The following is a 56,496-nucleotide window of genomic DNA, read 5'->3' as shown; positions in this document are numbered from 1 at the left end:
CCCGCCGGCACGGGCTTGACCCGTGGGAGGCGGCCGCGGCGGCGTTCGATGCGATGCGCACCGGCTCCGTACGTCGCGCCGAGGACCCGTGGGCGGTCATCACCCGGGCGGTGCAGGTCACCTGCATTGCCGAAGAACGCGCGAACGGGCTGCTCTGCTCTGTCCACCAAGCACGCCGCCCGAAGTTCTCCGCACATCACGACGCGGAACGCTTCTCCGACCGGGAGAACCCGCTCACCGACTACCACCCCGCATTCCACGCTACCGACCCATTCGCAGGCCACGCAGACGAGGGAAGCGAGATTGCCAGCAGGGTCGAGGCCGCGGTCTCGGAATGCGTGACCCTATTCGCGTGTCTCGGATGGCCGCCGGAGGCGGCCCGATCCGGCATCGAGTACATCGTGACCCGGCTGGCGGAGTCGCCGTCGCGGGCGTCGGCGTTCGAGTCGCTGCGGCGCGACTATCACGCTCGCGCGTTCCTCGATCTGCCGTCCGCGTCGTGGTTGGCGATGCTGCGGATCGTGCTGGGAAGCCCGGACCCGAACCTCGCCCACACGCGCGCATCACGCGGCGCCTTGCATCGGCTCGTGAGCGGTGAACCCCTCGAAGCGCTGCTGCTCGACGAGGGGCTGGTGGCTGAGGTGCTGCGGGCGGTGCCGGCGGGTGGTGAGTGTCGTGGCTGCCAGTAGTCCCGGGCACATTGAGCTGGAACGCTCCCTCGATTCCATCCAGATCGGCAAACGACACCGCACCGATCTTGGCGACCTCGATGCCCTGATGGAATCCATCGACCGGGAGGGTCTGTTGCAGCCCATCACGCTCACTCCGGACGGGGCGCTGGTCTGCGGGAGGCGCCGGTTGGAGGCGTTGCGCCGTCTCGGCCGACGCACGACGAACGTATGGGTGCGGTCGGGGATCACGGATCGGCTGAGCCAGCTTCTCGCGGAGCAGAACGACAACGCGCTGCACAAGCCGCTCAGTCTGATCGAGGCGGAGTCACTGTACCGGGAGTTGAAGGTTGTGATGGCCGAAGACGCCGCCCGCCGACAGGAGGCATCCCGGTTCGGGAGCACCGTAGGAGACGCCGGGGATTCTGCGGGAGTCTCCGGTGCCGTCGAATCGACGGCACCGCGTTCGGCCGGTGAAGCCCGGGTGCAGGCGGCGCGGATGGTGACCGGGCGCGGATCGCAGACGATGCTGGAACAGATCGGCAGATTGAAGGATCTCGCCAACGACGACTCCCGACCCGACCACATTCGCGCGCAGGCCGCCGAGGAGCTGGCCCGGATCGAAGCGGGCGGGAAGGTGCACGGCGCGCACCTGCGCATGAACGCCGCGCTCTCCCTCGACGAACTCGACCGGATCGCCGCCGACCCCACCCAGACGGAGCTCGTGCGGACCCAGGCCGCCGCGTCCGCCGCCCAGGTGCGCGACGCCAGCGCCGCCGACACGAGGGCAGCGGAACTTGCATCCCTCGCCGCGGACGCGATCGCGCGCGTCACTGCGGAGAACCGTGCCAAGACCAAGCGATCCGCCCCAAAGCAGCCAGTTCGTCCGGCGTTGGCGTTGGTGGTGTTGCCGCCCCGGGCGTTCGTCGCACTCTGGACAGACATGCAGGGCTGGACGACCCGGTACGACGCCGGCAACGTCGCCGCGTCCCTGACCGCGGCCGAGTGGGAGCAGGCCGAGACGGTGCTGGCGGAGACGATCGCGTTCTTCACGCGTATCCGCGACGCGCGCAACCAGGCCGACGCCTCACCGAAACCCGCAGAGGGAGACGTGCGGACGGCCTGACCGGCGGGAATCGTGGGCGCACCTGCCGAGTATCGATCCGATTCGTTCTCGGGAGGCCTTCATGCGTCGTATCTCTGAGCCCGGTGAGAAGTCGCGCCGCCTCCCCGTCGTTCTTATGGCGACGGGTGCCGTGCTGCTCCTGCTCGTCGGTGTTGGCATCTACGGACTGCTCCGCGGCCCCGGCACGCCGGAGCCTTCCCCATCGCTTGAGAGCTCAACGCCAGTCGCACCGGACCGGACGCACGCCCCTGCTCCCATCGAAGCCGAGTCCGATGCGGAGCAATTCGCGCGCACGATCGCGACGCGTCTGTTCGCCTGGGACACGACCATCGGACAGGACGTGAGCGAGTTCATGCAGCCACTGATCGATGTCGCCGACCCCGAGGAGGCGCCGGGACTCGTCTCGGATCTGCGCGGCTACTACCCGGATCAGGAGATCTGGGCGAAGCTCCGCGACGCGTACACACGGCAATGGCTCACCATCGACACCCTCTCCACACCGCCCACTTGGCCGGCCGTCACCGAGCAAGCGGCACCAGGGCTGATTCCGCCTGGGGCTGCCGCATTCACGGTCACTGGGACCCGGCACCGGGACGGCGTCTGGGAGGGGCAGCCGGTCACGGACGCGCGTCCGATGTCGTTTACGGTCTTCATCGCCTGCCCGACCGGCGACGCCTGCCGGCTGCTACGGCTCTCGGCCGTCGACCAGCCTATGCAGTGACCGGGGTGCGCTGATGATGAAGAAGCTGCTCATCCTCGTTTTGGTGCTGTTCTGTGTTGGGCCGTCGACCGCAATGGTGGCGGTCGCGGCGTTCGCGGGCCCGCTCGGGTTCTGCACCACCGGTTCCCTGACCGTGGGCGAGATCCCCGACGAGCTGACCGCGACCACGGCGGACGGAGTGTCGGTGATGCTCGAGAAGCGGCAGCTCACTCACGCGGCCACGATCATCACCACCGGGGCGAGCATCCCCGGTGTCGGGCAGGCCGGCGTCCGGGTCGCGCTCATGGCCGCCCTCACCGAGTCCAGGCTGCGGATGCTCGCCAACACGGGCACGTACCCGGAGTCTGGGTCGTTCCCAAATGACGGGAACGGGTCCGATCACGACTCACTGGGTCTGTTCCAGATGCGGCCCGCGTCCGGATGGGGCACCGTCGCCGAACTCATGGACCCGACCTATCAGGCGCGCGCGTTCTTCGGCGGGACGGACGGCCCGAACTACCCCTCTCCACGCGGACTGCTCGACATCCTCGGCTGGCAACAACTCGATCCCGGATCAGCTGCACAGGCCGTGGAGGTGTCGGCGTTCCCCGACCGGTACCGGAACTGGCAGCCCGTCGCCGACGCGATCCTCACCGCCCTCACCAATCCCTCCCCCACCGGCGGCGGCACCGGAGGGGCTGGCCCGGTGCCGGAGACATCGCGGGTCGTGTTCCCGCTCCCGGCGGGCTCCTACGCGAGCACCGACAGTTTCGGATGGCGCACCGATCCCTTCACCGGAGAGCGTGCGTTCCACTCCGGCAGCGATCTCGCCGCCCCAGCGGGCACTCCGATCTACGCGATCGCCGACGGTCGTGTGACGGTTGCGGAGTACACCGGTGGGTGGGGTGGGCTCGTCGTGATCGAGCACACCGTCGACGGGGCGCGAGTCGCGTCCTACTACGCGCACATGTGGGAAGACGGCATCTTCGTCACGGGCGGGGAGACCGTCACGTCAGGGCAGCACATCGGCGATGTCGGCTCTTCCGGTCGCTCCACGGGCCCGCACCTGCATGTCGAGATCCGCCCCGGCGGGCAAGGCCAGCCGCCCGTGAACGCCGTTGATTGGCTCACCGCACACGGGGCCCAGCCCGGCGACGGCACCAGCACCCCGGTGGGGTGCCGCGCCAGGGTCGGGGGCGGATCGTGAACGTGTTCCCAGACTTCGGGGCGGTTGGCGCGTCCGGTGACCTCGCGAGCGTGATCGGGGCGCTGCTCACAATCATTCTCATCGCCGCCGTGCTCACCCTGATCGTCTCCGCGATCGCCTGGGCGATCGCCTCTTCGACGGGGAACCCCTACACGGCGCAGAAAGCCCGTGTTGGCGTGTTCGTCGCGATCGGCACCGTGGCCCTTGCCGGCGCTGGCATCGCCTGGACCAACTTCCTCCTCACGGTCGGCGACCGCATCTGACCCGGCCTGCGACGCCGGCCCCTGTTTCGGGGTGGTGGGTGCACCTGTCTGGTGGACGAGTCGCGTCCGCATCCTGGCAGGAGGACAGTCGTGATCGATATTGACCCGAACAGCAACGGGCTTCCCGGGATCGCGCAGCTGCGCGACATTGTCGGGGCGGTGATGACTGTCGGCCTCATCCTCTCGGTGCTCGCGCTCATCGTCTCCGCGATCGTCTGGGGCTTCGGAGCAAACTCTTCGAACCCGCATCTCGCGTCGCGCGGGAAGACCGGCGTTCTGGTGTCGTGTGGGGCGGCGATCCTCTGCGGTGCGGCGGTAACGCTCATCAACTTCTTCTGGACCGTCGGCCAGGCCGTCAACTAGCAGGGGCGCTGGTTCAGGGTGAGTATCTGCGATGTCCCCGGCATCTCGACCGTCTGCACCGCGATCGGAGACGGCCCCGCCGGCGCGTTCTTCGGGTGGATCGCGTCCGCGATGGGCCTCGCCGTGTCGACCTTGCTTCAGGGCATGTGGGACGTGTTCTCCACCACGACCGCAGTTGATGTCACCTCCGACGGGTACGTGAAGGTCTACAACATCCTCTTCGGGATCGCGGTGTTCATCACGCTGCTGTTCTTCTGCTTCCAACTCATCGCCGGTCTCGCACGGCGCGACCCCACTGCCCTCACCCGCGCCGCCCTGGGACTTGCGAAATCGGTGCTGGGCTCCTTCGTCCTCATCACCCTCACCGCGCTGCTGTTGGAGATCACCGATCAGCTCTGCGTAGGGATCATCCAGGCCACCGGGCAGACCATCGAGAGCATCGGTGACCGTCTCGCGCTCCTGATCGCTGCCGTCACCGTCACCACGGTGGCAGGCGGCGCGGGGGCGTTGTTGACGATCTTCCTCGCCGGGCTCATGATCGCCGCGATCTTCATCCTCTGGTTCTCCCTCCTCATCCGCAAAGCCCTGTTGTTGGTCGCGATCGTGTTCGGACCGATCGCGCTCGCCGGCCTCACCTGGGAATCCGCACGCGGCTGGTTCGGGAAATGGGCGACCTTCGTGGTCGCTCTGATCGCGTCAAAGCTCGTCGTGGTCGTGATCTTCCTCATCGCGACCGCCCAAGTCTCTGCCCCGATCAGCATCGATCTGAAGTCGCTGTCAGAACCCATCGCGGGCATCGCGCTGCTGTTCATCGCCGCATTCGCCCCCTATATGGCGTACAAGTTCCTGAGCTTTGTCGGGTTCGACATGTATCAGGCGGCGTCGATGGAGCAGGAAGCGAAGAACGCCGTCAACCGCCCCATCCCGCTCCCATCGAAGCCGACTGGCCCCGCCCCGAAGCAGGTACTCGATGCCCCGGAGCCCAGCTCGGGCGGCACTCCTCAGGCGTCGGTGCCCGTGGCTCCCGGGGCGACCGAAGGCGCCGCGACCAGCGGTGCCGCTTCGGGTGGGGGCGGTGCCGCGAGCGGAGGGGCTGCTGCCGGAGGCGGTGCCGCCGGTGGCGCCGCGGCCGCGGGACCTGCCGCGGCGGTCGTGGCGGGCGCGGTGGTCGTGAAGGAGGCTGCGACGGCCGGGCCGAAGCTCGGCGGGGCGATCGGGAACGCCGCCGACAGCCACGCAGGCACGGCATCCGAACAGGCTGCGCCGCCGCCCAGCGCGGCACCGGTGCAGCGGCCTCCTACCGTGCTCCCGCCGCCGTCTCACCCGGCCGGTGGCTCCACGCCCACACCGCCGGTGAAGGAGTGACCCATGACCGCCACCAGCACCGGTGATCTGTCGTTTGAGCTTCGACCGGTGCAGTTCTCGCGTCTCACGCGGCGCGGCATCCTCCTCGGCCTCTCCCTGCCGCAGCTCATCGTCCTCGCCATCGCGCTGATCATCATCGTCGTCGGCCTGTACACGAACGGTGGCGCAGGGCTCGCCTGGTCATCCCCGGCCTGGACAGTGCTCGTCGCGATCGCCTGGGTTCCTCTCAGCGGGCGGAAGATCATCGAATGGGTGCCCATCACCGTCCGGTGGATGCTGCGCACCCGCGCGAAGCAGACCACCTACCGGCGCAGGGTCGTGAAGCCACGCCCCGCCGGCACCCTCGCCCTCCCCGGTGACCTCGCCGCGTTGCGGGAGTGGCTCGATCCCGAGACGAGGGCGGCGATGCTCCACGACCCGCACGCGCAGACTCTCACCGCGGTGTGCGGGGTGTCGCATCCCGCGTTCGTGCTCCTCGACCCGGGCGAGCAGCAGCGCCGCGTCACCGGCTGGGGGCGCGTCCTTGCCGCTGCCTGCCGCTCCGGCAGGATCGCCCGCATCCAAGTACAAGAACGCACCCTCCCCGACTCCGGCTCTGGGCTTGCGGAATGGTGGCGCGAACACGGGCGCGACGACGGGTCTTGGGCGGCGGCCACGTATCGGGAGCTCATCGAACGCGCCGGCCCTGCCGGGGAACGGCACGCGACCACGATCTCCCTCTCCCTCGACATGCGCGCCGCCGTCCGGCAGATCCGCTCCGCCGGCGGCGGCATGAAAGGCGCCGCAGCGGTGCTGCGGCAGGAGATGCAGTCGTTCCAGACCGCGCTGCGCTCCGCCGAACTCCACCTGACCGGATGGCTCACCCCGGGCGACGTCGCCCTGACCCTCCGCACCGCCTACGACCCCGCCGCAGGCCCCGCACTCGAACGCCACGGTGACCTCGGCCGCGACCTCGCCACCGCAGGCCCGGTCGCCGTCACCGAGACCTGGGACCGGCTTCGCTCGGACAGCGCGCATCATGCGGTGCTGTGGATCAGCGAATGGCCCCGCGCGCAGACGTTCCCCGGCTTCCTCGCCCCGGTCATCCTCACCGGCGGCGTGCTCCGCTCTCTGTCGCTGCACTATCTGCCGGTGCGGGCGGACCAGGCGGCACGGGATCTGCGGAAGAAGAAGACCGAGATGATCGCCGACGCCGCCCAACGCCGCAAGATCGGCCAAGTCGAAGACACCCAAGCCTCCGCCGAGTATCAGGACGTGCTGCAGCAGGAATCCGAGCTCACCGCCGGCCACGGCGTACTCCGTGTCGTGGGGCTCGTCTCGGTTTCCGCACCGACCGTCGGCGAGCTAGATGCGGCGGTATCCCAGGTAGAGCAGGCCGCGATCCAGGCATCCTGCGAGACCCGCCGTCTCGTCGGCCAGCAAGCGCAAGCGTTCACCGCTGCTGCGCTGCCGCTGTGCCGCACCGTCTGACCCCGACAGCGCTGCGCGCACCTGGTTCGTACCCCTATCGTCCTCTGGTGAAGGAACCCCTGTCATGCCGACCTTCGATGATGCCCCCGCGGATGCAGCCGAGATGTCCGAGGCCATGCGTGGACTCGCCCACGCGACCCGCCGCGTCGACCAGCCCGAGCAGATGTACCAGGTACTCGGTGATCTGCTCGGCTCCGTGCGGTCGCTCGAACAGATCCTCAGCCAGCTCGCGACCGCGCACGACACCCTCAGCAACCTGGCGACCGACGACGCCGGGGACGGGCCCGCCGGCCGCAGCGATGCCGCAGCAACCGCGGCCGAGCTCCGCGCCGCCGCTGTACTGATCAGTCAGACCGAACGCCGCCTCGACGCGAGCATGGGCGCGGCCGGACGAATCGCCTGGCACTCGGAGCCTGTGACGAACGTACGACGGGAGTTCATCAACGTCGTCTTCCTGCAGGGCGAGGAAGCCCAGGTCATCGACATCATCACGCTCCGCGGTGCCGATCAAGCGATCGAGCACCTGGCGGGGCACGATTTCGGGGATGAGACTGCGGAGGCCGCGCTCGAGAACGGGTACGTCTACGACCAGCCACCGGTCGGACAGCTCGACAAGACCGCCACCCGCGACACATACACGGTCGTCTACAACCCCTTCATGGGGCACGTCGGCCTCTACCGGCAACGCGACGCTCTGCCCGATCCCGCGATCATCGGCCCCGAAGATCCACCCAGGCAGGCCACCCCCAGCACGGCGTCGGAGTCGGCGGCGACGCCGGTCGCAGAGCGTTCCCGGCGTGAACGACTCGGCACTCCGACGATGAACCGGCCACCCATCGTGAGCCATTCGGCCAAGCGCGGTCTCGGCCGATGACCAACAACCCGGAAAACTCCGAGGCGGGTGAGCTGCACACCTCGGTGCTCGTCGGGCCGGAGGGTGAACGGCGCAAGCAGCGGCGAGTCCGTGAGCAGGCCGCTGCACGCATCCGCGCTGACGCTCGCACCGCAGCGAGGCGAGCCGCGAGAACGGTGGCCGACGCGGAGCGGGACTCGCGTCGCGCGACCGAGTATCTGCCCCGTGCCGGCGAGGCCGGGGCGGCAGCGTTGCGGACACCCGGGCGGTTCCGGCTCCCGCGACATCAGGACACCAGTGCGACGCTCTCGGGGCACTATCCGTTCCTCGCTGAAGGCGGTCTCGGCTCCGCTGGCACCTTCATCGGCCAGGACCTCTACTCCGGCGGCTCGTTCGTCTACGACCCGTGGGAGCTGTACCGACAGGGGGTCATCACCGCCCCGAACCTGATCCTCGCCGGGATCGTCGGCTCCGGGAAGTCCTCCCTCGCGAAAGCCCTCTACACGCGGGCGCTGCCATTCGGTCGCCGCGTCTACGTGCCCGGTGACCCGAAAGGCGAACACACGGCCGTCGCCCGCGCCGTCGGTGGACGCGCCATCGTCCTGGGCCCCTCCCTCCCGACGCGGCTCAACCCGCTCGACGAGGGGTACCGTGCGACCGGGATTCCCGACGCCGACTGGGCCGCGCAGGTCGCCGCGCGGCGTCGTGACCTCATCGGTGCACTCACCGAAACCGTGCTCGACCGCCGGCTCACCCCGGTCGAGCACACCGCGATCGACCTCGCCCTCGCCGACGCCGTCCGCTCATCCGAAGTCCCGGTCCTGCCAATGGTTGTTGACCGCATCCTCTCCCCCGCCATCGCGGATGATCCAGATGGGCGGCTCACGGAGGACGGCCGCATGGTGGGGCACGCGCTGCGCCGCCTCGTAGCCGGCGACCTCTCCGGCCTCTTCGACGGCCCTTCCACCGAGAAGTTCGACCCAACCTTGCCGATGTTGTCGCTCGATCTCTCTCGGGTTGCGGAGAACTCGGCTCTGCTCGCGGTACTGATGACGTGCTCGGCGGCGTGGATGGAAGCCGCGCTCCAAGACCCGTCCGGCGGACAGCGGTTCGTGGTCTACGACGAAGCCTGGCGGCTCATGTCCTACCCGGCACTCCTCGCCCGGATGGATGCGCAATGGCGGCTCGCTCGCCACTATGGGCTCGCGAACCTCCTCATCTTCCACAAGCTCACCGACTTGGAGAACGTGGGCGATCAGGGCCCACGGATGCGGGCGCTCGCGTCCTCGCTGCTCGCGAATGCGGAAACAAGGATCGTGTACCGGCAGGAATCCGATCAGCTCGGCGTCACCGCGCAAACCCTCGGCCTCACCGGCACCGAACGCTCACTCCTCCCTGGCCTCGGGATCGGGCAAGGGCTGTGGAAGATCAAGGACCGCAGCTTCGTCGTGCAGCACCAGCTCCACCCAGCAGAACTCGAACTCTTCGACACTCGGGCACGGATGCTCTAGAAGAGCAAGTTTGTCGGTGGCCCCTGTCATCCTGATGCCGTGATCGAACGGCCCATTGACTTCAGGCGACCGCGACAGATGAGGTGTGGCGCGTGCACCGATGAGTGGGACGCGACTGTCGACTGGCTGGACCGCTTCGACCAGGGCAAAGAGGGCTGCCCGGCATGCGGCACGGACTGTCGAGGCGAGGACCGTCCCGATTTCACCGCGGATCCCGATGATCAGGCGCACGACGAGGCCGCAACCCGCGACTTGACCTGGTATCACTCATCGACGCACGCAATATGGCCCGATCGTGACTTCGACGCAGCCTCTGATCTGACGGAAGAGACCAGGCAGCGCATGGAATCGATGAGTGCGCGCCCTGGTGCCGTTGAACGATGGGCCGCACGCCAGAAATCGAAAGCCCTGCACATCGGCACTTACGAGGCCGCCATCGAGAACATGTTCCGCCGCATCGACGACGAAAGCGGGTCAGCGGATCAGTTCTTTCTCCACCGGGTTCGACTCCGTCAGGACTGCGTGATCGAGCCGGGTGTGCATCCTGAGCCCACCGATTTCGTTGGCAACGCCTATCTCTCCGAGGTTTGCGCTCCGGGCGTGAATGTGCTCCGCTACGTGAACGTTCACGAGGATGCCTCCCGAATTTCCCTCGCCCTCGACATCGATGCGATCGATGCGATACAAAGCATCCCGATTCCGCTCCCCGTTGACACGGGCGACGCCTGGATCATCGGCGCGACGACGCGCCTGCGCAGTGCGAGCTTGCAACCGCTCGAGCCCGTGACCTCCAGAATCGAACGATTTCGGCCGCGGACGATACCGGCGTTGGTAGCCGAAGGTCGCCAACTCGTGGAGGAGGCCGGAGCAGAGCTGCCGGTGAACCTGCGAGACCGGTTCGGGCTGGAGGCCGATGAAGAGAGCTTCGCTTCCGATCCCGCTGGATTCCCGTCACGACTTCTCGGACTTGTGCGGCTCGTAACGGACTCTGGGCGGGTCTTAGCCGCTCTCGACGACCAAGACTGGCGAAGCGTCTAGCGCCTCAGAGTCGCAGCGGGCGTACCTGGCTGGTGGCCGTCGCCGTTCTGACGATGGTCTCCGATCTCGTCAGGAAGGCCTCGCGCATGTCCAACACGTCTCTCGTTCCACCGGATACCTCACCTCCACCGCCCGCCCGTGCCACGGCTCGGATCGCGGCGATCGTCACGGCGTTGCTTCTGTTGTTCGGAGGTTTGTTCTTCCCGTCGCCGGCGCAGGCGGCGACGCTCGGCACCGGGTATGGGGATGAGAACCTGTTTATCGGAGCGTTCTCCTCGCACGGGCGGCAGACGTACTGCATGGATCTCGGTGCGGTCGGGCCGTGGGGGACGACGGAGCCGCCCGAGCTGAAGACCTTGCTCGATGCGCTCTCGCGCACGCAGCTCGCGCAGCTCAACTACGTGATGGGCCGGTGGGGCGAGTCTCGTGATCCGAACATCACCTCCGCGGTCGCGATGTTCGTCTGGGACGTCGCCGACCACGACGTGTACCTGAGCAAGGGCGGCGACGGCGGGCTCATCACGCGCGTCCCCGCGAACCAACAGGCCACCGTCCTATCGCACCTGGCCGCGATGCGCGATGCCGCGGCGTCCAACGCGGTGAAGGACCCGTCGGTGTCGCTGTCTATCACGATGACCGACCAGTACCACGGGACGCTCACGATCGCGACGGACCCGGCGTCCTTATCGGGCACGGTGAGCTTGTCGAATGCGACGTTCGCGAGCGGTTCCACGTCGGCGGCGTTGGGTGCGGGCACGCATCAGATCATCGGCACCCCGGCAGAGGGCGCACCCGACTATCGGGTGCGCGCCGCGTTCACCGCGTCCTCAACCGGACTGGGTGCCGGTGTGGACCTGTTCTACACGCCCGGGTCGCAGCGCATTCTCGCCGCGGCCTCGTTCAAGCCGTTGCTGGCGCAGGCCGAGTCTCCGGTGATCCCGTTGGACTTCCAGCCGGTCATCGAAACGCAGGTGTCGTCGACGTTCGTGCAGGCCGGCACCCCGTTCACCGACCAGCTCAACGTTTCGGTGACGAAGCACTCGTGGATCACGGTGAACGGGACCCCTGTGCCGGTGCTCGCTGAGGGTGCCCTGTATGGGCCGTTCGACGCGCAGCCCGCCGAAGCGAACGCGCCCCCGGCCGGTGCCCCCGTGCTCGGCACCGAGTCGTTGACGCTCACGCATCCCGGCACCTACGTGTCGCCGGGGACGCTCGTGGCACGTTCGTCGGGGTTCTACACGTGGGTGTGGAGCATCGACAAGCAAAAGCAGGGCGAGAACGCGAAGTACCTCACCGATTCGTTCACCGACCGGTTCGGACGTGTCGCGGAAACGTCGGTGGTGCCGTTCCAGCCGGAGGCGGTGTCGAAGGCGAACGGCCGACTCGTGAAGCCCGGCGACGCCGTCACCGACACGATCACGGTGTCATCGACGAACGGGGCGTGGCTGAAGCAGAACGGGGCCCCGATCCCGGTCGTGTTCGAGGCCACCGCCTACCAGGTGCCCGGGACCCTCCCGCCCGTCCAGGGCGCGGAGATCCCCGAAGGCGCCGTGCGGGTGGGCACGGCGCAGATCGTCGCGGAAGGCCCCGGCACGTACACGTCGCCCGCGGTGACGCTTCCTGATGCCGGGTTCGTGACGTGGGTGTGGGAGGTGAAGAAGGCGTCGCAGCCGGAATGGGTGCGCCCGTTCCTCGCCGCCGACTGGCGCGACGACTACGGTATCAACGTCGAATCGCACTCGGTGCGGTGGCCGGTCACGATCACGTCGGAGGTGCGCGAGTACAACGTGCACAAGGGCGGGCGAGCGTTCGACCGCATCACCGTCACCGGGTTCCCCGACAACCACCCCGACTTCACCGGTGACGGCTACTGGGGTCCGGACACGAAGGAGCTAACGCACATCGTCTACGGCCCCTTCGCGACCGATACGGAGTTGACGGCGGATCTGCCGCTCGAGGATGCCCCGGTGCTGACGACGGTCACGACGCCCGCGAAGAACGGGGTCTATGACATCGGCTACACCGATGAGGATGCGATCCGGCCTGCGAAGCCGGGCTACTACGTGATCGTCACCTCGTTCGAGGGTGATGATCGGGTGCAACCGTTCGTGAGTTCACCGGCGGACATCTGGGAACGGTTCTTCGTCCCCGGCGTCGAGCAGCCCGTGTCCGTGGTCACGCAAGCGCAGGAGTCCGCGTTCGTGGGCGACCCGTTCTCAGATACCGCGCTCGTGCAGGGCACTGACATCCCGAAGGGCGCTTACCTGATGTTCCGCGCCTACGGCCCCCAGCCCGCAGGCGAAGAACCGGTGTGCGAGGCCCCGTTCTTCACCTCGGCGAAAGTGCCGGTCACACAGGCCGGCCACTACCGCTCCGGCGAGACGACAGTGGACAAGCCGGGGAACGTGTACTGGGTTGAGACCCTGTACGGCCAGGACGGGAAGGCGATCACGGCCGGGAAGTGCGGTGCGCCGGGTGAGACGACGATTGTGAATGCGCGCCCGCCGGGCACCCCACCTACCCCTCCGACCCCGCAGCCGCCGCTGCCGAAACCGCCCACGAGTCTCGCGCAGACGGGTAGCGACGGGTGGATGAGTCTCGTCTGGGGCGGGATCGCGGCCGCTCTCCTCGCGGCCGGCGGCACACTCTGGTTCGGGCGCAGGCTCGCGCTCTACCGGGAGCGCAATGGATACGTCAGAGAGGAGGACACCGGTATCGACGACCTGATGAACGAGTAAGCGCACCCCCCAATACGACGGGCGGAACCGCGCGGCCCCCTTCCCTCGGAGGGCCTGCACGGTTCCGCCCGTTCTCGTATGCCCACCCGGCGCACCTGACCCCTGAGAAACGACTTCCAGGGAGGGCAGAGATCATGCAGGACAGCGACGACGTACGGGCGCGGATGGAGATTGCCGCCCTCACTGAACCCGGGCATACCGTCACCGGGCAGATGCTCCGGATCATCGGCCCCGCCGAGACCCTCGCGCTGCTCCGGAACCCGCGCATTCCGCTTCCCGCCCAGGTCGACCCGGTGCTGGGGACTGAGTGGCGGGAGGCGACCGCGGCTCGGCTGGTCGATGGTCTCGCCGACCAGGTGGCCCGCCTCACCGACCAGCATCAGCTCCTCGTCCTCACGCCAGGCAGGGCGGGGTGGCCTGCGTCGTTCGCGGATCTTGGCGACCGCGCCCCGGTTATGCTGTGGGCGAAAGGGAACCCCGAACTGCTCACCTCTTCACTCGCGTCACGGGTGACGTTCACCGGGGCGCGTGCTTCCTCGTCGTACGGGGAGCACGTCACGCGGGAACTCGTGGCGGATCTCTTGCGGGAACCGCGGATCGTCGTCGCGGGCGGCGCATACGGCATCGATGCCGCCGCGCACCGTGCCGCCCTCGCGATCCGCCCCGCATCCACGATCGCCGTCCTCGCCGGCGGCCTGGACCGCCCCTACCCGTCCGGGCACACGGACCTGTTCCAAGACATCGCCGATGCCGGCGGAATCCAGATCAGCGAGACGCCACCGGAGACGACGCCAACCAAGTGGCGATTCATCGCCCGCGCCCGCCTCCTCGCAGCCCTCGGCGGCGCGAGCATCATCCCCGAAGCCGGATACAGATCCGGGTCGCTGCTCGTCGCCGCCCGCGCGACCGAGCTCGGACGCCCCGTCGGCACCGTCCCCGGCCCCATCACCTCCGCCGCATCATCCGGCTGTCACCGGCTGCTGCGGGAAGGCCTCGCCGAGGTCATCACCCACGCCGGCGACATCACCGAACTCCTCGACCCCGCCCCGCCATCGTTCCTCAGCTCCGCGATCCAGGAAGTCGCCCGCCGTGCGGCACCGGATGCCGGCAAGGCCGCGAGGCGAGCGGCGCTATGAACCGTCCCCGCCGCCTCGCCCGGGATCGGCGGGCGTCCCTCTGTGATCTCGAAGGAGAACCGTATGTCGAAGCGTGCCCGCACGAAAGCCGATGCCTCCGTGATCGTGATGGTGCGAATGCTCGTCCAGGGCGACGGCACCCTGCACGTCACCGTCGACGGTGCCCCGTACCTCCCGGCGGAGTTCGCGCCACCGTGGCGGCGTGCTTCCTTCCCGCACATCGTCGATGCGATCAGCGATCAGCGACCCGGGCAGACGCTCCGCGTCGACGTGGTCGAAACCGACGGCAGGGTCATCACCGACTACCGCGTCCCACCCAAACCCCGCCGCACAGCCCCGACACCGGCGCCGACTCCCCTGCCGACACAACAGCACGTCAGCCAGACAGTCGAGCCCCCGCAGGTTTCGTCTGAGCCGGTGCAGTCGCGTCTGGCGGAGTTCGCCGGGTCTGGATTCATGCCTGGTGAAGACGTGGCGGTCGCGATCGTGATCGCGCACACCGAGACCGGCCCGGACGGGATCTCCCGCGCACTGGTCGATGCCCGCTACCTCGATCACGCGCCGACACGGGAAGTCATCCTGCTCGGCAGGATCTCCGGCACCATCTACATCGGCCAACCCACATGAGCACTCCGATCCGTCCCACCGGGACGCTCGGTGACGAACTCACCAACGCCGCCCTCGTCCTCCTCGCGACCCTCGGCGTGATCGCCGTGCTCCTCCGCGCCGCCGGCAGCATCGCCGCGTTCATCCTCGGGACTCCACAACCGACAGCCGGGCTCGGTGCCGGAGCGAGGGTGCTGCTGCGGCCAGGCGATCCCGCTGACACCCTGAACGCGCCCGGACTCAACCCTGTCGTGTACTGGCTGATCGCCGGGGTGTTGATCCTCGGTGCCGGGGCTGCCGCCTGGCGGGTTTGGGTGCTGCTTCGCCATCACTCGCGGCGTCAGGCGATGGACCCGTACCGGATCGCCGGGATCGCGACACGGGCCGAAGTCACGCATGCCGGTTCGCCGCGGGCGCTGCTCGCCAGGGCCGGGAACCTGCGCCCTTCCCTCGACCATCCGGAGCCGGCGGATGTCGGATATCGGATCGGTGCATCTCGTGGAGTTGAGGTGTGGGCGTCGGTCGAGGACTCGATCTTGCTGATCGGACCTCCCCGCTCCGGGAAGGGCGTCCACATCGTCATCAACACGATCCTCGACGCGCCCGGTGCGGTCATCACGACCAGCACCCGGCCCGACAATGTGACCGCTACGATCCGCGCCCGTCAGAAGGTCGGGCCGGTCGCGGTGTTCGATCCGCAGCATCTCGCCGATGGCATCCCGGCAGGTCTGCGCTGGTCGCCCGTTCGCGGGTGCGCGGACCCGTTGACCGCGATGATCCGCGCGTCCGGGCTCGCGTCCGCGACCGGGCTCGGGAAAGGCGGCGTCGAGGGCGGTGATTTCTGGGAAGCGAAAACCCGGGTCGCGCTCCAATGTCTCCTCCACGCCGCCGCCCTCGACGATCGACAGCCGGCTGACCTGTTCCGGTGGACACTCGACCCCGCAGGCGCCGGCGACGCCGTTTCGATCCTCGCCGCGCACCCGATGGCGGCCGGAGGCTGGGCGGAAGCACTGCAGGCGATGATCGACGCCGACCCACGAACCCGCGATTCGATCTGGCAAGGCGTCTCCCTCGCACTCGCCGCCCTCGCGGACCCGCGCGTACTCGACGCCGTCACACCCACGCCAGACGAGATCTTTGACCCCGAAGCGTTTCTGGAGCAGCGCGGCACGCTGTATCTCCTCGCGACCGCCGCGGGTGCGAACAACAGCGCCCCTCTGGTCGCGGCGCTCATCGAAGACGTGGTGGAGGCTGCGCGCCGGCTCGCAGCGCGCAGTCCGGGCGCTCGGCTCGATCCGCCGTTGCTGCTCGCGCTCGACGAGGTTGCGAACCTGTCACCGTTGCCGTCGTTGCCGACGCTCATGGCCGAGGGCGGCGGTACCGGGATCACAACCATGCCCGTCCTGCAATCTCTCGCCCAAGCCCGCGAACGGTGGTCCGAGAACGCGGCGCACGCGATTTGGGATGCCGCGATCGTGAAGATCATCCTCGGTGGTGCCTCCAACAGCCGCGATCTCCAAGACCTCTCCACCCTCATCGGGGAACGCGACGAGATCACCGACTCCACGACCGTCGGCGACCAAGGCTCCCGCTCCGCGCAACGCTCCATCCGACGGGTTTCGATCATGCCGCCTGATACGATCCGCCGGCTCCCGTTCGGTACCGGACTCGTGCTGCTCCGCGCTGCACCCCCGATCGTCACACGACTTCGCCGCTGGACCGAGCGCACCGACCGTGCGCAACTCGTCGCCGACCGCGCCGAGGTCGAAGCGCAGTTGCACTACCGCGGGGCCGTGGGTGACGGCGGCGCACCTATGGAGTAGTGCCGCGACCGGCGCGGCGCAGGCAGGAGAAGTGCGATGGACATGCGATCCAAGACCTCAGTGGCCGGGTATCTCGCGCGAACCCCGCAGTTGAAGCGGCTGCAGAACGGGCTACTGCTGTTCGTGACCCAGCTCGGGCAGAAGCAGTATCAGCGCGAGGACGACGGCACCTTCACGCTCACGGGCACCGCCTATGTCGGGCTCACCGTCCTGGGTGACCGAGCCGAGACAGCCTTCGAGCTGTTCGCCGAGGGCGACGATGTGGTCGCGCTCGGCGAGTTCCACTCCAGGACGTTCGAGCGTCGCGGAGAGAGCGTCGAACAGCTCCAGTTCCGCGCCGACAAGCTCCTCTTCGACACCTCGCATCCGCGCTACTCGGTAACGCGAAGCCCTCGCCCCGTCGACGCAGCGCCTACGCTGCCCACATCATCCCTGTCGGCGGCGGTCGAGTTTCGTGCTCCGACTGCGATGGCGCTGGGGCGGTGACCCGCGTGGGTGAGATCCCGTTGCCTCCGATGCCCAGCGACGAGCCCGAGGGAGAGTTCGATTCCGAGATCGAGGAAGACGACCTGTACGACCAGCTCATGGCCGGCACCGCGCTCCCGGAGCCGCCACGCCCGATCAACTGGAATCTCCTCTCCTCTGGCGACGCCGAAGCAGAATGGTTGGCGCTGAACCAGTGGGTGGACTGGCTCCGCCGCACCTACGGTCTGCCCGCATCCGTCGTGCCGCCGTTCTGGCACCGGCACCCCGAGCTGGTGTGGGAGCTCTCGGCTCTGCATCTGCACTGGATCGCGAGCTACGACCCCGACCAATCGGCCTCCGGCCCGATCGCCTGGCACACCGACTTCGCGGCGACCCGCGACCGGCTCCGCGAATGGGTCGCTACCTGCGGAACACGGATCGACCGCGACCGCCCGACACGGCAGACCATCTGGCCGGGCGAGGACCCGCAGGGACCGATCGAAGACGAGACGATCACGGATCGCGCAGAGGACTTCATCGACTTCGTAGCGGCGGACGTGCAGGCGCGACAGGAGATCGAGGACGAGTTCCTCCGCGCGCGACGGTCGGCCGATCATGTCCGTGACCACTGATGCCGTCGAACCGCTCTGGAACTCGCGCGAAGCCGCCGAGTTCCTGAACGTCTCTCCGGCCACGCTCTCCCGCTGGCGCAGCCAGCAGGAGGGGCCACCATTCGTGCAGGTCGGTGCGGTCACCCGCTACAACCCGCCGACTGTGCGCGCCTGGGTGCTCGAACGCGAGGCGAAGCATGGCTGACCCGCGCAAGCATCAGATGCCACCGCTCGGCGTGAAACTCACCGAGAGCACCGAGAGCCGCGGAAGCGGGCTACTCGCAAGGGTGCGGTGGACCGATCCGCACACGAAGAAGCGCCCAAGCCGGTCTGAGTTCGTCGCCACCCAGGAAGAGGCGGAGGCGTTCTTCGAGAAGATGCGCCAGTCCACCGAGACGGGCGCGGACATGCTCATCACCCTCAAGGAGTACGTCGATTCCATCGGCGACCGTTGGCAGCGCGGCCTCGACCCGACCTCCACCGTCGACGGCTACGACGCCGGTCTCCGGCTCCGCGTCCTGCCCGCGCTCGGGCATCTGAAGGTCAGCAGGATCAGCACCGGCCTTATCGACCGCACCATCGATCGGTGGGAGACCGAGTATGGGCCATCGACCGTGAAGAACAGCATCGCGCCCCTGGTGCGCGTGCTCGATGTCGCCGTGCGCGACGAAGTGATCCCGTCCAATCCGGCGAGAACCCGAGCACGTCGCACCTACGGCAAGGACGACAGGCGGCAGACCGGCGGATTCCGGGCTTTCGCGATCCCGGACCTCGACACCCTGAACCATCTCGCAGACGCCTGCGCGGAAGTCCACCAGAGCTACTCCGATCACGTCATGCTCTGCGCGCTGCTCTCCGCGCGCGGGTCAGAGGTCGCCGGCCTCCAAGCCGGAGATGTCAACTGGAACAGTCGGATCGTGACGATCGAACGGCAGACCTACCCCGGCAAAGGGGGACTGGTCACGAAGGAGACGAAAGGTCGCACCACCCGCTACGTGCCCATCCTCGACGCGCTCGAACCGATCCTCGTCCGCCTCACCGTAGGCAGGAACCCGGAAGATCCGCTGCTCCGCGGGCCGCGCGGCGGAGTGCTCACGACGGCCACGGTGCGCGACGCGACCAAGTGGGATCAGCTCGTCACAGGGCTCGGGCTCGAGAACCTCAAACGCCATGGACTCCGGCACACAGGCGCAACCTGGCTCGCTGATTCAGGTGTCCCTCTGCACGTGCTGCAACGCATCCTGGGCCATGCCTCGATCGAGACGACCAAGGGCTACCTGCATCCTGACCACCGGCATTTGAGCGAGGCCGCGAAGCTCGCCAACCAGTTCCTCGCCAGCCCGGCGCAGACACGCAGGAATGGGACTCCCCGACGACCCGCCCCTCAGCTCTGATGCGTCACGCCAACCCCGGCTCCGCGAGGAGGCGGGACATGGTGCTGCCCGAGAATTGGCCCACTAGATTTCCACTTTTTGGCCCACTAGCTTCCTTCGCGCTGCTGTCAACCCGCTGACGGACGAGGGCCGTTGAACCCGATTTGGGACCCTCGACGGGACCGGGCGGAGGTCATCGAAAACGAAAGAAGCCCTGACAAGAAATTCCTTCTCATCAGGGCTTTTCTGTCGGGATGACAGGATTTGAACCTGCGACCCCCTGACCCCCAGTCAGGTGCGCTACCAAGCTGCGCCACATCCCGTTGTTTAGTTGTTTCGGACTGATCCGAGGGCTATTGAACTTATCCCCCAGTCAAGTGCGCTACCAAGCTGCGCCACAGCCCGTGGACGACCGCGCCGGAGCGCGGGCAACTCCCTTATCGTAGCCGACTCCCGAGTCCTCCGCGAAACCGGGCGCGGTCCGGGCGCGGCGCGGATGTCCGCGGCCGCGCGTAGGGTCGGGGCATGACCACGATCACGACGAAGGCAGCGACGCCCACGGAGTGGGATGACGTGCAGCGCACGCTCACCGGAGGCGGCGACGGTGCGTCCTGCCAGTGCGTGTGGCCCGTGCTGCGCAACAAGGACTGGAACGCCACCACGAAGGATCAGCGGGTCGAGATCCTGCGGGATGAGATCGCAGCGGGTCCCCCGCCGGGCATCGTGGCCTATGTCGACGGCGAGGCCGCGGGGTGGATCCGCATCGGTCCTCGGCCGGCGCAGGCCCGGCTCGGATACACGCGCGCCATCGTCGCCGCGACGCAGGAGCCGCTCGACGACGGCGAGGTGTGGGCGGTGTCCTGCTTCTCGGTGCGCCGCGATCAGCGCGGCCAGGGGCTCAACGCGGCACTTCTCGCGGCGGCGGTCGAATACGCCCGTGAGTCCGGAGCACGCGTCGTCGAGGGATATCCGGTCGACACCGCCGCCAAAAAGGTGTCGTCGAACGAGCTCTTCCACGGGGCGCTGTCGACCTTCCTCACCGCGGGATTCTCGGTCGTCGGCGAGCTGCGCTCGGGGCGGCCGCTGGTGAGCCTGAGCCTCGCCGCATAGTGAGACCGACGGATCCGGAGCCGACCGCTCGCGCGTCACCGCACTCCTACGATGGAGGGATGCAGAGCCGCACCCGACTTCGCGCCCTGTGGCCGTTCGCTCCCTACATCGTCGTCTCCGTGATCCACGTACTGGCGAACGCGACGCACAGTCCGCTCACGACGCCGACCAAGGTGCTGCTCATGCCACTGCTGGCCCTGCCCGTCCTACTGGCGTGGAAGACGCTCGCGCCGCGCGCGGCCGCCGTCCTGCTGATCGTGGCGCTGACCTTCTCCTGGCTCGGCGACGAGGCCGGTCTGTTCTTCCCGTTCGCCCCGGAGCTGCCCCTCATGCTGGGGTTCTTCGGCCTCGCGCACGTCGCGTACATCCTGCTGTTCCTGCGCCACCTGCGCGTGCGTCGGCTGCCGATGTGGACCGTCGTCTTCGTGCTCTGGTGGCTCTTCATGATCATGATCCTCGGACCGCACACCGGATCCCTGCTCGTCGCCGTCGGCGCCTACGGCATCGTCCTCGCGGGCACCGCGGCGACCTCCGCCCGCTGCCGCCCGATGGTCGCCTGGGGCGGCGTGTTCTTCCTCTCCAGCGACTCGATCCTCGCCTTCCGCCTGTTCCTGTCCGATGCGATGCCCGACTGGACGAGCCCCGCGGTGATGGCCACCTACACGATCGGACAGGGCCTCATCGTGGCCGGAGCACTGCTCGCACTGCGTCGCCGTGCCGAGACCACCGCCGTCGAGCCCACGCCGTTCGACCGCACCCAGGGAGCCCGCCCATGAACGAGCCCTGGGCGAGCGGCCCCGTGCGCATCGACAGCTGGCTCTGGGCGGTGCGCGCGTTCAAGACCCGCTCCGCCGCGACCACCGCCTGCCGCGCCGGGCACGTACGCCTCAACGGCGAGCGGGTGAAGGCGGCGCAGACCGTGAAGATCGGCGACGAACTGCGGATCCGCATCAGCGGCTTCGACCGGATCCTCATCGTCCGCCAGACCCTCGTCAAGCGGGTCGGCGCTCCGCTGGCCGCCGTCGCCGCCGAAGACCGCACGCCACCCCGCGAGCCCGTGGCCGCGGCCGGTCTGCGCGACCGCGGCGCGGGCCGTCCGACCAAGCGTGAGCGCCGCGACATCGATCGCCTCCGGGGTCGCGACACCCCATGATTCCCGCTGCGACTTATCCACAGACCCCTATGAATGTCGTAGCTTTGTTCTAAAATTGGGACATGAACAGCCTCACCCGTCCCCCACTCGCAGACCGCGAGGTGGTGCTGGACGCGTGGGTGGCCAAGCGCGCGCAGATCGCCCGGCTCGAAGCTGAGGCCGCCGACCTGCTGGCCACACGGGCCGCGTTGTTCGACCAGGATGTGCTGGCGCACCCGGTGCATCGAGACATGGCCCGCCGCTCGATGATCGCCGAGTACTCGGCCGCCGGCCACATCGGATCCGGGGCCGTGGAGAACGCCTTCGCGGATGCAGAAGCACTCTCGATGCACTTGGCCGGCCTCCACCAGGCGCTTCGCGAAGGAACGATCTCCGTGCAGCACGTGCGGGCCATCATCTCGGCGGCGGATCCGATTCGGGATGCCGTCCGCAACGGGCGCATCCCCGCCGAGTCCTTCGCCGCCTACGAGCAGGCGAGCATCGCGGTGGCGGAGCAGGACTCCCCCACGCGCACCCGGGTCGCCGCTCGTCAGATCGCGGCGGTCATCGCGGGCGAATCCGTGAAGGAGCGGCACCGTCGCGCGGTCGATGAGCGATGCGTGACGGTACGGATCCTGGACGAGGGCATGGCGCTGCTCACGGCCGTCCTGCCCGAGGTGTACGCGGTCGCCATCAAGGACCGCCTGCGCAGCCTCGCGAAGGCGATCGCGCAGACCTCCCGTTCATCCGCCCGGGACTCGGATACGGAGGGATCCGAGTCCGCTGACCTCTTCCCCGATGACCCGCGGCTGGATGCGCACGACCTCATCGTCACGGACGACACCTACGCCATCGACCCCGGAATCAGTCGCCCGGAGGACGACGACGAGACCGAGCACGCGGTCACCGCCGACGGCCGTACCCGCGCCCAGATCGAGGCGGACGCCCTCGTCGATCTCCTGCTCGCGGCCGGTCTCTCGGAGGTGCACGGCACGGGGTTGGACAGCATCCGGGCCACCGTGCAGGTCACGGTGGCAGCCACGACGCTGGCCGGAGAGGACGACCGGCTCGCCGAGCTCGACGGGCGCGGCCCTCTGGACCCCGACGTCGCCAGGGAGCTCGCGCGCAAGGTCACCGGATGGAACCGGCTCTTCCTGGACGCCACCGGCATGGTCACCCGCACAGATCGCTACACCCCGACGGACGCGATGAAGCGGTTCCTCCGCGCGAGGGATCAGCGCTGCCGCTTTCCCGGATGCCACACGCCGGCCGCTCGGTGCGAGATCGACCACAACCTCGATCATGCCAAGGGCGGACCGACCGAGCTCTCGAACCTGGCCGACTTCTGCCCGGGGCACCATCCGCTCAAGCATCCCGATCTCGACGACATCGTGCGCTGGACGGCGCATCAGCTCGCCGACGGCACCCTGCGATGGACGAGTCCGCTCGGTCGCAGCTACGACGACCATCCGCCACGACGGGTCATGTTCGTCTGATGGGAAGCCCGAGAGCGGCTAACGGGAAGCTCGAGAGCCGCTGACGGGAACTCCGGGGGTCGCTGACTTCAGACCGAGCATCGCTTACTCCAGCCCGAGCCTCGCTGACGGGAACTCCCGGGGGTCACTGACGTCAGCCCCAGCATCGCTGACGGAAGCCGAGAGCCGATGACGCGAGTCCGAGCATCGCTGACGGCAGGCCCGGGCAGCACTGACAAGTACTCCGAGAGCCGCGCAAACGAGACGAATCTCGACGTCCGGCTCGCTCAGTCCTTGCCCGGTCCTCGCTCAGTCCGCGCTCGGCGCGCCGTCGCCCAGCTGATCGAGCAGCCAGCGCACCGGCCTCACCTCAGCCGGACCCCCTGCCCCGGCCAGCGCCTCGACCCGCGACGACAGTCCGCGATCGCTCGTGACGACGAAGACACGGTCCCCCGCCGCCACGCGCGCGCGGGCGACGTCGACGATCGCGTCGTCTCCGGATCCCGGCGCCCGCACGATCTCCACGGCGCACGAAACGTCGGCGCTGTCCTCGGGATCCGCGACGTCGCGCGCCGCCCCTTCCGCGACGAGCATGACCCGCGGATGCCAGCGCGTCGAATCCAGGGCGACCTGCTCGGCCTCCACACCCCGCCGCGCCCAGGCGTCCAGCCGGTCGCGCAGGCGTGCCGTCGCGCCGGCACGATCCTTCCACCAGCCGTCCGGAACGGATCCGACGACGTTCGCGGCGTCGACGATCACCGCGGGTCGCACCTCCAGCAATCCCCGCAGCTCGGGCCAGGCCTCCGCGAATCCGGGATGCAGCGGACGGGCATCGACCTCGTCGACGGGCACCCACTCCAACGCGAGGCTCTCGGGGTCGCTGATCACCGGCTCGAAGGGCACGACGACATCGGCGACGACCGTGGTGTAGCTCCAGATGCCCAGATCCAGCACGCTCTCGAACCGCGCGCGCACCGCGCCGTGCGGGACGCCCGCCTCCTCCTGCGCCTCGCGGATGGCTCCTTCACGGGCGCTCTCGCCGGCGTGCAGCGCACCACCCGGGAGCGCCCACGTGCCGCCGTGGTGCGACCACGCGACCCGGTGCTGCAGCAGCACGCCCCGGGCAGGGTCATAGGCGAGCAGTCCTGCGGCGCCGTACCGCCCCCAGTACCGCTCCCCGGTCGGTGCCACGACCCAGGCGTCGCCGGAGTCGAGCGGTCCGAACGGGCGCCGCGGCTCACCGGGGGCAGGAGGAACGATCGTCACCCGTCCAGCCTTTCACACGCCGCCGCGGCACGGCCCTGTACGTCGGCGGGTTGCACCCGGTGTTGCGAGAATGGCGACATGAACGACGCCTACGAACTCGACGACGACCCCGCCCGGATCCAGCTCGACACGGTGTGGCACTGGCTGTCGACCGAGGCGTACTGGGGTCGCTGGCGCTCCCGCACCGACGTGGAGACGCAGATCGCGAACGCGTGGCGCGTCGTCGGCGTCTATCGCTCCGACACGGGCGCGCAGGTGGGCTTCGCCCGGGCCGTCTCCGACGGCGTGGGCTTCGCCTACCTCGCCGACGTCTACGTGCACGCCGAGCACCGCGGCCACGGTCTCGGCAAGCGCCTGATGCGGCTCATGATCGACGACGGCCCCGGCCCCGACATGCGCTGGACGCTGTTCACGAGCGACGCGCACGGCCTCTATCGCCAGTTCGGGTTCAGCGAGCCCGACCGCACCGCGATGGTGCGCCCGCCCCGCTCCGTCTGACCGGACCGCATGACGACACCCGCGATGGTGCCCCCGCCCCGCCCGGTCTGAGGACACAGGAACAGCCTGAGCAAGCCGGAACAGCCCGAGCACACAGGAACAGCCCGAGCACACAGGAACAGCCCGAGCACACGAGAACAACCCGAGCACACCGGAACAACCCGAGCACACCGGAACGGCCTGAAGATACAGGAACGGCGCCGACCCGGAGGTCGGCGCCATGTCCTCAGCGCTGCCGGCGCTCGCGCACCCGCATGTTGATCACGATCGGGGTGCCCTCGAAGTCGTACAGCTCGCGCAGGCGCCGCTGGATGAACCGGCGGTAGCCCGGATCCAGGAACCCGGTGGTGAACAGCACGAATGTCGGCGGACGGGTCGACGCCTGCGTGCCGAACAGGATCCTCGGCTGCTTGCCGCCCCGCAGCGGGTGCGGGTGGGCGGCGACGAGCTCGGTGAGGAACGCGTTGAACTTGCCGGTCGGGATGCGGCGGTCCCAGTTCTCCAACGCCGTCTCCAGCGCGGGGACGAGCTTGTCCAGGTGCCGTCCGGTCTTGGCCGAGATGTTCACGCGCGGCGCCCACGCGACATGCGCGAGGTCCTGCTCGATCTCGCGCTCCAGATACCGGCGGCGGTCCTGGTTCTCCATGTCGTCGTCGAAGAGGCGATCCCACTTGTTGAACGCGAGCACGAGCGCGCGGCCCGACTCGAGCACCAGGTCGATGATGTTGAGGTCCTGCACGCTGATCGGCTGGCTGACGTCGAGGACGACGACCGCGACCTCCGCCTTCTCCAGCGCGGCCGAGGTGCGCAGCGAGGCGTAGAAGTCCGCCCCCTGCTGCAGGTGCACGCGGCGGCGGATGCCGGCGGTATCGACGAAGCGCCACATCTTGCCGCCGAGCTCGACGATCTCGTCCACCGGGTCACGGGTGGTGCCGGCGAGGTCGTTGACGACCACGCGCTCCTCCCCCGCGGCCTTGTTCAGCAGCGACGACTTGCCGACGTTCGGACGGCCGAGGATGGCCACCCGGCGCGGTCCGCCGATCTCCGCCTTGGCGACCGCGGAGATCTCCGGGAGCTTCTCCATGATCGCGTCCAGGAGGTCGGCGACACCGCGGCCATGGATCGCGGAGACCGGATACGGCTCGCCGAGACCGAGGTTCCACAGGGCCGCAGCCTCGGGCTCCTGCCGGGCGTCGTCGATCTTGTTCGCGACGAGGAAGACGGGCTTGCCGCTCTTGCGCAGCAGCTTCACGACGTGCTCGTCGGTCGAGGTCGCCCCGACCATCGCGTCGACGACGAACAGCACCACGTCGCTGAGGTCGATAGCGACCTCGGCCTGCGCGGCGACCGAGCGGTCGATGCCCTTGGCGTCGGGCTCCCAGCCGCCGGTGTCGACCAGCGTGAAGCGCCGGTCCATCCACTCGGCCTTGTAGGTGACGCGGTCGCGGGTGACGCCGGGGGTGTCCTCGACGACCGCCTCACGGCGGCCCAGGATCCGGTTCACGAGCGCGGACTTGCCGACGTTCGGGCGACCGACGATCGCCACCACGGGCAGCGCGGGCAGGAATTCGATCCCGTCCTCGCCGGCGACGAGGCCGGCGAGCAGCTCGGCGTCCTCGTCGTCCAGGTCGTAGTCGTCGAGACCGGCGCGCAGTGTCGCGGCGCGCGACTCGACGAGCTCCTCGTCCATCGCGTCCAGCTTCTCCGCGAGACGGTCTTCGCCGCCCTCGTATTCTTCTTCGTCAGCCATGGTCGGCTCCTCGCTGCGCTCCGGGCGCACGTCGCTCGATCACCGCGATCACGGCGTCGATGGTCTCCTCGAAGTCGAGGTCGGTCGAATCCACGACCTCCACTCCCTCTGCGGCGGTGAGGAAGTCCACCACCGCACTGTCTTTGGCGTCCCGGCGGTGCAGGGCATCCGCGACGGCGCCGGCGTCCTCCGTGTCGAGCTCCGCGGCCCGCCGCGCGGCACGCACCTCGGGCGCCGCGGTGAGCAGGATCCGCACCGGGGCGTCCGGGGCCACCACGGTGGTGATGTCGCGCCCCTCGATCACGACGGCCGGATACGCCGCCTCCCGCGCGATCCGGCGGAACGCGTCGTTCACCTGCACGCGCACGGCCGGAACCCGGGCCACGCCGCTCACGGCGCTCGAGACGCGCGGCTCGCGGATGGCCTCGGTCACGTCCGTCGCGCCCACGTGCACCACGCGGTCGTCGGGGTCGAGCCCCTGCGAAAACGGGAAGTCGGCGGCGGCCGCGAGCACGGCGGCCTCGTCGGCGGTGTCGTCGCCGCGGTCCAGCACGTGCCAGGCAAGGGCGCGGTATGCGGCCCCGGTGTCCAGGAAGCCGTAGCCGAGGCGCCGGGCGACAGCCTTGGACACACTGGACTTGCCGGAACCGGCGGGGCCGTCGATCGCGACGACGAACGGGCTCTCAGTCATCGGGCATGCTCGCAATCCGCCATCCCCTGGCCTCGAGTCCTTCGACCGCGCCGCGGAGCGCGGCGGGGGTCACGCTGATCTCGGCCAGGCCGAACTGCGCGCCCGGCGAGTGCTCCAGACGCAGGTCCTCGACGTTCACCTCGAGCTCTCCGAGTTCGCCGAAGAGGCGGCCGAGCTGACCCGCGGTGTCGTCGATCATCACGACGAAGGACTCGAAGCGGCGGTTCTGGCCGTGCTTGCCGGGCAGGCGCTCCACGCCCTCGTTGCCGTGCCGGATCGCTTCGGCGACCGTGCGCCGGGATCCGGTGCGATCCGGGTCGCGCAGCGCATCGGCGACCTCGGCGAGGTCGGCGGCGAGCGCGTCGAGCACCGACACCACCGGGGCGGCGTTCGCGCCGAGGATCTGGACCCACAGCTCGGGCGCGGAGGCGGCGATGCGGGTCGTGTCGCGCACGCCCTGGCCGGCGAGGCGCAGCGAGCCGTCCTCGGCGTCGGCGAGCCGGGCGGCGAGCAGGCTGGCAACGACCTGCGGCACGTGCGAGGTGAGCGCGACGGCGCGGTCGTGCTCCTCGGGTGTCATCTCGAGCGGCATCGCCTCGAGGTCGAGGGCCAGCCCCTCGACGAGCGCGAGGTCCGCAGCCCGAGTCTCCTCGTCGCGGCAGACCACCCAGGGGCGGCCGATGAAGATGTCGGCGCGCGCCGAGATCGCTCCCCCGCGCTCCCGGCCGGCGAGCGGGTGGGATCCGATGTAGCGCGTGAGGTCGACGCCCCGTTCGCGCAGGGCGCGCAGCGGCTCGAGCTTGACGCTCGCGACGTCGGTGACGACGGCCTCGGGGAATCGGGAGAGCTCCGCCTCGATGACGTCGGCCGTCACGTCCGGCGGCACGGCGACCACGACGAGCGCCGGGGCGTCCTCCGGCTGCGCGGCACGGCCCGCGCCGTAGTCGATCGCGAGGCGCAGCTGCGCCGGCGAGGTGTCGGCGAGGGCGACGTCGACGCCCTTCGCGGTCAGGGCGTGACCGATGCTGGCGCCGAGAAGTCCCGCTCCGACGATCCGGACGGTGCCGGACAGTCTGCTCTGGGTGCTCAATCGATCTTCTCCTGGCGCGACAGGGTCAGAAGCGCGCCGAGTTCGATTTTAGTCAGTTCGCGGGACTTCCCCGCCGGGAGGGTTCCCAGGTGCAACGGGCCGAACTGGCGGCGCACGAGCTCGGTGACCGGATGTCCGACGGCGGCGAGCATCCGGCGCACGATCCGGTTGCGCCCGGAGTGCAGGGTGAGCTCGACGAGACTGGATCCGGTCCTGCTCGCGGAGCCCGACGACGCATCCAGCAGGCGGGCCTTGTCGGCCGCGATCGGACCGTCCTCGAGCTCGACACCGCGCGTGAGCTTCGCGATCGTCTGCGCGGTCACCACGCCCTCGACCTTGGCGATGTAGACCTTGGTCACCCCGAACGACGGATGCGCGAGCACGTGGGCGAGGTCTCCGTCGTTCGTGAGGATCAGCAGCCCGCTGGTCTCGGCGTCCAGACGGCCGACGTTGTAGAGGCGCTCCTCGTACTCCTTCGTGAAGCGGCGCAGATCCGGGCGCCCCTTCTCGTCCTTCATCGAGGAGACCACCCCGGTGGGCTTGTTCAGCATGACGTAGCGCTTGCCGGTGTCCAGCTGCACCGCGGTGCCGTCCACGTCGACGAGGTCGTTCTCCGGATCGATCCGCCGCCCGAGCTCGGTGACGACGGATCCGTTCACGCGGATCCGTCCCTCGACGATGTACTGCTCGATCACGCGCCGCGACGCGACGCCCGCGTTCGCGAGCACCTTCTGCAGGCGCACGCCCTCCGGTGCGGCGAACGGGTCCACGGGGGCGGGGGTCATCGGGCGGTCCTCTCGTCGAAGCCGTCTGCACCGTCGTCGAGCAGCGGGGAGATCGGGGGCAGCTCGTCGAGCGAGTTGATCCCGAGGTTCTGCAGCAGCAGATCGGTCGTGCCGTAGTTGATCGCTCCGGTCTCGGAGTCCTGGAAGAGCTCGGTGATGAGGCCGCGCCCGAGCAGGGTGCGCACCACGGAGTCGACGTTCACCGCACGGATCGACGCGACCTGGCTGCGGGTCACCGGCTGCTTGTAGGCGATCACGGAGAGGGTCTCGAGCGCGGCCTGCGACAGTCGCGCCGGAGCCTGTCCGCCGATGAACTCGGCCACCAGGTCGTCGTAATCCTCGCGCACGTAGAGCCGCCACCCGCCACCGACCTCGCGCAGTTCGAAGCCGCGCCGCGGACCCTGCCCTCGGCCGTCGTACTCGTCGACGAGGGACTCGATCGCCTGCCGCACCGCCGGCACGGGCGCGCCGACGGCAGCGGCGAGCGAGACGAGGCTGTGCGGCTCGTCGATGATGAGCAGGATCGCCTCGAGCTTCTCGGTGATCGGCAGCTCCGCGTTCGCGGCGGCTTCCGTCCCGGCGGCGTCGGTCACGGCAGCATCTGTCACGGTGTCATCGGTCATAGTCGGCTCCCAACGTCGCCAGCATCTCGTCGGTCCAGTGCTCGGCCGACCACCGCAGGGTCAGCTCGCCGAGCGGCTCCAGTTGCTCGAAGCTCAGCGCCGCGTGCCGGTACAGCTCGAGCACGGACAGGAACCGCGCCACCACGATCCCGGGCTCGGCTGCGCCCGCCACGATCTCCCGGAAGGTCACGGACTCGGCGCTGCGCAGCAGGGTGACTACGATCGCCGCCTGCTCGCGGATGCTCACGAGCGGCGCGTGCAGGTGGTCCAGGCCGACCGTGGGGATCTCCTTGGGCGCGAACGCCATGAGGGCGAGCGTCGCGAAATCGGAGGCGCTGAGGGTCCACACCAGTTCGGGGGTGCGCGCGCGGTGCTTCTCGTCCAGGCGCACCGCCCTCGCGTGCCGCCGGTCCTCGTACTGCAGGCTGCGCGAGAACCAGGCGGAGACCTCCTTGAACGCGCGGTACTGCAGGAGCCTCGCGAAGAGCAGGTCCCTAGCCTCCAGCAGCGCGACGGATTCGGCGTCCACGAGCTCGCCCTGCGGCAACAGGCCGGCCACCTTCATGTCGAGCAGCGTCGCGGCGACCACGAGGAACTCGCTGGTCTCGTCGAGGTCCTCGTCCGGGCCGAGCTCGCGCAGGTAGGCGATGAACTCGTCGGTGACCTTGCTCAGCGACACCTCGGTGATGTCCATCTCGTGCTTCGAGATGAGGTTCAGCAGCAGGTCGAACGGTCCGTCGAAGTTCGACAGGGACACGCGGAAGCCGACGTCGACGACCTCCTGAGGAGCATCCTCCTCCGGCGCCGAGGCGTCGGAGGGCTCTCCGGCCGAGGGGTCCTCGCTATGCGACGGCGCCACGGGCGACCAGCTCCCGGGCCAGTCGCAGGTACGCCTGCGCGGCGGGATGCTCCGGCGCGAACTCGGTGATGGGCACGCCCGACACCGAGGCGTCGGGGAACTTGACGGTGCGGCCGATCACGGTCTCCAGCACGTCGTCGCCGAAGGCCTCGACGACGCGCTCCAGCACCTCGCGGGAGTGCAGGGTGCGTGCGTCGTACATCGTCGCGAGCAGGCCGTCGAGCGTGATCGACGGGTTGAGCCGGTCGCGCACCTTGTCGATGGTCTCGATGAGCAGCGCCACGCCGCGCAGCGCGAAGAACTCGCACTCGAGCGGGATCAGCACGCCGTGCGCCGCGGTGAGCGCGTTGACGGTGAGCAGGCCGAGCGACGGCTGGCAGTCGATGAGGATGACGTCGTACTCCCCCGCGACCTGGCGCAGCACCCGGGACAGGATCGTCTCCCGGGCGACCTCGTTCACGAGGTGCACCTCGGCGGCGGAGAGGTCGATGTTCGCCGGGATGAGGTCGAGGCCCTCGACGCCCGTGTGCACGATCGCCTCGTGCGCATCGCGCTTGGTGTCCAGGAGCAGGTCGTAGACCGTGGGGATGTCATGGGTGGGGATGCCGAGACCGGCCGACAGCGCTCCCTGCGGGTCGAAGTCGACGGCGAGCACCTTGCGCCCGTACTCCGCGAGGGAGGCGGCGAGGTTGATCGAGGTGGTCGTCTTGCCGACGCCGCCCTTCTGGTTGCAGAGCGCGATGATGCGCGCAGGGCCATGCGCCTTCAGCGGGGCGGGGATGGGGAATCCCTGGTAGGGACGGCCGGTCGGCCCGATCGGGGTGTCGTCCTTCGTCTTCTTCGCCACGTCTCTCCTGCTCGGTCGTGCTCGGAAGAGTCTAGCCGTGCCCCCCGGTCCCGCATGCGCTCCCGCGCCGCGGCGACCAATCCGTCGAACAGCGCAGGATCGTCGTCGGTCTCGGGATGCCACTGCACCCCGACCGCGAAGCGGTCCCCCTCCGCCTCCATCGCCTGCAGCACGCCGTCCGCGTCGTGCGCGACGGCCCGGTAGCCCGGATGCTCGGCGACCGCCTGGTGATGGTGCACGGGCACGGTGAGCTCCGGCGCGACGAGATCGGCGACCCGTCCGTCGGCGTCGACGCGCACGTCTGCCGAGCCGTAGGACGTCGGCCCGCCCGCATGCCGGTCGTGGCCGACCACATCCGGCAGATGCTGCACCAGCGCCCCGCCTGCGGCGACGGCCATGAGCTGCATGCCCCGGCAGATCCCGAGCAGCGGGAGCCGGATCCGCTCCGCTTCCTGCAGCAGCGCGAGCTCCCAGGCGTCGCGGTCGTCGTACCAGCGCACCACGTTCGGGTCGGGATCCTGCCCGTACCGGCCGGGGTTCACGTCGGCGCCGCCCGCGATGAGGATGCCGTCCAGGCGGCCGAGCACGGCCGCGGCCGCACCGGGCGCCTCGATCGGCGGCAGCAGCACCGGGACGCCGCCCGCGCGTTCGATCGATCGCGCGTAGTCGGCCGGGAGCAGGTCGGCCTCGACCTGCCGCCAGGTGCCCCAGTCGGCGGCCTGGCGGTAGGTCGTGATCCCGATGACCGGTCGCGGGTCAGTCAAAGTCGGAATCCAGCGGGGTCACGTACGCGTTCGAGAGGCCGCCGTCGACGAGGAAGTCCATCGCCGTGATGAAGCTCGACTCGTCGCTGCCGAGGAAGGCGACCGCGTTCGCGATCTCCTCGGGCTCGGCGAAGCGCCCCATGGGCACGTGCACGAGCCGGCGCGCGGCGCGCTCCGGGTCCTTCGCGAACAGCTCCTGCAGCAGCGGCGTGTTCACCGGACCGGGGCAGAGCGCGTTGACGCGGATGCCCTTGCGCGCGAACTGCACGCCGAGCTCGCGGGTCATCGCGAGCACACCGCCCTTGGAGGCCGTGTACGAGATCTGCGAGGTCGCCGCGCCCATGATCGCGACGAACGAGGCCGTGTTGATGATGGATCCGCTGCCCTGCTCGAGCATGTACGGGAGCACCGCCTTGCAGCAGTAGTAGACGCTGGTGAGGTTGACGTCCTGCACCAGGTTCCATGCCTCGATCCCCGTCTTCAGGATCGAGTCGTCCGAGGCGGGCGAGATCCCCGCGTTGTTGAAGGCGATGTCGATGCGGCCGTAGGTGTCGTGCGCGACCTTGAAGAGGTTCTCCACCTGCGCCTGGTCGGTCACGTTCACGGTCACGAACGTGCCGCCGAGCTCCTCCGCGATGCGGGGGCCGTTCGCCTCGTCGAGGTCGCCGATGACGACCTTCGCGCCCTCCGCCACGAACTTCTTCGCCGTCGCCAGTCCGATGCCGCTGCAGCCGCCGGTGATGACACCGACCTTGCCTTCGAGCTTTCCCATTCCTGTGGTGCCTTTCGCTGTGTGGGGAGGAGGTGTCAGTACGTCGTCGAGATGAAGAGGTGCTGTTCTGCAGCCTGCCTCACCTCGGCGAGGAGGTGTCAGTACGTCGTCGAGATGAAGACGTTCTTCACCTCGGAGAAGGAGTCCGGTGCGTCCGGTCCGAGCTCGCGCCCGAGTCCGGACTGCTTGAACCCGCCGAAGGGGGTCCAGTAGCGCACCGACGAGTGCGAGTTGATCGAGAGGTTGCCGCTCTCGACCCCGCGGGCCACGCGGAGGGCCCGACCGATGTCGCGGCTGAAGATGGATCCGCTCAGCCCGTACTCCGTGTCGTTCGCCTTCGCGATCGCGTCGGCCTCGTCACGGAACGGCATCACGGCGAGCACCGGGCCGAAGAGCTCCTGGGACCACACCGGGTCGTCCGCGTCCCGCGGCAGCACCACGGCCGGTGCGAGCCAGAATCCGCCGTCCCAGTCGGCGCCCACGGCGTTCTGCCCGCGGAACGCGACGTCGGCGTCGTCCAGGTGCGCCGCGACGGCATCGCGCTGTCGCGCCGAGACCATCGGTCCCATCTCCGCATCCTCCGCGGCGGGGTCCTTCACGCGGAAAGCCTCGACCGCAGGCTGCAGCAGTTCGAGGAACCGCTCGTACACGTTCTCCTGCACGAGGATCCGGGAGCGGGCGCAGCAGTCCTGCCCGGCGTTGTCGAGTCCTCCGCCCGGGGCCGCCGCAGCCGCCGCCTCGAGGTCGGCGTCGTCGAACACGATGTTCGCGTTCTTGCCGCCGAGTTCGAGGGTGAGGCGCTTGACCTGGTCGGCGCAGCCCCGCATGATCCCCTTGCCCACCTCGGTGGACCCGGTGAAGCACACCTTGCGCACGAGCGGGTGCGTCACGAAGCGATCCCCGACAACGCTGCCCTTCCCCGTGATGACCGTGAAGACGCCCTCCGGCAGCCCGGCCTCGAGGGCGAGCTCGCCGAGGCGCATCGCGGTGAGCGGGGTGAGCTCGGCAGGCTTCAGGACCACGGTGTTGCCCGCGGCGAGCGCGGGGGCGAAGCCCCATCCCGCGATCGGCATCGGGAAGTTCCACGGCACGATGATCCCGACGACGCCGAGCGGCTCGTGGAAGGTGATGTCGATGCCGCCCGGTACCGGGATCTGCTTCCCGAAATGCCGCTCCGGGCTCGCACTGTAGTAGTTGAGCACGTCGCGGACGTTGCCGGCCTCCCAGCGCGCATTGCCGATCGTGTGCCCGGCGTTCGCGACCTCGAGAGCGGCGAGCTCCTCGATGTGGGCGTCCACGACGCTCGCGAAGGAGCGCAGCAGCCGCGCCCGCTCCCCCGGGGCGATCGCGCTCCAGGCCGGGTAGGCGCGGTGCGCGCGCTCGATCGCCGCATCGGTCTCGCCGAGATCGGCAAGCCCCACGTCGGCGACCGTCCGGCCCGTCGCCGGGTTGAGAACGGTGAAGGCGCCGCCCGCGCCGTACCGGGAAGAAGGGATCCTCATGCCCACAGCCTCTCGATCTCTCCGATGAATCCGTTCACAGCCGCTCGAAGCCGCGCCGCAGCTCCCAGTCGGTGACGGCCGCGTCGAACGCCGCGATCTCGACGTCCGCGTAGTTCACGTAGTGGCGCACGACGTCCTCGCCGAAGACCTCGTTCGCGATCGCCGACTGGGCGAGCGCCTCGCGCGCCTCGTGCATCGTGGAGGGGACGGTCGGCGCACCGGACTCGTAGGCGTTGCCCTTCGTCTCCGGCTCCAGCGACAGCTCATGCTCGATGCCGTACAGCCCGCCGGCGAGCATCGCGGCGAGACCGAGGTACGGGTTCATGTCGCCGCCGGGGAGGCGGTTCTCCATGCGCGCGCCCGCGCCGCGCCCGACCAGGCGCACCGAGCTCGTGCGGTTGTCGATGCCCCACGCGATCGCGGTCGGTGCGAAGGAGCCTTTGACGAAGCGCTTGTACGAGTTGATGTTGGGCGCGTAGAAGAGCGTGAAGTCCCGCATCGTCGCCAGCACGCCGGCGATGAAGTGGTCGTAGAGCGCCGAGCGCTCGCCGCGGTCGGCGTCCCAGAACACCAGCGCGTCGTCGTCCTTGCCGCGCAGCGACATGTGCACGTGGCAGGAGTTGCCCTCGCGCTGGTTGGGCTTGGCCATGAAGGTGATCGACTGCCCGTGCTGACGCGCGATGTCCTTCGAGGCCGTCTTGTAGTACGCGTGGTTGTCGGCCGTGGTGATGACCTCGTCGTAGAGGAACGCGATCTCGTGCTGGCCGAAGTTGCACTCCCCCTTGGCCGACTCGACGTTCAGGCCGGAGGCGTACATCGTGTTGCGGATCTCCCGCAGCAGCGGCTCGACGAGGGTGGACCCCAGGATCGAGTAGTCGACGTTGTAGCGGTTCGCCGGCTCCAGATCGCGGTAGCCGCTGTCCCAGGCGCGGTCGTAGGGCGTGTTGAAGATCACGAACTCCAGCTCGGTGCCGGCCAGGGCCTTCCATCCGTGCGCGGCCGCGCGCTCGGTCTGCGCGCGCAGGATCTCCCGCGGCGAGACCCGCACCGGGGCGCCGTTCGTGCCGGCCAGGTCGCACTGGATCATGACCGTGCCCGGCCGGTGCGGCAGGAGGCGGATGGTCGCGAGATCGAGCTCGAACTCCATGTCGCCGTAGCCGTCCGCCCAGGAGGCGTGCGCGTAGCCGTCGACGGTGTTCATGTCGACGTCGACCGCGAGCAGGTAGTTGCACCCCTCGGTGCCGTGGCCGAGCACCGAGTCCAGGAAGAAGCGCGCGTGCAGGAGCTTGCCCTGCAGCCGGCCCTGCATGTCGGTGAACGCGAGCACCACGGTGTCGACGGAGCCGTCCGTGATCAGTCCGCGCAGCTGCTCCACGGTGAGCATGCGGTCGTTGCGAGTCATTTCAGAAGTCCTTTCAAGAGCGCCGCGGTGGCGTCGCAGTGCGCGGTCATGATGTCGCGGGCCCGGGCGGCGTCGCCGTCCAGGATCGCGGCGACGATCGCGCGGTGCTCGGTCTCGGAATGGTCGATGTTGGTCTTGAGGAACGGGATCTCGGCGAGGAGCTGGTGGATCCGCACCTGCACCTCGCTGCAGGAGCGCGAGAGCTCGTCGGATCCGCACACGGTCGCGATCGCGAGGTGGAGGCGGGCGTCGGCCTGGCGGTAGTCCGCCGGCGTCTCGGCCGCCGCGAGGTCGGCGAGGCTGTCGGCGAGCAGCGCGCGCTGCGCGTCGTCGAGCGGCGTCGACGCCGCACGGTAGGCGGCGCCGGGTTCGATGACGGAGCGGAACACGATGACGTCGTCGATCTCGGCACGGCGGGGCGGTGCCTGGTCCACGGGCCACTGCTCGGTGGCCGGCTGGACGACGGTGCCCCCTCCGCGCCCCCGGGTCGTGGTGACGAGCCCGGCGGCGCGGAGGGCGCTGATGGCCTCCCTCAGGGTGGCGCGGGAGACGTTGAGCTTCTCGGCGAGCTCGCGCTCGCCCGGCAGCTTCGTCCCCACCCGGAAGATCCCGAGCCTGATGGCCGAGCCCAGCTGCTCCACGCAGCTCTCGAAGGCCATGTGCCCCCGGACCGGGTGCAGTGCGGCGTCCACCAGAGGAGAGTCCATCGCGTCCGTCATGCTCGGATCATTCCTCCAGGAGCTTGTCCGGCGCCATCGTCAGATGCTCTGCCTCGGCGCTGGAGGCCATGAAGTCCCGCTTCCCGTAGGCGTACCACAGCACGATCGAGAGGATCGCGACCACGGCGACGGCGATCGGCGCGTAGTTGAACGTGTCGATCGTGATCGGGTTCACCGGCGGGAGCACGAACAGGATGATGATGAAGATCACCCAGACCACGGCGATCCATCCCACGATCGCGCTCCACTTGCCGAGGTGCCACGGCCCGGGCGTGAAGCCCTTGTCCAGCCGGCGCAGGAACACCGGCGTGACGTACGCGATGTACAGTCCGATCACCGCGACCGAGGTGACGGCGAGGTAGGCGGTGGTGTTGAAGAGCGCGGGCGTGGTCAGGATGATCGAGAGCACGACGCACAGCCAGATCGAGTTGGTCGGAGTGCCGGTGCGCTTGTTGACCTTCGCCCAGAGCCGCGCCCCGGGGATCGCGTTGTCGCGGGAGAAGGCGTAGCTCATCCGGGAGTTCGCCGTGACCGAGGCCATGCCGCAGAAGAACTGCGCGCCGCAGACGATGAACAGCAGGAACTTCGCCATCGTCGGGTTGTTCAGCGCGTCCAGGAAGATCTGGGCCGGCGGCAGACCGGTCTCGGATCCGAGCAGGCCCGCGATCCCCTTGTCGCTGCCGTCCTGGATCGCCGCGGTGATCGAGAAGAGCAGGATCCAGCCGCCGATGATCGAGATCACGACGCTCATCACGATGCCCTTGGGCGCGGCGACGGAGGCGTTCTTGGTCTCCTCGGCGACGTGGGCGGAGGCGTCGTACCCGGTGTAGGTGTACTGCGCCATGAGCAGGCCCATGAGGAACACGTACGGGCCGAACGACCAGCCGGTGCCGTTGTACCAGTGCGTGAACGTCCAGCCCACGTCCTGGTGCTGGGTGGGCATGATCCACAGCGCGCCGACGATAACGAGCACGCCGACGATGTGCCACCAGGCGGACACGTTCGAGAGCAGGCTCACGATGTTGACGCCGAAGGTGTTCAGCAGGCCGTGCACCACGATCAGCACGACGAAGAGGCCGAAGGTGCTGGCCTTGGTCGGCTCGATCCCCCACACGAGGTTCGCGAACGCCATCATCGTGGTCGCGGCGCCGAAGTCGATCGCCGCGGTGACCGCGACCTCGCCGAGGAAGTTGAACCAGCCGACCCCCCACGCCCACTGCCGCTTGTTGCGCTTGGCGAGGCGGCCGGCCCAGAAGTAGAGACCGCCGGCGGTCGGATACTTCGAGCACACCTCCGCCATGGCGAGGGCGACCATGAGCACGAAGACGCCGACGAGCGGCCAGCCGATCGTGATCGCCGAGGGGCCGCCCGAGTTCAGGGCGATGGCGTACGAGGTGATGCATCCCGCGAGGATGGAGATGATCGAGAAGGAGACGGCGAAGTTGCTGAACCCCGACATCCCCCGGTGCAGTTCCTGCTTGTAGCCCAGGGCGGCCAGGGCTGCGGCGTCATCGTCGATCGCCTGCGTGCCCTTCGCCTTTGTCGATTCGCTCATGGAGTGCTGCCTGCTTTCAGTGGAGGGAGCGTGTGCAGCGATTCTCGCAATGCGGAAGACCAACTGTCAATGGTCTGACTTCAAACCATTATCGGGCTCGGGGATGCGCCGTCACGTAGACGTCGCGGAGCGTGTCCACCGAGACGTGCGTATAGATCTGCGTCGTCGCGACCGACGCGTGCCCGAGCAGCTCCTGCACGACGCGCACGTCGGCACCGCCCTGCAGCAGGTGGGTCGCGAAGGAGTGCCGCAGCGTGTGCGGAGAGACCTCCGCGGTGATCTGCGCGTGCTCGGCGGCCGCGCGGATGATCAGCCAGGCGCTCTGCCGGCTGAGCGGAGCGCCCCGCGCGCCGAGGAACAGCTTCGCCGAGGCCCGCCCGGCGCTGGCGAGTGCCGGGCGCACCCGGGTCAGGTAGGCGTCGATCGCGGCGCGCGCGTAGGAGCCGACCGGCACGATGCGCTCCTTGGATCCCTTGCCGCGCAGCCGCAGCACGTCGCCCAGCGCGAGGTCGTCGACGTCGAGCGACACCGCCTCGGAGACACGGGCGCCCGTGGCGTAGAGCAGCTCGAGCAGCGCGCGGTCCCGGATTCCGAGCGGCTCCTCCGCCGAGGGCGCGGCGAGCAGGCGCTCGACCTGGTCGATCGTGAGCGCCTTGGGCAGCCGCCGCGGCTGCCGGGGCGGACGCAGCCGCGCGCTCGGATCCGCCTCTGCGATGCCCTCGCGCGCGAGGAACCGATGCCAGCCGCGCACCGACGACTGCAGCCGGGCCAGGCTCGAGGCGGCGGGCGGCGGCACCGCGGCCGCGCGCTCCGCAGCGAACTCGGCGACGATCGCCGCGGTGATCGCGTCGGTGTCGTCGATGCCGTGCTCGCCCAGCCAGGCGACGTAACCGCCGAGATCGCGCCGGTACGCCGAGAGGGTGTGCTCGGCGAGCCCGCGCTCGATCGTCACATGCCGGAGATAGGCGTCGAGCGCCCGGTCCAGCTGCACGTCAGGCCCGCCGCATGTCAGGCGCCGCGCAGACGCCGTTCGGCCGCGAGCACGCCCACGGCGAGGATCCCGTTGCGCAGTCTTCCGGCGAGCACGCCGTCCGCGGCCTCGTCGAGCGGCACCCAGGCGAGACGGATGTCGGCCTCCTCGTCGGTGCGTGCGAACGACTCCGCGGCGGGGCTCAGCCCCGTCGCGAGGTAGATGTGGATGATCTCCGAGTTGCTGCCGGGGGTCGTGTAGGTCGAGACCAGCGGCTCCCAGCCTTCGGCCGTGAGGTCGGCCTCCTCGGCGAGCTCCCGGCGGGCGGCGTCCATCGGATCCTCGCCGGCGACGTCGAGGAGTCCCGCGGGGAGCTCCCAGTCACGCTGCCGGATGGGATGGCGGTACTGCTGGATGAGCAGCACGCGCCGCCCCTCGTCCACCGCCACGACGGCCGCCGCGCCGGTGTGGTCGAGGTACTGGCGCACGATCTCGCCGTCGCCGTAGCGGATGCGGTCCTCGCGGATCCCCCACACCGCGCCGCGGTAGACCTCACGGCTCTCCCGCACCTCCGGGGAGAAGGGCTCGTCGCGCGGCGCGGTGGTGGAGTGCGTCACGTCAGTCCTCGTCGTCGAACAGCTCGCTGGAGCGGTGCCGCTCGATGGCCGCGCCCACGAGCCCGCGGAACAGCGGGTGCGGCTCGGTCGGCCGCGAACGCAGCTCGGGGTGCGCCTGGGTCGCGATGTAGAACGGGTGCACGTCGCGCGGCAGCTCGACGTACTCGACGAGGTCGAGCTCCGGGTTGAGACCGGAGAACGACAGGCCGGCGTCCGCGAGACGGTCGCGGTAGGCGTTGTTCACCTCGTAGCGGTGGCGGTGCCGCTCCGACGCCTCGGGGGCGCCGTACAGCTCCTCGGCGAGCGACCCGTCGGCGAGCGCGGCCTTGTACAGGCCGAGGCGCATGGTGCCGCCCAGGTCGCCGCCGTCGAGGATCTCGACCTGCTCGGCCATGGTCGCGATGACCGGCTCGGCGGTGTCGGGGTCGAACTCGCTCGACGAGGCCCCGTCGATCCCGGCGACGTTGCGCGCGTACTCGATGACCATGCACTGCAGGCCGAGGCACAGGCCGAGGGTGGGGATGCCCTGTTCGCGGGCGAAGCGGAGCGCTCCCAGCTTGCCCTCGATGCCGCGGATCCCGAAGCCGCCGGGAACGCAGATGCCGTCGACGTCGGCGAGCGCCTTCGCGGCGCCCTCGGGGGTCTCGCAGGAGTCGGACGGGATCCAGCGGATCTTGACGGCCACCTCGTGCGCGAAGCCACCGGCCTTGAGCGCCTCGGTGACCGAGAGGTAGGCGTCGGGCAGGTCGATGTACTTGCCGACGAGGCCGATCGTGACCTCGTGCTTCGGGTTGTGCACCGCCTGCAGGACCTTCTGCCAGCGGGACCAGTCGACGTCGTCGGCCTTGTCCAGCCCGAGCGCGTCGACGATGTAGTCGTCCAGTCCCTGGTCGTGCAGCATGGTCGGGATGTCGTAGATGCTGGGCACGTCGACCGCGTTGACGACGGCGTCCTCGTCCACGTCGCACATGAGCGCGATCTTGCGCTTGTTCGACTCGGTGACCGGCCGGTCGCTGCGCAGCACGAGCGCGTCCGGCTGGATGCCGATCGAGCGCAGCGCCGCGACGGAGTGCTGGGTCGGCTTGGTCTTCTGCTCACCCGAGGCGCCCATGAACGGAACGAGCGAGACGTGCACGAAGAACACGTTCTTGCGGCCCAGCTCGTGCCGGATCTGGCGCGCGGACTCGATGAACGGCTGCGACTCGATGTCGCCGACCGTGCCGCCGATCTCGGTGATGATGACGTCGGGCCGCGGGGTCTCGTCGGCCTGCAGGCGCATGCGGCGCTTGATCTCGTCGGTGATGTGCGGGATCACCTGCACGGTGTCGCCGAGGTACTCGCCGCGGCGCTCCTTGGCGATGACCTGCGAGTAGATCTGGCCGGTCGTGACGTTGGCGGCCTGGCTCAGCTCGATGTCGAGGAAGCGCTCGTAGTGGCCGATGTCGAGGTCGGTCTCGGCGCCGTCGTCCGTGACGAAGACCTCGCCGTGCTGGAAGGGGTTCATCGTGCCCGGATCCACGTTCAGATAGGGATCGAGCTTCTGCATCACGACGCGCAGTCCGCGGGCGGTGAGCAGGTTGCCGAGGCTGGCCGCCGTCAGCCCCTTGCCCAACGAGGAAACGACACCGCCCGTCACGAAGATGTGCTTGGTGGTGTCGTTGTCTGTCCGCGCGGCTGAGTTCTGCATCACGGGCTTTTATCCTATCAGCGCGAGCGGGCGGCGTCACTCCCGCGACGCGCGGTCGGCCGCATCCAGTTCGGTCAGCGTCGGCGGGTTCGCGCCCGCGCGGGCGACGGTGAGGGCGGCACTCGCGAGCGCGGTGTCCAGCGCGGCGCGCACGGCGTCCTCGGGCAGCGGGTCTCCGGCGACCAGCAGGCGATCGGTGCCGTCGCGCAGGAGGGCATGCAGCAGTCCGGACATGAAGGCGTCCCCTGCGCCGATCGTGTCGGCGACGGCGACCGGTCTCGCCGGGCGCGCGAACCAGGTGCCGTCGACGAGCGCCAGGCAGCCCTCCGCGCCGCGCGTCGCGACCACGAACCGTGCGCCCCGGTCGGCGAGGCCGGCCAGCACCTCCTCGAGGGGCGCACCGGGGACGAGCCAGGCCGCGTCCTCGTCGCTGAGCTTGACCACCGGGCAGAGCGCCGTCAGCTCCACGACCCTGCGCAGCACCTCGTCGCGCTCGCCGATCACGTCGGGGCGGATGTTGGGGTCGAGAGTCCGCAACGTGTCCGACCCGGCAGCCCCGAGCGCGGTCAGCACCGCCGCGGCGCCGGGCTCCCGGAGCGCGCCGATCGACCCGGTGTGCACCGCGCGGGCGCCGGCGATGTCGGGCACCGCGATGTCCCAGTCGATGTCGAAGTCGTACTCCGCCTTGCCTTCGGCGTCCAGACGCGCGGTCGCCGTCGAGGTGCGACCGGGCACGACCGTCCCGGGGCCGAGCTCCACCCCGGCGGCGTCGAGGTGGGCGCGGACCGCGTCCCCGTGCGGGTCGCTGCCGATCCGCGTGTGCAGGACCGTCGGGTGGCCGAGCCGCGCGAGCCCGACCGCGATGTTCATCGGCGAGCCGCCGGGATGCGTCTCGCCGCCCTCGACGATGTCGACGAGGGCTTCGCCGATCACTGCGATGGGCTCATGCGTCATGCCCGATCCTCTTCCTCTGCCTCGACCGTCACCTCGTCGATCCGCACTCTACCGCCGACCGCGTGCAACTCGACACGGTCGGAGCGCCGCGCGGGGATCCGATCGGTCAGCACCGCGGTCCCGTCGTCGGCGAACACCTCGATCGACCCCTCGTCCAGCCAGAGAACGGCATCCAGGCCATCGGCGCGCAGTTCCAGGCGCTCGAGGCTGCCGAACGCCTCCGGCAGGCCCTCCGCCCCGACCCGGCGGTCCAGGGTCAGCTCCCCGTCGCGCACGCGCAGCACCGCCGCGAGCGCGGGGGCGTCCCCGAGCCGCAGCTCCGCCGACGCACCGTCGTCCAGTCGCAGTCGCAGCCGGATCCGGGACGCCGGAGGCGCCTCGAAGGTCAGCGGCTCTCCTGGCCGCACCTCGACGTCCGCGATCGCGGCGACCGGCACCACCGCGGGGCCGATCGGCTCCTGGCGCAGCCGGATCCGCCCGCGCTCCGTGACGAGCGACAACCGGCGGGCGAGGGTCATCGACCCCCGCTGCGGTTCGATGGCGTCCGTGGGCATCTCCCCCGCATACTCCCAGTTGCTCATCCAGGCGATCAGGATCCGGTCCTCGTCGCCGAGCCCGGAGAAGGTGACGCCGGCGTAGCAGTCGCGGCCGTGGTCGATCCAGTCCAGCGCCGCGAGCGCGTCGTCGGGAGTCTTCGCACCGGGCTCGACCTCCGGAGCCGGCGCCGCGGGCACGAAGCGCACCCCGTCGAAGGAGCCGACGACGTACATCGTGCCGGATCCCCCGGCCACTCCCCCCGGGTTCATGCTGACGATCAGCACCCAGCGGACATCGTCCGGGTCCCCGTCGAGTGCCAGCGGGAACAGGTCGGGGCACTCCCACACCCCGAAAGCCGTGCCTCGAGGGCCGTACTCGGAGAGGAGCTCCCAGTGGCGCAGGTCGTCGGAACGATAGAGCACGACCTTGCGCTGCACGGCTTCGACGGCCACCATCACCCAGTAGTCGCCGGCGGGCCCGGAGTAGCGGAACACCTTGGGGTCGCGGAAATCCGCCGAGCCGCGGTCCAGGACCGGGTTGCCCGAATGCATGGACCAGCTCAGCCCTCCGTCGGTGCTGGAGGCGATCCCCTGCGACTGATGCGCGCCGCTCCGGGCAGCGAGGGTGAACACGGCCACGAGCGGTGCCGTGCCGCCGATGCCGAGCCCGCTGGTGTCCCGCTCATCGAACACGACGGACCCGGAGAAGATCTCGTGCTCATCCGTGTAGCGGAGCGCGACCGGATGCTCCTGCCAGGTCACGAGGTCGGCGCTGGACGCGTGCCCCCAGCTCATGAAGCCGTGATCCACTCCATGCGGGTTGTACTGGAAGTACAGGTGGTACCGACCGTCGTGGAAGATGAGACCGTTCGGGTCGTTCAGCCAGTTGCGGGCCGACGAGAAGTGGATGAGGGGGCGAGTCACGGGCGGATCCTCCAGGCGGGCTGCGGTCGTCATGGTCGGGTGCGGATCTCGAGGGACAGCAGTTCGGCGGCGCCCCCGTTGACGAAGACGCCGACGTGTCCGCCCGCGCGCCGGTAGAGGCGGGTGCTCAGCGCGACACGACGGTCCACGACCGCGACGAGGATGTCGTCCGAGACCACGATCTCGACACGGTGCCGCCCTGCCGGCAGCGGACAGGGGCGTTCGAAGACGAACGGCACGTCGCCGGAGATCTGCCACTGCTCGCCGCCGGTGGTCGTGCGCGGCCAGCGATCGAAGACGACGCGGTCACGCCGCGGCTCCAGCCGGATCGCGCCGGCTTCATCGCCGTCCGCGGTCGAGCGCACCAGGAGACCGACCTCCTCCGTGCCCTCGGCGATGTCCAGCTCGGCCGTCAGCAGGTAGCTGTCGGGGAGCTCGGCATCGCCGATGGCCTGCGCAAAGCCGTCCGTGGCATCCAGACGTACGGGCGCCGGGATCGCGCCGGGCGCCACGGGCACGGAGAACGAGGCGAGGAACTCATCCGGCAGCCGGAAGGACAGGGTCCCGTCCGCGCGCTGCGTCGCCTCGAGGGTCGAGAGCGTCCCCGCCCACTGCCAGGCGCCGTCATCGGTGTCGCCATCGCGAGTCGCGATCCAGCCGACGAAGAATCGCCGCCCGTCATGCTCGACGGTCTTCGCCGCGTAGAAGGACCGCGCATCGACCGTGTCGTCGTCGGGGACGAGCCACGGCCCGTCGAGCGAGCGGGCCATCCGGTACCGGGTGCAGAACGCGTCGGAGAACTCCGAGTACACGAGGTACCACCAGTCGCCCCAGCGGAACACGTCGGGGCATTCGTGCGCGATGTAGCGACGCGGATCCCAGAACGGCGCGACCGGGGTCCAGGTCCGCAGGTCCGTCGAGGTCAGCTGCGCGATGGTGCCGCGGCGGCGCGACGGCCCCTCGGCGTGCCGTGCCGCCACGAGCATCCGCCAGAGGTCGCCGTCGCGGAACACGAACGGATCCCGCCAGTCCCCCGTCTCATACCCTTCGGGGGCGCCGAAGGTGAGCTCGGGATGCTTGACCCACCCGGTGAGTCCCGCGGTGCTCGTCGCGTGCGCGACCAGCTGCAGCGGGCGCCCGTCCTCGCCGACCCTCCGCGGGTTGCTGGCCGTGGAGAACAGGTGCGCGACGTCATCGTCGCCGACCACGACGGATCCGGTGTAGACGTTGAAGTCCTCCGCGTCCGGCCCGCCGCTCGGGACGGCGACGCCGTGATCCTCGAAGTGCACGAAGTCGGTGGTGGTGACCAGATGCCAGGGCATCCCGGTCTTCGGCGTCTTCCGGTCGTCGAAGAGGTACCAGAGATGGAAGACCCCGTCGCGTGCGAACGGGATGACGTCCCCGACCCAGCCGCCGTCGGGATGGAAGAACACGGTGTCGGTCATCGGGGAGTGCTCCGTTCTGGGGGTCGGAAGAGGCGCCCACCGCGCCGCAGGGCCGGGACGGGTCCTGCGGCGCGGCGCGCGGGATCGGGGTGCTAGCGGGACGACCCCGCGGTGACGCCGGCGATGAAGTAGCGCTGCGCGAAGATGAACAGCAGCACGCTGGGGATCATCGCGAGCACGACGCCCGCGAGGACCACGGAGATCGAGCCGGTGCCGAGGTTTCCCTGCAGTCCCACGAGCCCGAGCGGCAGCGTGAAGGTGCTCTGGGACTGCAGGAAGATCAGCGGCCGGTAGAACTCGGCCCAGAATCCGGAGAAGTTCAGGATCGCGAGGGTCGAGATGGCCGGAGCCGCCATGCGTGCGTAGACGTGGAAGAACACGCCCCACTGGCTCGCGCCGTCGATGCGTGCCGCCTCTCCCAGCTCCTTCGGCATCTGCATGAAGTACTGCCTCATGAGGAACGTGCCGAAGGCGCTGCCGAGTGCCGGGATGATCAGCGATGCGAGGCTGTCGGTGAGCCCGAGCGTCTTGATGATGAGGAACACCGGGATGATGATCGTCTGCATCGGGACCATCATCGTGGCGAGGAAGGCCCCGAAGATCCAGTTCTTGCCGGGGAACGAGATCATCGCGAAGGCGTATCCCGACAGGGTGCAGGTGATCGTCTGCCCGACGACGATCACGAGCGTCACGATCGTGCTGTTCAGGAAGAACTGCCCAATGGGGATCTGCTCGAACACCGCGGCGTAATTGCCGAAGTCCGGGGAGAGCGGGATCCATTGCGGCGGATTCGTGAAGGCGTCGGCGGGCGTGCGCAACGAGGTCGAGAACGCCCACAGCAGGGGGCCCAGGGCGAAGACCGCGGCGATGATCAGGACGATCAGTCCGGCGATCTTGCCGATGCTGAAGGCACGTCGTCTCCCTGCGGCGGTGGCGCGCGCCGGGCGCCGCCGCCCGGTCACGATCGTGGTGGTCGCGCTCATTGGTAGAACACCACCTTCCGGGAGGCGAGGAACTGGAGGCCGGTGATCGCGAGGATCAGCAGCAGGAGCACGATCGCGATCGCCGACGAGTACCCGAACTGGAGGTTCTGGAAGCCGGTCTGGTACATCGAGATCGTCGCGGTCGTCGTCGCCGTGCCCGGCCCGCCCTTGGTCATGATGTAGGGCTGGTCGAACAGCTGCATGGCGTTGATCAGCGCGATCACCGCGGCGAAGAGGATCGTCGGGCTGATGAGCGGGATCTTGATCCGGAACAGCGTGCGCAGCGGTCCGGCGCCGTCGATGGACGACGCCTCCAGCACGTCCGTGGGGACGGCCATGAGGGCGGAGACGAACAGCACGAAGGTGAAGCCGACCTGCTGCCAGACCACGATCAGGACGATCGTCACCTGCGCGCCGAACGGGCTCGTGAGCCACGGCACGTTCGAGAACCCGAGCAGGTTCAGGTAGTAGTTGATCGCGCCGAACTTGTTGTCGAACAGGTAGCCCATGAAGATCGCCACGGCCGCGGTCGAGGCGAGCAGCGGCAGGTAGAAGGCCGTGCGGAAGAAGGTGCGCCCGAACGTGGAGGTGCGCTGGTTGACCAGCACCGCCAGGAACAGACCGAGCGACAACTGCAGCACGACGATCGCCAGGGCCATGCAGATCGTGACTCCGAACGACTGCAGCACCGGCCCGTCGGAGAAGAAGCGCTCGTAGTTGCCCAGGCCGGCCCAGGTCGGCGGGGAGATCACGTCCCAGTCGAAGAACGACAGGCCGAACGATGCGAGGATCGGCAGGAACGTGAACACGGTCACGAACAGCATCGCCAGACCGATCATCGCGAAGCCGAAGGTCGCCTCCCGTCGGGCCGTCCGCCGCGCACCGGGGCGGCGGACGGGCCGGGGAGGCTTCACGCCCCGCGAGGCCGCACCCGGTGCGACGCGCGGAGGAGAAGCGGTGGCGGACATCAGCTGCCCTTCGCCACCTTCTCGAGGTCGCTCTGCATGGCGTCGAGAGCGGCCTTCGCATTGCCGGACGAGATGGCCTCGGTGGTGCGCTGGTTCAGCGAGGTGGCGAGCGCGTTGTAGTACGACGGCGCCGAGATCGGCACGGATCCGTCCAGCTGGTCGTAGAACACCGACCAGTTCTTCGGCCCGGTCGTCTTGTAGCGCTCCGCGGTCATCAAGGACTTGCGTCCGGGCGTGGTGACGTTGCCCGGGAACATGATGTCGAAGCTCTCGGGCTCGATCATCATCTTGATCACCTCCCACGCCGCGTCCTTCTTCTGCGACGACTGGAAGATCGAGTAGCCGCCCGTGCCGAACAGGCTCTTGTTGCTCTTCCAGGTCGGGAAGGCCTGCACGTCGAAGCTGCCGTCCTTCATGCCCGCGTTGTGCAGGCCGCCGGCCCAGAATCCGCCGCCGATGGTCATCCCGACCCGCCCGGAGGAGAAGAGCCCCTGCAGCGTCGAGCCGCCGCCCACGTCGGGAGACGGCGAGTAGCCGGCCTTCTGCAGGTCGATGACGTACTGGAGCGCCTCGATCGACTCCGCGGAGTTGGCCGTCGGGGCACCCCACTTCCAGCCGCCCTTGCGACCCTCGATGCTCTTGTCGCCGGACTCGTACGCCTTGCTCCACAGCCAGTCGCCGCCGGAGTACTTCCCCTCCTCCACGAGGTTGCCGCCGTTGGCGTACAGGAACGAGGTCCAGCTGCCCCACAGGCGCACCACCCAGTCGAAGGGAAGGATGTCGCCGCCGACCTTGGAGATCTTCTCGGCCGTGGAGTGGAAGTCATCGATGGTCCACCCGGCCGCCGGAGCCGATGCCCCGGCGCGCTGCAGCACGTCGTTGTTGAAGAACATGCTGCCCGCGTTGAAGCTGTCCGGCATGTTGTAGAGGTGGCCGTCGACCATCATGGCCTCGATCAGCGCCGGGTGGATGTCGTTGAAGTAGCTCGACTTCAGGCTCGACATGTCCTTCTTGACGTAGTCGTCGAGCGGGACGATGAGCTTCTTGCCCGCCATCAGCTGCAGGCCCTCTGTGGCGACGCTCACGATGTCCGGCGCCTGGCCGGCCGCGATGAGCGTGAGCACCTTCGCCAGGAAGTCGTTCCAGTCGGTGCCGTTGATGGCGGTGATCTTCAGGCTCAGGTCCTTGTCGATCTTCTTGATCTTCGGCTGCAGGGCGTTCTGCAGCGTGGTGGCCGCCTTCTGATCGCCGAAGTAGAGCATGGTCAGCGTGCCGGTCTGGGAACCGCCTCCGGAGGGGGCGCAACCCGTGAGGCTCGCTCCCATCCCCAGCAGTGCGGCGCTCGCCAGGCCGTAGCCTCCGAGCCGCAGAAGGTCACGTCGTCCCATCACGGGTCCGAACTCGCGTGCCATCAACTTCTCCTCTCTGAGAGTGAATCGGCTTGCACCTGCGGGTGCAGATCAGAGCTTGGTGAACCGATTTATCCGAAGCTAACACCCATCAATACCGGCGCGCAAGCCGTGTTGCTAAATTAATTCACCTGTCCGATGTGATCCGCTAGGTTAGGAGGAGCCGAAGGAGAGGAGGGCGGCCGATGTCCACCGCACCGAGACCGACTCTTGCCGACGTGGCGCGGTTGTCCGGTCTGTCCAAGACAGCGGTCAGCCTCATCCTCAACGATCGCCCGTCCCGGCTTTCGGACGACGCCGTGGAACGGGTCAGGACCGCCGCGGCGCAACTGGGCTACAAGCCCAACCCCGCCGCGCAGAGCCTGCGCTCCGGGAAGACCCGCTCGATCGGATTCATCTCCGACCAGGTGACGATCACGCGATTCGCCTCGGCGATGGTGCGCGGAACTCTGCGCGCCGCGAAGGAACTGGATCACACCGTCCTCATCGCCGAGACCGGCGACGACCCCACGCAGCTGGCCGCGGCCTTCGACGAGTTGATCGACCGTCGCGTCGACGGCGTGATCGTGGGCCTCATGGCGGCACGAACGGTCGACGTGCCCGCGGCGCCCCGCGGGATCCCGGTCGTGATCGTCAACGGCCGGACCCCGGACGACCTGCCCAGCGTGCTCCCCGACGAGTATGCCGCCGGCCACGCGATGGCCTCGGTCCTGCTGGACGCCGGTCACTCGCACGTGGGATTCATCGGCGACATCCCGCACATCGCCGGGGATCCGCGGCGCTCGGTCACGATCGCACGACGTCTCGCCGGCATGCGCGACGCCTTCGCCGAGCGCGGCATCCCGGGCCCGATCGAGGTCGTGGTCGAGGACTGGAAGACGGCGATCGGGTTCGTGCAGAGCCAGCGGCTGCTGGACGAGCATCCCGAGCTGACGGCCCTCATCGCCGCGACCGACGGCGTCGCGTTCGGCATCTATCAGGCCCTCGGCGAGCGCGGCCTGCGCATCCCCGCCGACATCTCCGTCGTCTCCTTCGACGACGAGGACCTCGCCGAACTCGTCCGGCCCGGTCTCACCACCGCCCGGCTGCCCTACGAGCACATGGCACGCGTCGGCGTGGAGATGCTCCTCGGCGAGCGCGACCTGGCCCATGAGCTCGTGCCCATGCCCGTGATCGTGCGGGAATCGGTCCGCGACCTGCGCTGACGCGCCGGGACCGGCGCCGGCGGACTCAGTCCTCCCGCAGCGCGAGCAGCTCCCTCGCGTGCTCGAGGGCAGCGCCGGAGTCGGCGAGGCCGGAGAGCAGCCGCGCCATCTCGGCCTCGCGGTCCTCGCCGTCCAGCCGGCGGACGCTCGACGCGGTCACCTGCCCGTCGTTCGCCTTCACGACGCTGAGGTGGTTGTTCGCGAACGCGGCCACCTGGGCGAGGTGCGTCACGGCGATGACCTGCGAGGTGCGCGCCAGCCGCGCCAGCCGGCGGCCCACCTCGATCGCGGCGGCGCCGCCGATGCCCGCATCGACCTCGTCGAACACGAAGGTCGGAACGGGATCCGTACCGGCGATGACGACCTCGATCGCGAGCATCACGCGCGACAGCTCGCCACCCGAGGCGCCCTTGGCGACGGAACGCGGCTCCGCACCGGGGTGCGGGGCGAGCAGGATCGCGACGTCGTCGCGTCCGTGCGCGCTCTCGACGCCCTCGGAGACCGAGACCACGAGACGGGCATCGGGCATGGCCAGGGCGTGCAGCTCCTCGGTGACCGCGGCGCCGAGCCGGCCGGCGGCCTCCGTCCGGATCGCGGTGAGCGCGGCGGCGGCCTCGTCCAGCACGGCACGGGCGGCATCTCGTTCGACCGCGAGCCGCTCGATGTGGTCGGAGTCGTCGTCGAGCTCGGCGAGGCGCGCGGATCCCGTGTTCCAGAGTTCGAGGGCGGCATCGAGCGTCCCGTGGGCGCGGACGAGGGCCGCCAGCGCGGATCGGCGTTCCTCCACCGCCGCGAGCTCATGCGGGCCCGACTCGTCCAGATCGGCGAGATAGCCGCTCAGCTCGGCGGCGATGTCGGTGGCGCGGTAGCCGATCTCGGCGATGCTCTCGGCGATGCCGGCGAGCTGGGGATCGCTCGCCCGCTCGAGCGCACGCCGGGCCTCGGCGGCCAGGCTCGACACGTCGTTGCCGCCGTCCTCGTCCGACAGCGCCGACCGTGCGATCGCCGCCGCCTGGCGCAGCTCCTCCGCGTTCGCGAGGCGCTCCGCACGCTCGGTGAGAGCGTCGTCCTCCCCCGGCTGCGGATCGGTCGCCTCGATGAGCGCGAGCGCCTGCCGCAGGTCCTCGGCCTCGGCCTGGCGGCGTTCCCGGTTTCCCGAGATCTCCTCCAGCTCGGCGGACAGGGCGCGCCAGCCCTCCCATGCCGCCTCGTACTGAGAGCGGGCGAGGGCGATCGCGGATCCGCCGAACCGGTCGAGCGCATCGCGCTGAGCGGCCGCGGACCGCAGCCGCAGCTGCTCGGACTGCCCGTGAACGACCACGAGGTCGTCGGCCAGGTCGGCCAGCACGCCGGCCGGCGCGGCACGGCCGCCGACGCTCGCACGGCTGCGCCCCTCGGCGGTGAGGGTGCGGGAGACGTAGAGCTCTCCGCGCGCGTCGTCGTAGGGCTCGAGTTCACCGCCGGCATCGGCCACGGTGTCGGCCACGGATCCCGTGCTCGGCACGATCCACACCCCGGCGACCGAGGCCTGGGCGGCACCCGCCCGCACGGCGCCGGAGTCGGCACGCGCGCCCAGCAGCAGACCGAGGCCGGTCACGACCATCGTCTTGCCCGCGCCGGTCTCGCCGGTGATCGCGGTGAAGCCGGGGCCTATCGGCAGCACGGCCTCGGCGATCACACCGAGATCGCGCAGGCGCATCTCCTCGATCATGCGTCGGCTCCTCGCCACCCGGAGACCGGAAGGTGGAACTTGCGGACCAGGCGGTCGGTGAAGACGCTGGGGTGCAGCCGCGCGAGGCGCACCGGGCGCGACGAGCGGCGCACCACGACCCTCGCTCCGCGCGGCAGGTCGTGCGAGCGGCGGCCGTCGCACCACAGGATGGCGTTGCCGTCGTTGCGGTCCAGCAGTTCGATCGCGACCGGCGCGCCGGGCGCGACGACAAGAGGGCGGGCGAACAGCGCGTGCGCCGACAGGGGCACGACCGCGATGGCCTCGACCCCTGGCCAGATCACCGGACCGCCGGCGGAGAAGTTGTAGGCGGTCGCGCCCGTCGGGGTGGACACCACCATGCCGTCGCAGCCGAAGCTCGTGAGCGGACGCCCGTCGATCTCGACGACCACCTCGATCATGCGCTCCCGGCTCGCCTTCTCGACGGTCACCTCGTTCAGCGCCCAGGTGCTGTAGACGACGGCGCCGTCGGAATCCTTCACCCGCACCGCGAGAGCCATGCGCTCCTCGACCGAGTAGTCGCGATCGATGACGCGGGCGACGGCGGCGTCCATGTCGTCGCGTTCGATCTCGGCCAGGAAGCCGACGTGGCCCATGTTGATGCCGAGGATCGGGGCTGTCCCGTCACGGACGAGTTCCGCGGCGCGCAGGATCGTGCCGTCGCCGCCGAGCACGATCGCGAGCTCGATGTCCTCGACCGGGATGCCGGCGTCGCCGGGGCGTTCTGCCAGCACGTCGACGTCGGTGAAGAGCGCGTCCGCAGCGGCGAGCTCGTCGCGATCGTCCGCCGCGAGCACCGGGACCGCGCCGGCCGCACGCAGTGCGGCGACCACCCGATGGGCGGCCTGCACGGTGTCGTCCCGGCGCGCGTGTGCGACGACGAGGATCCTGCGCTCGTTCATCGGCCTCCTGCCAACTGATCGATCGTGCTCAACCATTCTGTCGGATTGCTTCCCCGCCCGCGGGCGAGGTGCACCAGGTACTCCGCATTGCCATGCGTGCCGAGGATCGGCGAGGGCAGGATCCCGAGCACCCCGAAGCCCTGATCCCAGGCGCTCCACAGCACCCGCGCCACCGCGTCGGCGCGGATCGTGGGATTGGTCACGAGCCCGCCGCGCACCGCGGTGCGCCCGACCTCGAACTGCGGCTTGACGAGCAGGACGACGTCGGCGCCCTCGGCTGCGGTCGCCGCGACCGCGGGGAGCACGAGGGCGAGCGAGATGAAGGAGAGGTCGCCCACGACCAGCTCCGGCCGCTCGCGCTCCCCGGTGGCATCGGCGAGGATCTGCGCGTCCATGTTCCGGACGTTGAAGCCCTCGACGGCCACGACCCCGGGATCCGCGCGGACGGACGGCGCGAGCTGGTCGTGCCCCACGTCGACGGCGAGCACCCGGCGCGCCCCGCGCTCGCGCAGCACCTGCGTGAATCCGCCGGTCGATGCCCCCATGTCCAGCGCGAGGGAGCCGTCGACGGCGATGCCGAACCCGTCGAGGGCGGCAATGAGCTTGTGCGCCCCACGGCTCACGTAGTGGTCCGCGCCCGCCACCGCGAGCTCGTCGGCGTCATCGATCTTCGTGGACGCCTTGACCACGGGCCGGCCGTTGACCGTCACCACGCCGTCGGCGATGAGCACTGCCGCGTGCGTGCGGGAGCGGGCGAGGCCCCGTTCCGCGAGGGCGGCATCGAGACGGAGGGTCATCCGCGGTCGGCGGCGGTCTTCGGGGCGCTCTCCAGTCGCCGGGCGAGGTCGTCGTGCAGCGCCTGGTAGGCGGCCGCGCGCGAGTCCAGGGGCTGTCCCTCGATGAGGCGCAGCCGGCTCCAGAGCCCGTCCGCAGGGTCCGGTTCGGTGTTCTCGCTCACCCCTCCAGCCTACGGGGGATCACCTCGATCCCGCGGGATCAGGGCCGATGGAACGGATCCGCGTACAGGCGCTCCGGAACCCGGAAGCCGAAGATCTGCCGTCCGGTGCGCCAGATCGCCTCGGCGCCCGCGCGGACGAGGTCGATGGGACGATCGCCCTCGCTGAGGATCGTGACGTCCGGGCCGTCCACGCGGACGGATGCGCCGCGCACCGTGACGGTGTCGCCCTTGAACTGCGTCTGGGGGTAGGGCTCGTCCAGCTCCCGCAGGTCACCGAGGATGTACGTCGGGCGCGACCCCTCGGCCGCGGCGAGAACGTGCTTGGGACGGTCGATGCCCGTCAGCACCAGGGCCGACTCGATGCCCGCGCGGGATGCCCCGGCGATGTCCGTGTCGAGGCGGTCGCCGATGAAGAGAGGGTGCTTCGCGCCGAACCGCGCGACGGCCTCCTCGAAGATCGGAGTCTCCGGCTTGCCCGCGACGGTCGCGAGCCGGCCGATCGCGGTGTGCACGGCGGAGACCAGGGTCCCGTTGCCCGGCGCGACGCCCCGCGACTGCGGAATCGTCCAGTCGGTGTTGGTCGCGATCCAGGGGATCCCGCCCTCGTCCTCGGGCACCTTCAGCGCGAACGCCGCCTCCGCGAGATCCTTCCAGCCCACCTCGGGCGCGAATCCCTGCACGACGGCTGCGGGAGCGTCGTCGGCGCTGCGCGTGACCCGGAACCCGGCCTTGTGCACCTCATGGACGAGCCCCTCCCCTCCCACGACCAGGATCGTGGATCCGGCGGGGATCAGGCCGCTCACGAGACGCATCGCCGCTTGCGGGCTGGTGACGACCTCGTCCGGGGCGACCGTGAGGCCGAGCTCCGTCAGGTGCGCAGCCACCGAGGCATCGGTGCGGGACGCGTTGTTCGTGATGTAGCCGAGACGACGGGACGCCTCGACCTTCTTCAGGCTCTCGATCGCGTGCGGGAGCGCCCCCGCGCCGGCGTACACGACGCCGTCGAGGTCGGCGAGCACGACGTCGACATCGGTCAGCGGCGTGCGCTTGTCCCGGGAGAACAGGCTCACTCGGACTTCTCCGCGTCCTCCGGCTGCTCGGGATTCTCCGGCGGCTCCGGAAGCTCTGCGGTCTCCGAGTCGGCGATCGCCGATTCTGCGAGCTCGATGTCTTCCGGCTCGGGGGTCTCCGGCTCGGCGAGCTCGGACTCTACGAGCTCGATGCCCTCCGACTCGGGAGTCTCCGGCTCCGCGAGCTCCGACTCTGCGAGCTCGATGCCCTCCGGCTCCTCGGCCAGTTCCTCGTAGGCGTCCTCGATGATCAGTTCCTCGTCGTCGCCATGACCCAGCGCCGCCGCGGCGACCTCGGCGCGCTCCTGCCAGAACGCCGCCTCCTCCGCACGCCCGAGATCCTCGAGCACTGCGGCGCGGGCAGAGAAGAGCGCCGGGCTCCACTCGAACGCCAGGTCGGGGTTGAGCTCGGGGATCTCGAGTTCGCCGAGCGCCAGTTCGGTCTCGCCGCGGTCCAGGCGAGCACCGGACATCGCGATCGCAAGGGCCACGCGCGTCGCGGTCGGCAGCGCCGCCCGGTCGACCGAGCGCGCCTCCTCCAGCGCGCGGTCGGGACGCCCCATACCGCGCTCGCTGTCGACGATGAGCGCGATCTGGTCGTCGTTCCCGGAGATCCGGCGGTAGGTGCGCAGCTCGCGCAGCGCCAGGGCGAAGTCGCCCATGGCGTAGGCCGTGATGGCGACGGACTCGCGGACGACCGCGACCCGACCCGCTCGGCGCGAGGCCGCCAGAGCGTGCAGATGGGCGCGCTCCGGATCCTCGTCGATGAGCTGCGCCGCCATGGCGAGGTGACGCGCGACCTGCTCGGCGTTCTCCTTGCTGAGGGTCTTCAGCTCGTTCCGCGCCGAAGGATGCAGGTCACGAGCCGTGATCTCGTCGGGAAGCTCCGGATCGCGCGGACGATCGCTCGCACGGAGATCGCGACGGGGCCGGTCGTCGTTGCTCCGGTAGGGGCGGTCTCCATCGCGACGCGGGCGGTCGGTACGCTCCCCTGCGGGACGGTAGGGGCGGTCGCCGTCACGACGGGGACGGTCGGTCCGCTCTCCGGCGGGACGGTACGGGCGGTCGCTGCGCTCTCCGGCGGGACGATAGGGGCGGTCGCCGTCACGACGGGGACGGTCGGTCCGCTCACCCGCGGGACGGTACGGACGGTCGCCGTCACGACGCGGACGGTCTTCGTTGCCGCGGTACGGGCGGTCGCTTCGCTCGCCCGCGGGACGGTAGGTGCGGTCGCTGCGCTCTCCGGCGGGACGATACGGGCGCTCGCCCTCGCGACGCGAACGGTCTTCGTTGCCACGGTACGGGCGGTCGCTGCGCTCGCCCGTGGGACGGTACGGCCGGTCACCCTCGCGACGCGGACGGTCGCCGCGCTCATCGGCGGAACGGTAGGGGCGGTCGCCGTCACGACGCGGACGGTCGGTCCGCTCACCCGCAGGACGATACGGGCGGTCGCCGTCACGACGCGGACGGTCGGTCCGCTCGCCGGCGGGACGGTACGGGCGGTCGCCGTCACGACGCGGACGGTCGGTCCGCTCGCCGGCGGGACGGTACGGGCGGTCGCCGTCGCGCCGAGGGCGGTCGTCATTACCGCGGTAGGGGCGGTCACCGTCACGACGCGGACGGTCGGTCCGTTCGCCGGCGGGACGGTACGGGCGGTCACCATCACGACGGGGACGGTCGTCATTGCCACGGTACGGTCGGCCATCATCGCGACGCGGACGGTCGTCCCGACTCGAGTCGCGACGGAAGCCGCGCTCAGAACGGTCGCCATCGACATAGCGACGGGGACGCTCCGCGTTCCCGTCCTTGCGGTCGCGCGAGGGCTTGCCGTCATCGGCCATGTCGTGACTCCTTCCGTTCGAGCATGTTAACGCAGAAAGGCCACCCTGCGTTGGGTGGCCTTTCTGTTAAAGGAAGTCCGGCGGTGTCCTACTCTCCCACAGGGTCCCCCCTGCAGTACCATCGGCGCTGTGAGGCTTAGCT

The 56,496-nt window shown here is 69.6% G+C and carries 55 protein-coding genes, 1 tRNA gene and 1 rRNA gene (1 of these 57 only partly in view); 26 read left to right on the top strand and 31 right to left on the bottom strand.

Annotated elements, in window-relative coordinates; all coding sequences use genetic code 11:
• The 19 genes from WFJ01_RS17610 to WFJ01_RS17520 all read left to right on the top strand — a co-directional run.
• Positions 1-689: the 3' portion of a hypothetical protein gene (locus tag WFJ01_RS17610; protein WP_442928064.1), read on the top strand. It extends 190 nt beyond the left edge of the window; the window shows 689 of its 879 coding nt (coding positions 191-879); its start codon lies beyond the left edge, outside the window; its stop codon occupies positions 687-689.
• The gene (locus tag WFJ01_RS17605) at positions 676-1,794 is read left to right on the top strand and encodes a ParB N-terminal domain-containing protein (RefSeq protein WP_336629860.1); all 1,119 of its coding nucleotides are present in this window, start codon (positions 676-678) and stop codon (positions 1,792-1,794) included. Before WFJ01_RS17610 ends, WFJ01_RS17605 begins: the two co-directional genes overlap by 14 nt.
• 130 nt (positions 1,795-1,924) lie before the next feature.
• Entirely contained in the window at positions 1,925-2,515 is a 591-nt protein-coding gene (locus WFJ01_RS17600; protein ID WP_336629859.1) for a hypothetical protein, read from the top strand.
• 13 nt (positions 2,516-2,528) lie between these two features.
• Positions 2,529-3,701, top strand: coding sequence for a M23 family metallopeptidase (locus tag WFJ01_RS17595; protein ID WP_336629858.1), 1,173 nt, complete (start codon positions 2,529-2,531; stop codon positions 3,699-3,701).
• Entirely contained in the window at positions 3,698-3,964 is a 267-nt protein-coding gene (locus tag WFJ01_RS17590; protein ID WP_336629857.1) for a DUF6112 family protein, read from the top strand. Before WFJ01_RS17595 ends, WFJ01_RS17590 begins: the two co-directional genes overlap by 4 nt.
• A 90-nt stretch (positions 3,965-4,054) precedes the next feature.
• Complete coding sequence (locus tag WFJ01_RS17585) at positions 4,055-4,327, top strand: DUF6112 family protein (RefSeq protein ID WP_025155409.1); 273 nt, start codon at positions 4,055-4,057, stop codon at positions 4,325-4,327.
• 18 nt (positions 4,328-4,345) lie between these two features.
• Positions 4,346-5,692 carry a conjugal transfer protein TrbL gene (locus WFJ01_RS17580; RefSeq protein ID WP_336629856.1) on the top strand — a complete coding sequence of 449 codons (1,347 nt, stop codon included), beginning with the start codon at positions 4,346-4,348 and terminating at the stop codon, positions 5,690-5,692.
• Between the two features lie 3 nt (positions 5,693-5,695).
• On the top strand, positions 5,696-7,162 hold the full coding sequence (locus tag WFJ01_RS17575; RefSeq protein WP_336629855.1) for an SCO6880 family protein: 1,467 nt from the start codon (positions 5,696-5,698) through the stop codon (positions 7,160-7,162).
• A gap of 103 nt (positions 7,163-7,265) precedes the next feature.
• Positions 7,266-8,036, top strand: coding sequence for a hypothetical protein (locus tag WFJ01_RS17570; protein WP_336629854.1), 771 nt, complete (start codon positions 7,266-7,268; stop codon positions 8,034-8,036).
• Positions 8,033-9,526, top strand: a complete 1,494-nt coding sequence (locus WFJ01_RS17565; protein WP_336629853.1) for an ATP-binding protein — start codon at positions 8,033-8,035, stop codon at positions 9,524-9,526. Before WFJ01_RS17570 ends, WFJ01_RS17565 begins: the two co-directional genes overlap by 4 nt.
• 39 nt (positions 9,527-9,565) lie before the next feature.
• On the top strand, positions 9,566-10,564 hold the full coding sequence (locus tag WFJ01_RS17560) for a hypothetical protein (RefSeq protein WP_336629852.1): 999 nt from the start codon (positions 9,566-9,568) through the stop codon (positions 10,562-10,564).
• A 299-nt stretch (positions 10,565-10,863) separates the two neighbouring features.
• On the top strand, positions 10,864-13,302 hold the full coding sequence (locus WFJ01_RS17555) for an LPXTG cell wall anchor domain-containing protein (RefSeq protein WP_336629851.1): 2,439 nt from the start codon (positions 10,864-10,866) through the stop codon (positions 13,300-13,302).
• Between the two features lie 134 nt (positions 13,303-13,436).
• Complete coding sequence (locus WFJ01_RS17550) at positions 13,437-14,438, top strand: DNA-processing protein DprA (protein WP_336629850.1); 1,002 nt, start codon at positions 13,437-13,439, stop codon at positions 14,436-14,438.
• Between the two features lie 63 nt (positions 14,439-14,501).
• On the top strand, positions 14,502-15,065 hold the full coding sequence (locus WFJ01_RS17545; protein WP_336629849.1) for a hypothetical protein: 564 nt from the start codon (positions 14,502-14,504) through the stop codon (positions 15,063-15,065).
• On the top strand, positions 15,062-16,867 hold the full coding sequence (locus tag WFJ01_RS17540) for a TraM recognition domain-containing protein (protein WP_336629848.1): 1,806 nt from the start codon (positions 15,062-15,064) through the stop codon (positions 16,865-16,867). The genes WFJ01_RS17545 and WFJ01_RS17540 overlap by 4 nt, the downstream gene beginning before the upstream one ends.
• Positions 16,868-16,903: 36 nt before the next feature.
• Positions 16,904-17,353, top strand: a complete 450-nt coding sequence (locus WFJ01_RS17535) for a single-stranded DNA-binding protein (protein WP_336629847.1) — start codon at positions 16,904-16,906, stop codon at positions 17,351-17,353.
• A gap of 29 nt (positions 17,354-17,382) precedes the next feature.
• On the top strand, positions 17,383-17,964 hold the full coding sequence (locus WFJ01_RS17530; protein WP_442928062.1) for a hypothetical protein: 582 nt from the start codon (positions 17,383-17,385) through the stop codon (positions 17,962-17,964).
• Positions 17,948-18,148, top strand: a complete 201-nt coding sequence (locus WFJ01_RS17525; protein WP_442928063.1) for a helix-turn-helix domain-containing protein — start codon at positions 17,948-17,950, stop codon at positions 18,146-18,148. Before WFJ01_RS17530 ends, WFJ01_RS17525 begins: the two co-directional genes overlap by 17 nt.
• The gene (locus tag WFJ01_RS17520; RefSeq protein WP_336629845.1) at positions 18,141-19,337 is read left to right on the top strand and encodes a site-specific integrase; all 1,197 of its coding nucleotides are present in this window, start codon (positions 18,141-18,143) and stop codon (positions 19,335-19,337) included. The genes WFJ01_RS17525 and WFJ01_RS17520 overlap by 8 nt, the downstream gene beginning before the upstream one ends.
• 228 nt (positions 19,338-19,565) lie before the next feature.
• Here WFJ01_RS17520 and WFJ01_RS17515 read toward each other — a convergent pair.
• Positions 19,566-19,639, bottom strand: a tRNA-Pro gene (locus WFJ01_RS17515).
• Positions 19,640-19,841: 202 nt separating this feature from the next.
• Between WFJ01_RS17515 and WFJ01_RS17510 the strand changes: the two genes are divergently transcribed.
• The 4 genes from WFJ01_RS17510 to WFJ01_RS17495 all read left to right on the top strand — a co-directional run bounded on the left by WFJ01_RS17510 (position 19,842) and on the right by WFJ01_RS17495 (position 23,054).
• Positions 19,842-20,426 (top strand): GNAT family N-acetyltransferase, encoded by a 585-nt coding sequence (locus WFJ01_RS17510; protein ID WP_336629844.1) that lies wholly within the window; start codon positions 19,842-19,844, stop codon positions 20,424-20,426.
• 59 nt (positions 20,427-20,485) lie between these two features.
• Positions 20,486-21,202, top strand: a complete 717-nt coding sequence (locus WFJ01_RS17505; RefSeq protein ID WP_336629843.1) for a lysoplasmalogenase — start codon at positions 20,486-20,488, stop codon at positions 21,200-21,202.
• Complete coding sequence (locus WFJ01_RS17500) at positions 21,199-21,579, top strand: RNA-binding S4 domain-containing protein (protein WP_336629842.1); 381 nt, start codon at positions 21,199-21,201, stop codon at positions 21,577-21,579. Before WFJ01_RS17505 ends, WFJ01_RS17500 begins: the two co-directional genes overlap by 4 nt.
• 62 nt (positions 21,580-21,641) lie before the next feature.
• Positions 21,642-23,054 (top strand): HNH endonuclease signature motif containing protein, encoded by a 1,413-nt coding sequence (locus tag WFJ01_RS17495; RefSeq protein ID WP_336629841.1) that lies wholly within the window; start codon positions 21,642-21,644, stop codon positions 23,052-23,054.
• 288 nt (positions 23,055-23,342) lie between these two features.
• Here the strand turns inward: WFJ01_RS17495 and WFJ01_RS17490 are convergent, their stop codons facing one another.
• Positions 23,343-24,299: an NUDIX hydrolase gene (locus tag WFJ01_RS17490; RefSeq protein ID WP_336629840.1), complete on the bottom strand. Its 957-nt coding sequence runs from the start codon at positions 24,297-24,299 to the stop codon at positions 23,343-23,345.
• Between the two features lie 78 nt (positions 24,300-24,377).
• On the opposite strand from WFJ01_RS17490, the gene WFJ01_RS17485 reads away from it, so the two are divergent.
• A complete protein-coding gene (locus tag WFJ01_RS17485; RefSeq protein WP_336629839.1) occupies positions 24,378-24,797 on the top strand; it encodes a GNAT family N-acetyltransferase in 420 nt (139 codons plus the stop codon).
• A 226-nt stretch (positions 24,798-25,023) separates the two neighbouring features.
• Here WFJ01_RS17485 and der read toward each other — a convergent pair whose 3' ends face one another.
• From der to WFJ01_RS17375, 22 genes are all read right to left on the bottom strand, one after another.
• On the bottom strand, positions 25,024-26,547 hold the full coding sequence (gene der / locus WFJ01_RS17480; RefSeq protein WP_251442186.1) for a ribosome biogenesis GTPase Der: 1,524 nt from the start codon (positions 26,545-26,547) through the stop codon (positions 25,024-25,026).
• Positions 26,540-27,238: a (d)CMP kinase gene (gene cmk, locus WFJ01_RS17475; RefSeq protein WP_251442189.1), complete on the bottom strand. Its 699-nt coding sequence runs from the start codon at positions 27,236-27,238 to the stop codon at positions 26,540-26,542. Before cmk ends, der begins: the two co-directional genes overlap by 8 nt.
• Entirely contained in the window at positions 27,231-28,328 is a 1,098-nt protein-coding gene (locus WFJ01_RS17470; RefSeq protein WP_251442191.1) for a prephenate dehydrogenase, read from the bottom strand. The genes cmk and WFJ01_RS17470 overlap by 8 nt, the downstream gene beginning before the upstream one ends.
• A complete protein-coding gene (locus WFJ01_RS17465) occupies positions 28,325-29,113 on the bottom strand; it encodes a pseudouridine synthase (protein ID WP_251442193.1) in 789 nt (262 codons plus the stop codon). Before WFJ01_RS17465 ends, WFJ01_RS17470 begins: the two co-directional genes overlap by 4 nt.
• A complete protein-coding gene (scpB, locus tag WFJ01_RS17460) occupies positions 29,110-29,736 on the bottom strand; it encodes an SMC-Scp complex subunit ScpB (protein WP_336629838.1) in 627 nt (208 codons plus the stop codon). Before scpB ends, WFJ01_RS17465 begins: the two co-directional genes overlap by 4 nt.
• Complete coding sequence (locus WFJ01_RS17455) at positions 29,726-30,595, bottom strand: segregation and condensation protein A (protein WP_336629837.1); 870 nt, start codon at positions 30,593-30,595, stop codon at positions 29,726-29,728. Before WFJ01_RS17455 ends, scpB begins: the two co-directional genes overlap by 11 nt.
• Positions 30,579-31,442, bottom strand: coding sequence for a ParA family protein (locus WFJ01_RS17450; protein WP_251442197.1), 864 nt, complete (start codon positions 31,440-31,442; stop codon positions 30,579-30,581). The genes WFJ01_RS17455 and WFJ01_RS17450 overlap by 17 nt, the downstream gene beginning before the upstream one ends.
• Complete coding sequence (locus WFJ01_RS17445; RefSeq protein ID WP_336629836.1) at positions 31,361-32,206, bottom strand: gamma-glutamyl-gamma-aminobutyrate hydrolase family protein; 846 nt, start codon at positions 32,204-32,206, stop codon at positions 31,361-31,363. Before WFJ01_RS17445 ends, WFJ01_RS17450 begins: the two co-directional genes overlap by 82 nt.
• Entirely contained in the window at positions 32,199-32,978 is a 780-nt protein-coding gene (locus WFJ01_RS17440; RefSeq protein ID WP_292886291.1) for a 3-oxoacyl-ACP reductase, read from the bottom strand. Before WFJ01_RS17440 ends, WFJ01_RS17445 begins: the two co-directional genes overlap by 8 nt.
• A gap of 98 nt (positions 32,979-33,076) precedes the next feature.
• On the bottom strand, positions 33,077-34,480 hold the full coding sequence (locus WFJ01_RS17435; protein WP_336629835.1) for an aldehyde dehydrogenase family protein: 1,404 nt from the start codon (positions 34,478-34,480) through the stop codon (positions 33,077-33,079).
• A gap of 34 nt (positions 34,481-34,514) precedes the next feature.
• Entirely contained in the window at positions 34,515-35,882 is a 1,368-nt protein-coding gene (locus tag WFJ01_RS17430) for a glutamine synthetase family protein (RefSeq protein ID WP_336629834.1), read from the bottom strand.
• Positions 35,879-36,601, bottom strand: a complete 723-nt coding sequence (locus WFJ01_RS17425) for a FadR/GntR family transcriptional regulator (protein WP_292886299.1) — start codon at positions 36,599-36,601, stop codon at positions 35,879-35,881. Before WFJ01_RS17425 ends, WFJ01_RS17430 begins: the two co-directional genes overlap by 4 nt.
• Before the next feature lie 7 nt (positions 36,602-36,608).
• The gene (locus WFJ01_RS17420; protein ID WP_336629833.1) at positions 36,609-38,156 is read right to left on the bottom strand and encodes an amino acid permease; all 1,548 of its coding nucleotides are present in this window, start codon (positions 38,154-38,156) and stop codon (positions 36,609-36,611) included.
• Between the two features lie 88 nt (positions 38,157-38,244).
• Positions 38,245-39,147, bottom strand: coding sequence for a site-specific tyrosine recombinase XerD (gene xerD / locus WFJ01_RS17415; protein ID WP_336629832.1), 903 nt, complete (start codon positions 39,145-39,147; stop codon positions 38,245-38,247).
• Between the two features lie 17 nt (positions 39,148-39,164).
• Positions 39,165-39,743 (bottom strand): NUDIX hydrolase, encoded by a 579-nt coding sequence (locus WFJ01_RS17410; RefSeq protein ID WP_336629831.1) that lies wholly within the window; start codon positions 39,741-39,743, stop codon positions 39,165-39,167.
• A 1-nt stretch (position 39,744) separates the two neighbouring features.
• Entirely contained in the window at positions 39,745-41,430 is a 1,686-nt protein-coding gene (locus tag WFJ01_RS17405) for a CTP synthase (RefSeq protein ID WP_292886349.1), read from the bottom strand.
• A 36-nt stretch (positions 41,431-41,466) separates the two neighbouring features.
• Positions 41,467-42,384, bottom strand: a complete 918-nt coding sequence (locus tag WFJ01_RS17400; protein ID WP_336629830.1) for a carbohydrate kinase family protein — start codon at positions 42,382-42,384, stop codon at positions 41,467-41,469.
• The gene (locus WFJ01_RS17395; protein ID WP_336629829.1) at positions 42,381-43,844 is read right to left on the bottom strand and encodes a glycoside hydrolase family 32 protein; all 1,464 of its coding nucleotides are present in this window, start codon (positions 43,842-43,844) and stop codon (positions 42,381-42,383) included. Before WFJ01_RS17395 ends, WFJ01_RS17400 begins: the two co-directional genes overlap by 4 nt.
• A 29-nt stretch (positions 43,845-43,873) precedes the next feature.
• A complete protein-coding gene (locus WFJ01_RS17390) occupies positions 43,874-45,289 on the bottom strand; it encodes a glycoside hydrolase (protein ID WP_336629828.1) in 1,416 nt (471 codons plus the stop codon).
• 92 nt (positions 45,290-45,381) lie between these two features.
• Entirely contained in the window at positions 45,382-46,272 is an 891-nt protein-coding gene (locus tag WFJ01_RS17385) for a carbohydrate ABC transporter permease (protein ID WP_251442227.1), read from the bottom strand.
• Positions 46,269-47,240, bottom strand: a complete 972-nt coding sequence (locus WFJ01_RS17380) for a carbohydrate ABC transporter permease (RefSeq protein ID WP_336629827.1) — start codon at positions 47,238-47,240, stop codon at positions 46,269-46,271. The genes WFJ01_RS17385 and WFJ01_RS17380 overlap by 4 nt, the downstream gene beginning before the upstream one ends.
• Positions 47,240-48,652 (bottom strand): ABC transporter substrate-binding protein, encoded by a 1,413-nt coding sequence (locus WFJ01_RS17375; RefSeq protein WP_251442232.1) that lies wholly within the window; start codon positions 48,650-48,652, stop codon positions 47,240-47,242. The genes WFJ01_RS17380 and WFJ01_RS17375 overlap by 1 nt, the downstream gene beginning before the upstream one ends.
• A gap of 182 nt (positions 48,653-48,834) precedes the next feature.
• On the opposite strand from WFJ01_RS17375, the gene WFJ01_RS17370 reads away from it, so the two are divergent.
• Positions 48,835-49,854 carry a LacI family DNA-binding transcriptional regulator gene (locus WFJ01_RS17370; RefSeq protein WP_251442235.1) on the top strand — a complete coding sequence of 340 codons (1,020 nt, stop codon included), beginning with the start codon at positions 48,835-48,837 and terminating at the stop codon, positions 49,852-49,854.
• A 25-nt stretch (positions 49,855-49,879) separates the two neighbouring features.
• On the opposite strand, the gene recN is transcribed toward WFJ01_RS17370, so the two are convergent.
• Genes recN through WFJ01_RS17340 form a run of 6 tightly spaced genes read right to left on the bottom strand, consistent with a single transcriptional unit; the run spans position 49,880 to position 55,295 of the window.
• Positions 49,880-51,565, bottom strand: a complete 1,686-nt coding sequence (gene recN, locus WFJ01_RS17365; protein WP_336629826.1) for a DNA repair protein RecN — start codon at positions 51,563-51,565, stop codon at positions 49,880-49,882.
• Entirely contained in the window at positions 51,562-52,485 is a 924-nt protein-coding gene (locus WFJ01_RS17360; protein WP_251442249.1) for an NAD kinase, read from the bottom strand. Before WFJ01_RS17360 ends, recN begins: the two co-directional genes overlap by 4 nt.
• Entirely contained in the window at positions 52,482-53,282 is an 801-nt protein-coding gene (locus tag WFJ01_RS17355) for a TlyA family RNA methyltransferase (RefSeq protein WP_336629825.1), read from the bottom strand. The genes WFJ01_RS17360 and WFJ01_RS17355 overlap by 4 nt, the downstream gene beginning before the upstream one ends.
• Entirely contained in the window at positions 53,279-53,443 is a 165-nt protein-coding gene (locus tag WFJ01_RS17350; protein WP_292888675.1) for a hypothetical protein, read from the bottom strand. Before WFJ01_RS17350 ends, WFJ01_RS17355 begins: the two co-directional genes overlap by 4 nt.
• Positions 53,444-53,481: 38 nt before the next feature.
• Positions 53,482-54,513, bottom strand: coding sequence for an HAD-IIA family hydrolase (locus tag WFJ01_RS17345; protein WP_292888677.1), 1,032 nt, complete (start codon positions 54,511-54,513; stop codon positions 53,482-53,484).
• Positions 54,510-55,295, bottom strand: coding sequence for a hypothetical protein (locus WFJ01_RS17340; RefSeq protein ID WP_292888679.1), 786 nt, complete (start codon positions 55,293-55,295; stop codon positions 54,510-54,512). The genes WFJ01_RS17345 and WFJ01_RS17340 overlap by 4 nt, the downstream gene beginning before the upstream one ends.
• On the opposite strand from WFJ01_RS17340, the gene WFJ01_RS17335 reads away from it, so the two are divergent.
• Positions 55,254-56,384: a hypothetical protein gene (locus tag WFJ01_RS17335; RefSeq protein ID WP_336629824.1), complete on the top strand. Its 1,131-nt coding sequence runs from the start codon at positions 55,254-55,256 to the stop codon at positions 56,382-56,384. The genes WFJ01_RS17340 and WFJ01_RS17335 overlap by 42 nt on opposite strands.
• A 45-nt stretch (positions 56,385-56,429) precedes the next feature.
• On the opposite strand, the gene rrf is transcribed toward WFJ01_RS17335, so the two are convergent.
• Positions 56,430-56,496 (bottom strand): 5S ribosomal RNA (rrf, locus tag WFJ01_RS19095); the annotation flags it as partial.

Source organism: Microbacterium sp. MMO-35, from assembly GCF_037147555.1.
GTDB lineage: Bacteria > Actinomycetota > Actinomycetes > Actinomycetales > Microbacteriaceae > Microbacterium.
Note: the sequence above shows the minus strand (reverse complement) of the source record. Positions and strands in the feature narration are given on the sequence as shown.

What these genes read in the sequence shown, in the direction of transcription:
- WFJ01_RS17530 (WP_442928062.1), top strand. Translation starts at nt 17,383, where the DNA reads ATGCCCAGCGACGAGCCCGAGGGAGAGTTCGATTCCGAGATCGAGGAA.
- WFJ01_RS17355 (WP_336629825.1), bottom strand. Translation starts at nt 53,282, where the DNA reads ATGACCCTCCGTCTCGATGCCGCCCTCGCGGAACGGGGCCTCGCCCGC.
- WFJ01_RS17380 (WP_336629827.1), bottom strand. Translation starts at nt 47,240, where the DNA reads ATGTCCGCCACCGCTTCTCCTCCGCGCGTCGCACCGGGTGCGGCCTCG.
- WFJ01_RS17400 (WP_336629830.1), bottom strand. Translation starts at nt 42,384, where the DNA reads ATGACGCATGAGCCCATCGCAGTGATCGGCGAAGCCCTCGTCGACATC.
- WFJ01_RS17340 (WP_292888679.1), bottom strand. Translation starts at nt 55,295, where the DNA reads ATGGCGGCGCAGCTCATCGACGAGGATCCGGAGCGCGCCCATCTGCAC.
- WFJ01_RS17360 (WP_251442249.1), bottom strand. Translation starts at nt 52,485, where the DNA reads ATGAACGAGCGCAGGATCCTCGTCGTCGCACACGCGCGCCGGGACGAC.
- scpB (WP_336629838.1), bottom strand. Translation starts at nt 29,736, where the DNA reads ATGACCGATGACACCGTGACAGATGCTGCCGTGACCGACGCCGCCGGG.
- WFJ01_RS17390 (WP_336629828.1), bottom strand. Translation starts at nt 45,289, where the DNA reads ATGACCGACACCGTGTTCTTCCATCCCGACGGCGGCTGGGTCGGGGAC.
- WFJ01_RS17575 (WP_336629855.1), top strand. Translation starts at nt 5,696, where the DNA reads ATGACCGCCACCAGCACCGGTGATCTGTCGTTTGAGCTTCGACCGGTG.
- WFJ01_RS17440 (WP_292886291.1), bottom strand. Translation starts at nt 32,978, where the DNA reads ATGGGAAAGCTCGAAGGCAAGGTCGGTGTCATCACCGGCGGCTGCAGC.
- WFJ01_RS17335 (WP_336629824.1), top strand. Translation starts at nt 55,254, where the DNA reads ATGGGCGCGCTCCGGATCCTCGTCGATGAGCTGCGCCGCCATGGCGAG.
- recN (WP_336629826.1), bottom strand. Translation starts at nt 51,565, where the DNA reads ATGATCGAGGAGATGCGCCTGCGCGATCTCGGTGTGATCGCCGAGGCC.
- WFJ01_RS17505 (WP_336629843.1), top strand. Translation starts at nt 20,486, where the DNA reads ATGCAGAGCCGCACCCGACTTCGCGCCCTGTGGCCGTTCGCTCCCTAC.
- WFJ01_RS17510 (WP_336629844.1), top strand. Translation starts at nt 19,842, where the DNA reads ATGACCACGATCACGACGAAGGCAGCGACGCCCACGGAGTGGGATGAC.
- WFJ01_RS17545 (WP_336629849.1), top strand. Translation starts at nt 14,502, where the DNA reads ATGTCGAAGCGTGCCCGCACGAAAGCCGATGCCTCCGTGATCGTGATG.
- WFJ01_RS17370 (WP_251442235.1), top strand. Translation starts at nt 48,835, where the DNA reads ATGTCCACCGCACCGAGACCGACTCTTGCCGACGTGGCGCGGTTGTCC.
- WFJ01_RS17500 (WP_336629842.1), top strand. Translation starts at nt 21,199, where the DNA reads ATGAACGAGCCCTGGGCGAGCGGCCCCGTGCGCATCGACAGCTGGCTC.
- WFJ01_RS17375 (WP_251442232.1), bottom strand. Translation starts at nt 48,652, where the DNA reads ATGGCACGCGAGTTCGGACCCGTGATGGGACGACGTGACCTTCTGCGG.
- WFJ01_RS17435 (WP_336629835.1), bottom strand. Translation starts at nt 34,480, where the DNA reads ATGAGGATCCCTTCTTCCCGGTACGGCGCGGGCGGCGCCTTCACCGTT.
- WFJ01_RS17555 (WP_336629851.1), top strand. Translation starts at nt 10,864, where the DNA reads ATGGATCTCGGTGCGGTCGGGCCGTGGGGGACGACGGAGCCGCCCGAG.
- WFJ01_RS17465 (WP_251442193.1), bottom strand. Translation starts at nt 29,113, where the DNA reads ATGACCCCCGCCCCCGTGGACCCGTTCGCCGCACCGGAGGGCGTGCGC.
- WFJ01_RS17595 (WP_336629858.1), top strand. Translation starts at nt 2,529, where the DNA reads ATGATGAAGAAGCTGCTCATCCTCGTTTTGGTGCTGTTCTGTGTTGGG.
- WFJ01_RS17550 (WP_336629850.1), top strand. Translation starts at nt 13,437, where the DNA reads ATGCAGGACAGCGACGACGTACGGGCGCGGATGGAGATTGCCGCCCTC.
- WFJ01_RS17535 (WP_336629847.1), top strand. Translation starts at nt 16,904, where the DNA reads ATGGACATGCGATCCAAGACCTCAGTGGCCGGGTATCTCGCGCGAACC.
- cmk (WP_251442189.1), bottom strand. Translation starts at nt 27,238, where the DNA reads ATGACTGAGAGCCCGTTCGTCGTCGCGATCGACGGCCCCGCCGGTTCC.
- der (WP_251442186.1), bottom strand. Translation starts at nt 26,547, where the DNA reads ATGGCTGACGAAGAAGAATACGAGGGCGGCGAAGACCGTCTCGCGGAG.
- WFJ01_RS17570 (WP_336629854.1), top strand. Translation starts at nt 7,266, where the DNA reads ATGTCCGAGGCCATGCGTGGACTCGCCCACGCGACCCGCCGCGTCGAC.
- WFJ01_RS17405 (WP_292886349.1), bottom strand. Translation starts at nt 41,430, where the DNA reads ATGCAGAACTCAGCCGCGCGGACAGACAACGACACCACCAAGCACATC.
- WFJ01_RS17425 (WP_292886299.1), bottom strand. Translation starts at nt 36,601, where the DNA reads ATGACGGACGCGATGGACTCTCCTCTGGTGGACGCCGCACTGCACCCG.
- WFJ01_RS17540 (WP_336629848.1), top strand. Translation starts at nt 15,062, where the DNA reads ATGAGCACTCCGATCCGTCCCACCGGGACGCTCGGTGACGAACTCACC.
- WFJ01_RS17525 (WP_442928063.1), top strand. Translation starts at nt 17,948, where the DNA reads ATGTCCGTGACCACTGATGCCGTCGAACCGCTCTGGAACTCGCGCGAA.
- WFJ01_RS17430 (WP_336629834.1), bottom strand. Translation starts at nt 35,882, where the DNA reads ATGACTCGCAACGACCGCATGCTCACCGTGGAGCAGCTGCGCGGACTG.
- WFJ01_RS17495 (WP_336629841.1), top strand. Translation starts at nt 21,642, where the DNA reads ATGAACAGCCTCACCCGTCCCCCACTCGCAGACCGCGAGGTGGTGCTG.
- WFJ01_RS17565 (WP_336629853.1), top strand. Translation starts at nt 8,033, where the DNA reads ATGACCAACAACCCGGAAAACTCCGAGGCGGGTGAGCTGCACACCTCG.
- WFJ01_RS17385 (WP_251442227.1), bottom strand. Translation starts at nt 46,272, where the DNA reads ATGAGCGCGACCACCACGATCGTGACCGGGCGGCGGCGCCCGGCGCGC.
- WFJ01_RS17520 (WP_336629845.1), top strand. Translation starts at nt 18,141, where the DNA reads ATGGCTGACCCGCGCAAGCATCAGATGCCACCGCTCGGCGTGAAACTC.
- WFJ01_RS17420 (WP_336629833.1), bottom strand. Translation starts at nt 38,156, where the DNA reads ATGAGCGAATCGACAAAGGCGAAGGGCACGCAGGCGATCGACGATGAC.
- WFJ01_RS17485 (WP_336629839.1), top strand. Translation starts at nt 24,378, where the DNA reads ATGAACGACGCCTACGAACTCGACGACGACCCCGCCCGGATCCAGCTC.